Raw genomic sequence first — 57,137 nt, 5'->3', positions numbered from 1 at the left:
CCAGGAACTAAAATTGTCTGCTTGGGCAATATTGCCCAGATCGACACGCCCTACCTGACCGAGGGCAGTTCGGGGCTGACCTACGTAGTAGATCGATTCAAAGGCTGGCCGCATGCAGGCCACATTACCTTGCAACGTGGTGAGCGCTCCCGTCTGGCCGATTACGCCAGCGACGCACTCTAAACCGAATCGCTACTCACTCAAACCGGGTCCTGGACCCGGTTTTTTTTTACCGCCAGGCTGCATCAAGGCCAACAAGCACAGCAAAGACGCAGCGTGGGGGATTTTTAATGACTGTTATGAAACGTACCGCACAGCCCATCGGGCTTACCATGGGCGATGCCGCTGGCATAGGCCCGGAAATTATTGCCCGCCTGATTGTTGAAGGCTTGCCCCACCCCGCCGTGGTGTATGGCGATGCGGGCGCGCTGCGCCGTGCCCTGGCACTGATTGGCGCCGACCAGGACTGGCACGTCGAGGAAGTGGAGCAGCCTGTTTGCACGCCCAAAGGGGCGATTGCCGTCCTGAATCGCTGGCAAGCTCTACCCGAAGATCTGCCCTATGGTGAAGTTCACGCCCAGGCCGGACGCGGTGCCTACGAATACCTGTGCCATGCAATTGATGATGCCCAAGCCGGTCTGATCCGTGCCATCGTCACTGCTCCACTGAACAAGCTGGCCATGCAAAAAGGCGGTATCGATGCCCCCGGCCATACCGAGATTCTGGCCGAGCGCAGCCACACCGAGCACTACGCCATGATGCTGGCTAACGAACACTTGCGCTCCATTCTGGTCACCATTCATGAACCGCTGGCCCGTGTCCCTTCCCTGATTACTAAAGAACGCGTCTTGCAAACCATCCGGCTGGCACAGTTGGCCTGCACCCAGGCCGGGATCGCCAAGCCCCGGGTGGCTGTGGCAGGCTTGAACCCCCATGCCGGTGAGGGTGGCAAATTCGGCTCTGAGGATATTGAGCAGATCACACCGGCCATTGAACAAGCCTGCGCCGAAGGCATCCAGGCCAGCGGCCCCTGGCCTGGCGATACGATTTTCATGCGAGCTCGTCAGGGAGAGTTCGATATTGTGGTGGCCCAGTACCATGACCAGGGGCTGATTCCCATCAAGCTGCTGGGTCTGGACGAAGGCGTGAACGTGACGGTAGGTCTGCCCTTTATTCGCACCAGTGTCGACCACGGCACCGCGTACGACATTGCCGGACAGGGTAAGGCCGACGCCTCCTCCCTGGGCTATGCCTACCGTATGGCTCTTTCCATGAGCGCGCATCAAGCATGATCAAGCGCTTACCGATTGACCCGTTTTTGCTGAAGCTGTTTGCCACTGTTGCTCTTGCCAGCCTGCTGCCCGCCCAAGGTTGGGGCGTGCCTCTGTTCCAACACATCACGCAGATCGCGATTGCCCTGCTGTTCTTTCTGCATGGTGCCCGCCTGTCTCGTGAGGCTATCTGGGGCGGCTTGTCCCACTGGCGTTTGCACCTGTTGATTCTGTCCGTCACCTTTGTGCTCTTCCCTATTCTGGGCAGTGGCGTGGCGGCTGTGCTGCGTCCCTGGCTAACCGACAATCTGTACCTGGGAATTCTGTTTCTGGCTTGCCTGCCCAGCACCGTGCAATCTGCGGTGGCGCTGACCGCAATGGCTAGAGGGAATGTGCCGGTGTCGATTTGCAGCGCCTCGGCCTCCACCTTGCTGGGGGTGTTCATCACTCCCTTGCTGGTCGGCATCATGCTGGCAGGTGCCACCAGCGCCCAGGCCACCGTGTCGCTGGAGGCGGTGGGAAAGATCATGCTGCAGCTATTTTTCCCCTTTGTCTTCGGGCATATGCTGCGTCCCCTGATCGGAGCCTGGGTCATGAAGCGCCAGCAACTGCTGAAAGTCGTGGATCAGGGATCGATTCTGCTAGTGGTGTATACGGCTTTTTCAGGCGCGGTGGTGGGCGGCCTGTGGTCCTCCACCCCATTGAGTGCCTTGGGACTGATTGTGCTGTCCAACGCCGTTCTGCTGACCTTGGCGCAAGTGCTGGCCTGGAACCTGGGGCGCTGGCTGGGCTTTTCCTTTGAGGACCGTGTCAGCCTGCTAATGTGTGGTTCCAATAAAAGCCTGAGCAGCGGCATCCCGATTGCCAATGTCATTTTCCCCAGTGCCATGGTCGGGCCTATCATCTTGCCGATCATGTTGTTTCACCAGTGGCAGCTACTGGTATGTGCATGGCTGGCGAAAAGACTGGCGGCTCGGAGTGAAAACTAAGAGAACGACGAACCTCCTCGCCTGACTACCCATACACGCTGAACGATGAATAAAAAAGAGGCATACCAAGGTATGCCTCTTTTTTGTCCTGACATCTGGCAAACGGCCTCACAAGCCCGCGCACTGAAGCAGCCACTGTGCTTTTTAATTGGGCATGTAATCCAGAAAGCGCGTGCTAGCTCCGGCGAAGGTCAAGCGAACCGAACCAATCGGACCGTTACGCTGTTTACCAATAATAATTTCAGCCGTGCCTTTATCGGGCGAGTCCGGGTTGTAGACCTCGTCACGGTAAATAAACAAGATCAAGTCAGCATCCTGCTCAATAGCGCCGGATTCGCGCAAGTCACTCATCACTGGGCGCTTGTTGGGCCGTTGCTCCAGGCTTCGGTTCAACTGCGACAAAGCAATCAAGGGACAGTTCAATTCTTTGGCCAGACCTTTCAAGGAACGACTGATTTCAGAAATTTCCGTTGCCCGGTTCTCGCCACCGCTTGAGGACATCAGCTGCAAGTAGTCGATGATGATCAAGCCCAGTTGGCCACACTGTCGTGCCAGACGTCGAGCCCGTGCACGCACTTCCATGGACGACAGGCCGGGCGTTTCATCAATGTAAATCTGGGCCTCCTGCACCTGCTGCACGGCATGTGTCAGACGTGGCCAATCGTCGGCTGTCAGCTTGCCGGTACGCATACGGTGCTGGTCCAGCAAACCGACCGAACCGACCATACGCATGGCCAACTGTACCGCGCCCATTTCCATGGAGAACACGGCAACGGGCAAACCCTGGGCAATCGCAACGTGCTCGCCAATATTCATGGAGAACGAAGTTTTACCCATGGAAGGACGACCCGCCACAATCACCAGGTCGCCTGGCTGCAAGCCTGACGTCATCTTGTCCAGGTCAATAAAGCCAGTTGGCACCCCGGTTACTTCCGAGTCGCCTTCGCGGTGATACAGCTCGTCAATACGTTCCACCACCTGGCTTAGCAGGGGCTGGATTTCCAGAAAGCCCTGCGAACCACGCGCCCCTTCCTGGGCAATCTGAAACACACGGGTTTCCGCCTCGTCCAGAATCTGCCGGGCCTCCTTGCCCTGCGGATTGAAGGCGGCCGAGGAAATATCATCAGCAACGGTGACCAGCTTGCGCAGCGTGGAACGTTCGCGAACGATCTCGGCGTAGCGACGAATATTGGCCGCCGATGGCGTGTTGTGAGCCAGAGCATTCAAATAGGCCAGCCCACCCACCTCTTCCTGCTTGCCTGCAACCGACAAGGACTCAAAGACCGTGACGACGTCAGCAGGACGGGCCAGACCAATCAAGCGGGTAATGTGTTGCCAGATCAGCTTGTGATCAAAACGATAAAAATCCTCGTCGGTGACAATATCGGCCACCCGGTCAAACGCGGCATTATCGAGCAACAAGCCACCGAGCACCGACTGCTCCGCCTCAATGGAATGAGGCGGGACCCTGAGGTAATCCAGCGTTGAATCGGATTTGGCTGACTTGCTTTCCATGCATATACCTTCAAATCAAGGAAAAAAATCGACGCCGCAGGCAACAGAATGTGTTGTGCGGGCTTGAACAGTATGTGTATCTGGGGTCAGAACAGTCAGGCTCAACAGCGTGCTGGGCCGACAGGACCGAATGCGGCAATACAGTCACGCCGCAGGCGTGCTGGCTCTCTTCAAACAGAATGAAGAGAAAACAAAAAAGCCGGCTTGCACCGGCTTTTTTGAGCTTGGCAGATACACTCCATGAAAGAATGTACCATGCGTCAACGCGCTAGGCTTAGGCTACGTCGCCTTGAACCACAACGTTGATTTCAGCGATCACGTCAGGGTGCAGAACAACCTGAACGGGGTACTCGCCAATGGCTTTCAGGTGACCGTCTGGCAGACGAACCTGAGTCTTGACCAGGTCGGCAAAGCCGGCATTTTGCAATGCATTGGCGATGTCCATGGTGGTCACGGAACCAAACAAACGACCGTCCACGCCGGCTTTTTGAACCAGGGTGAAAGCTTGGCCGTTCAACTTTTCGTTCTGAGCCTGAGCAGCGGCCAGCTTTTCAGCTTGCAGCTTTTCCAGTTCGGCACGGCGTGCTTCGAACTCTTGCAGAGCGGCAGCCGTAGCACGGCGAGCAACTTTGCGTGGCAGCAGGAAATTACGGGCGTAACCATCACGTACGCGCACAACGTCACCCAGATTACCCAGGTTGGCGACTTTTTCGAGCAAAATAACTTGCATGACTAAGGTTCCTCTGGATTATTTGTGGTTGTCGGTGTACGGCAACAGAGCCAGGAAACGAGCGCGCTTGACAGCGGTGTCCAGCTGACGCTGGTAGTGAGCTTTGGTGCCCGTCAAACGTGCAGGGATGATCTTGCCATTTTCCTGGATGAAATCACGCAGGGTGTCCAGATCTTTGTAATCAATTTCTTCAACGCCAGCGACGGTGAAGCGGCAGAATTTGCGGCGCTTGAACAGTGGGTTCTGTTGTGCAAATTTGCGTTTTTTGTCTTTGCCTCTACGGAAAGCCATTTTGTGCCTCGTTAGTAACCGGGCTATACCCGGAAGAATTCAGTGTGAAGCGAGGTGTTGAACACTTCGCGACGATCGAGCCAAACCAGTCAAACCGTAACAGAGCCTTGTCCCGGAAAGTGACGCTGATATTGCTGTACATGCAGCACCAGACGCGTCGAACCTTTACGGGCTGGGGCAATAAAACCTTGTAGCTGCAAACGGGCTCCCAAAGGAGTGTCTGCCAGACCCAGTGCATTATTTCCCAAAGCCACTACCTGCATCGTCAAAGCGATTTGCCGGGAGTGACCGGCTTCCATTACGGAAGATTCGTGTTCCAGGACCAATTCCAGAGCTGGGACACCAGCCGGCGTATAACGCAAGGGCTTGATGTCGACAAGCTGACCGGCAAGAGAGAACTGGTTCACGTAGTCGGAGCTATTACTCTTCAGCTTGAGCTTCGGCTTCAGCAGCTGCAGGAGCGCTGGCTTCAGTACTTGCTTTACGTGCTTCTTCGCGTTCGACGGACTTCATCATGACCGAAGCGCCTTCAGGGGCTTTCTTCGTGCCAGCGACGAGGTAACGCAAGATAGCGTCGTTGTAGCGGAAGGAATGCTCCAGCTCGTCCAGGGTGGACTGACCGCATTCGATGTTCAGGCACACGTAGTGAGCCTTGACCAGTTTCTGGATTGGGTAAGCCAGTTGACGGCGGCCCCAGTCTTCCAGACGATGAATAGCACCGCCTTCGGAAGTAACAATCGCCGAATAGCGCTCGATCATGGCGGGCACTTGCTCGCTTTGATCGGGATGCACAATGAACACTACTTCGTAGTGACGCATGGAACAACTCCTTGTGGATATCGCCTACTACCCGCTGTAAAACCAGTCAGGCACCAAGCGCGACAGCCCGCCCATTCAATCCGGGTCGAGCAAGAAACCATAGATACTAGCACCAAGAAAGGCTGGCTGACAAGCCAAAAGCCTTAGCCCTGCACGCTTGCGTAGGCAGAGTGATTATGAATCGACTCAAAATTCTCGGCTTCGATGCTATAACGCAACACTCCGGGCAAGCTGCGCACGCTGACGGCTACATCACGCACCAGATCTTCGACGAATTTGGGATTGTCGTACGCGTATTCGGTAACGTACTTTTCGTCAGTGCGCTTGAGCAAGCCCCACAGCTGGCAGGACGCCTGCTCTTCAACCGATTTGATCAGCGTAGGCAAGTCCAGCGTAGCCGGATCCGCAAACACGGCCTGCACGGTAACGTGCGAGCGCTGATTATGCGCACCGTACTCTGAAATTGCCTTGGAGCACGGGCACAGGCTGGTAACCGGAACCAGCACGGACAACTCAAATTCAGGCTGGGCATCCACACCGACACGTGCTGTCCAGCTGACGGTGTAATCCATCAGGCTGGCCACACCGGATACGGGCGCCACTTTTTCCAGGAAAACGGGGAAGGTGGCTGTCATGTCGCCACGCCCGGCATTGAGCAAAGGCAACATGGCCTGGGCCATCTGCACAAAACCAGCGGGCGTCATGGCTTGACGGCGGTACTCTTCCAGCAAAGCCACAAAGCGCGACATATGGGTGCCTTTTTCTTCGGGCGGCAAGGCCACCGTCAACTCCCATTGCGCCACGGTGGGCACGGCCTGCCCTTGCAGGTCCAGCATCATCGGATGCCGCACCCCGCGCACACCCACGCGCTGAATCGCAACACGGCGTGTATCCGTGCTGCTTTGCACATCTGGCATGGCCAAAGGCGATTCCGACACTGTATTCATATCCATCAGGTTCAGCTACGACAGAGCCGCAACCGTAAATAAAAACAATAATGAATTATTATCTTACGCTTATCGCAAGCGAGGTTCGATAACCTTAATAAGAACGCGCATATTGGGGTATTTAAACCCTAAACTGTGCAGAAATTGCCTCATGCCTCAAGCAAACTTGAGAAACGTTCACGAATGGAGCGCTCGATGCCTACGGCATCCAGGCCCAGATCCTGAGCAATTTTCTTCTGATCGCCGTGATCGATGAACTCGTCGGGGTAGCCCAGTTGCAATACCGGCATTACCAGCGCTTCACGGCTGACAAACTCCAGCACCGCGCTGCCTGCGCCACCCATCAAACAGCCCTCTTCCACGGTCACAAATGCCTGATGGCTTTGTGCCAGCTCTTGCAGCAAGGCATCGTCCATAGGTTTTACAAAACGCATGTCTACCACGGTAGCGTCCAGAACCTCGGCTGCTTTCAGCGCCTCGTGCAACACGGGACCAAAAGCCAGAATGGCCAGGCTCTTGCCCTGACGGCGCAGATTGGCCTTGCCCAGCGGCACGGTATGGAGCTCCTGATCCACTTCAGCACCGATACCCGCTCCGCGCGGATAGCGCACCGAGCTGGGCCCTGGGTGCTGATAACAACAGGTCAGCAGCAAGCGGGTTTCGTTTTCGTCCGACGGCGTGGCCACCACCATGTTCGGAATGCAGCGCAGAAAGGCGATGTCGTAATTACCGGCATGCGTTGCCCCGTCTGCGCCCACAATACCGGCGCGATCCAGCGCAAAAGTGACATCCAGATTCTGCAGGGCTACATCATGAATCAGTTGATCGTAGCCGCGCTGCAGGAAGGTAGAGTAAATCGCCACCACTGGCTTTTGCCCCTCACAGGCCAAACCACCGGCAAAGGTCACGGCGTGCTGCTCGGCAATGCCCACATCGAAATAACGACGGGGGAATTGTTGCTCGAACTCCACCATGCCACTACCTTCACGCATGGCGGGAGTAATACCGTACAGACGTTGGTCCTGCCTGGCCATATCGCACAGCCACTGACCGAAAATCTGTGTAAAGGTAGGGCGCGGCTTGGTCGTAGGCGTCACCAAACCCACAGAAGGATCGAATTTGCCTGGACCGTGGTAGAGCACCGGATCGGCTTCAGCCAGCTTGTAGCCCTGCCCTTTACGGGTCACCACATGCAGGAACTGCAAACCACCCAGATCACGCAGATTGCTCAAGGTAGAGACCAGCGCATCCAGATCGTGGCCATCAATCGGGCCTACGTAGTTAAAACCCAGCTCTTCAAACAACGTGGCCGGAGACAGAATCCCCTTGGCGTGGCCTTCAAACTTGCGCGCCAGCTCCAGCACAGGCGGGACATGCTGCAAGACAGTACGGCCTACATTCTTGGCAGCGGCGTAGAACCGGCCCGACATCAGGCGAGCCAGATAATGATTCAGGGCCCCTACAGGCGGGGAGATTGACATGTCGTTGTCGTTCAACACCACCAGCACATTTACATCGGGCGTCACACCGGCATTGTTCAGGGCTTCAAACGCCATACCGGCCGTCATCGCGCCATCACCGATCACGGCAATGTGCTGACGCTCGATCCCGGCATTGCGCGAGGCCACGGCCATACCCAGCACTGCGGAAATCGAGGTTGAGGAATGTGCCGTACCAAAGTCGTCATACTCGGACTCGGAACGCTTGGGAAAACCGGAAATGCCATCTTGCTGACGCAAGCTACCCATCTGATCGCGGCGGCCAGTCAGAATCTTGTGCGGATAGGACTGGTGGCCCACGTCCCACACGATACGGTCGTGGGGAGTCTCGAACACATAGTGCAAGGCGGTGGTCAATTCAACCGTGCCCAGATTGGACGACAAATGCCCACCGGTTTTGGATACGGATTGCAGAACAAACTCGCGCAGTTGTCGTGCCAGCTCGGGAAGATCACGTTGATCAAGCTGGCGCAAGTCGGCGGGAGACTGGATCTGCTCTAGGGAAACGGTTGTCATACTAAAGACGTCTATCCGGGCAAATAAGTGAAACGACTGTCTAAAAACAATCGCCAATCGGCTATTGTAAAACGCTTCGCGGCCTGTGCCAAAGTAGCACAGGCCCGCGTCGCTTAATGATTGCGACCCACGATGTAATCAGCCAGTTGCGTCAGACGTGCCGCAGCAGGTCCCAAAGGACGCAAGGCCAACTGGGCCTGCTCATTCAGAGCACCGAGCAACTCGCGCGATCCGTCCATACCCAGGATGGAGACATAGGTGGGCTTGTTATCGGCGGCATCTTTGCCAGCCGTCTTGCCCAGCGTGGCGGTGTCAGCCGTCACATCCAGAATATCGTCCACGACCTGGAAGGCCAGACCGACTGCCTGGGCGTACTCCTCCAAACCATTACGCACGGTAGAGGAAGCACCCGCCACAATACCACCCAGCAAAACGCTGGCTTGCAACATGGCGCCAGTTTTCATGCTGTGCATCTCTTGCAACTGATCACGGTCCAGGGCAATGCCCACGCTGGCGCAATCAATAGCCTGACCACCGGCCATACCGGCACTGCCGGCGGCCTGCGCCAACTGGGTAATGGCTTGCACAATCAGCGCAGGGGCAATCGGCATTTGTGCCAACAACTCAAAGGCCAAGGGCTGCAAAGCATCGCCAGCCAGCATGGCGCACGCTTCATCAAACTGAACATGGGTGGTTGGGCGACCACGCCGCAATTTGTCGTCATCCATGCACGGCAAGTCGTCGTGAACCAGCGAGTAGGCGTGGATCAATTCCACCGCCGCCGCTGCCAACTCCAATGCTTTCAATTGGGCAGCGGCCATGGGCTTGCCTTGCAAGGCAGCCTCACCGGCGGCATACACCAAGGCAGCGCGCACGCGCTTGCCACCACCCAGCACGGAGTAGCGCATGGCTTCGTGCAAACGAGCAGGTTCCTGGCTGACAGGGGGCAGCAATTGTTCCAGTACGGTCTCAGTCTGCTCAACCCGCGCCTGCAGCCAATCAGAAAAACTGGTAGAACTCATCTTAACTATCTCCAACAGCTTCATCCCCGGACAAGGGGCGCAGCAGATTGCCTTGCAATACGCTGACTTGTTCTTGTGCAAGGTCCAGCTTGCGCTGACACAATTGGGCTAACTCCACGCCCTGCTCGTAAGCTTGCAAAGCCTGCTCCAGCGGCAATGCCCCGCTTTCCATGCGAGCGACCAGCGCTTCCAGTTGTGCCAGAGCGGACTCGAAATCCTGCTGGGCTGGCGCCTGGGCGCTTTGATTATCATCGCGAGATTTAACCATAACTATTCCTGATCAATGAGGGCCGTCAGGACTGGCTGAGACCCAATTGGAAGTGGCATTGTACGGGAGGCGGCGGCTTGCTGCCCTTCCCAAGGAGTACTTTCTACTTTGGGACCGCTCCACAGCAAAAAAGCCGCTCCGGAGCGGCTTTCTCAGCACCAGAAACTCAGGGCATTGAACTAGCTGCGCGCAACAGGTCGGCTGGCGTCACTCACCCATTCACTCCAGGAGCCGGGATAAATGCTGGAGCCAGACAGACCGGCCAACTCCATGGCAAAAAGATTGTGACAAGCTGTAATACCGGAACCACACTGGTGCACAACCATCTCTGCCGAAATCGCTCCCAGCAAGTCCTGAAACTCCTGGCGCAGCTGATCGGCCGGTTTGAAACGCCCCTGTTCACCCAGATTATTCAGATGCGACCGATTAAGCGCATCGGGGATATGACCTGCGACCGGGTCCATCGGTTCCACGTCACCGCGATATCGCTCGGCAGCACGTGCGTCCAATACGGTAAAGATAGGTTTGGACAGGTTTTTCAGTACCTGCTCGGTCTGCACAGTAGGCATGGCAGCCTGCTCAGGCACACTCAATTTAGCAGCTGCTGGTACAGGCTTGGCCGGGCCGCTTTCTTCGGCTCCGCCCAACTGCTGCCAGGCCTGCCAGCCCCCATCCAGAATGGCGACTTGAGGATGCCCCAACCAGCGCAGCATCCACCACATATGGCTGGCGAATAAAGAACCTTGGGCGTCGTAGACCACGACCTGCATACCATCACGCAAGCCGTTTTTCTGCAAAAGCTGCGCCAGCTCCTGACGGCTGGGCAAAGGATGACGGCCATTCAGACCCGTCTTGGGTGCAGCCAGATCCAGCTCGTGATCCAGAAACACGGCACCCGGAATATGCCCCTGTTCGTAAGCGCGTCGTCCTGCCTGATGGTCGGCCAAATCATGGCGTACATCCAGAATCAGCCACTCCGAATTATTCAGATTGGCCTGGACCTGCTCTGCGCTAATCAGAAATTCAAACACGTTCTGCCTCCTTGACGGGAGCCTGCTCCGCTGTCGCGGCCTGACCTCGCAAGATACGATCCTCGCTGTAGGTACGCCAGGCCGACAACAGACCAGACCCAATAATCAATGCCATACCTGCCCAAGCTAACCAGTCAGGCACATCACCCCAGAAAGCAATGCCAATCAGGGCGGCGAAAATAATGGTGGTGTATTGCAAGGCTGCGGTCAACAAGGCCGAGCCCAAGCCAAAAGCACGCGTCATGGTCAATTGCCCGAACAAGCCGGACAGGCCCACGCCCAGCAAGGCCAGCCACGCGCGCCAGCTCAGCTCGCGCCAGCCTTCCCACAAAAGTCCAACCAGGCTGGAACAGACGACAAAACAGGAGAACAGCAGCACGGTGCGCCATTCCGGCTCGCCAGAGCGCCCCAGGGCACGTACCTGCATCATGGCCACCGCGCTCAAGGCGCCGGCACACAGGCCCAGCATGGCGGCCCACCATTGGTCTGGCGTAATGCTGGGGCGCAGGACACCGATCACGCCCATAAAGCCCAGCAACACGGCAATCAGACGCACTGGGTCACGCTGGGTGCCACCCCAGGCAAGCATCCAGAACGCAATAAACAAGGGAGCGGTGTAGTTCAGGCTGACCGCGGTGGACAAGGGCAGATTAGCCAGAGCCAGAAAGCCCAGCCACATGGAACTGACCCCGGAGACATTACGCCGGACATGCAGTTTCCAGCTTTGAGGAGCCAGCCTCAAACCACGGCTTTTAGCCCAGAACACCAGAAGAAGAACCGAGGGCACACCCCGGAACAAAACAATTTGCGCCATCGACGCCCCGGCATCGGCGGACACTTTGACACAGGCCCCCATAATGGCAAACATGGCGCAGGCTACCAGCATCCATAATGACTGCATGTGATCAAACCAGATTCAGTAATAAGGGAAAGCCATTACTATACTCCCCACCTTGTAAAAGTGGACCGGTAACCCCATATCCAGACCACTTACGCAACAGCAAGAACCTCGGCGCAAGAAACTATCTTGCCCGGAAGCTGACTAAAAGCTGAATATTTTATTTTCACGCCTGGAATCAAGGCTAAAATTCGCGCAGATCGTGTTCTCACGATCACGATTTTTTCTGTTACACCGGAATCCGCATTCATGAAACGAATTGTCCTTTTCTTAATCACCAACCTGGCCGTCATGCTGGTGCTCAGCGCCTCCATGAATATTTTGGGTGTGGGACGTTACCTGAACGCGCAAGGTCTGGACCTGACTCAATTGCTGATTTTCTCGGCTTTGGTCGGTTTTACCGGCGCCATTATCTCCTTGCTGATGAGCAAATGGATGGCCAAGCAAAGCGTGAACGCCCGTGTCATTGACCCTAATGCCCCCGCCAATGCCGAAGAGGCCTGGCTGGTCGATACCGTGCACCAACTGGCCGACCGTGCCGGTATTGGCCGCCCCGAAGTGGCCATTTACGAAGGCGAGCCCAATGCCTTTGCCACCGGCGCTTTCAAGAATGATGCTCTGGTCGCCGTGTCCACCGGCTTGCTGCGCGGCATGACCGAAGAAGAAGTCATGGCGGTGCTCGGCCACGAAGTTGCCCACATTGCCAATGGCGACATGGTCACCCTGACCCTGATCCAAGGCGTGGTGAACACCTTTGTGATCTTTCTGGCCCGTCTGGCCGGCTACTTTGTTGACCGCGTGCTACTGCGCAATGATCGCGATGTGGGCATGGGTTACTACGCCTCGGTCTTTGTGTTTGAGCTGATTTTTGGCGTGCTGGCCTCCATCATCGTGGCCTGGTTCTCGCGTCAGCGTGAATACCGTGCTGATGCCGGTTCCGCTCAGTTGCTGGGTTCGCGTCAGCCCATGATTCACGCGCTGGCCCGTCTGGGCGGCATGGCTCCTGGCGAACTGCCCAAGAACTTTGAAGCCTCCGGTATTTCGGGTGGTCGTTCGATCAGTGCGATCTTCGCCTCCCACCCTCCTATCGCTGCACGTATTCAGGCTTTGCAAAGCGCTCAATCAGTCTAAGATCCCAGGCGGCCTGAACGGCACAGCCAAATAAAATGCCCCAAAAGCCTGTGTGCTTTTGGGGCATTTTTTATGCCTTGGCGCAAAGTTAGCGTATGGGCTGCCGGACAATCATCTTGTTCCGACTCGACGACGCTTTGCTCCAATCACTCAGATAGATCTCGTGATACACGCCCAAAGGCTCCAGCCCTTCCTGCGGCAGGAACTTCGTATAGAGCTGCGACAACAAAGCTGACAGATCGGCTGGGGAGCCCACATGCATCACCTGCACGCACTTGCCCTCCGTCACGGCTTCCCACCTGGGAGCTGGAGCGTTCCCCAACTGAGCACGCATCTGGGCCACCGCGCCTTCCAGACCCGCCTTATCGGTCCATACAGGCAAGGTCACTTGTACACGCCACTGCCAGTTTTCCCGCCGCCCTGCTTCCACATCTTTCGGATCCGCAGCCCAGTACAGAACTTCGACCGGCGCTTCCATAAAGTCACGCCCCATGCGTTGGCGTGCCTCTCGACGGATAGGCTCAATAGCAAGCTGCAAGGTCTTGATAGCCGCCCCCACCGCAACAGGCTCGGGAGCACCTTTGCCATCCAGAATGGCAAACGGCAAAGTGGGCACATCCAGCACCCGAAAATGGTGCTGCAAAGGCGCATACAACATCTTCAGGGCTGGGATATCCTGGCTTAAATCGATCATGTTTTCGTAAGCCATAAAAAGGTCTCACCTAACTCCAAACCTAATCAGCAAAGTGATATTCCAAAATATCGTCACCGAACTCATCACGCTGGCCGCTTTCGGTCCAGCCTAAATGACGATAGAAACCATAGGAGCGCACCTGAGGATCACTATTACAAGCCAGGAACAGGCGCGTAAAACCACGCCCCTGCAAGTCCTGCATCATCTGTGTCAGCAAACGACGGCCCAGACCCAGGCTTTCATAGTCGGGCAACAGCGCCAACACCATGATCTCGCCGCTCTCGCTATCACCGAAGCAATAGCCAGCCATCTGCTCATCGACCAGGGCCACATAGCCGGGGCAACTACCATCCTCAATACCTGCGGCCCAGCTTTCGGCGGTAATTCCCAAGGCGGCCAGATCCTCTTCAGAAAAAGCATTTTCACGAGTCAGTCCCCGGATACGCAGGCATTCGCGGGCGTCATCAGGCACTGCAGCGCGCAAGACTATCTTGCTCATTCACTACTCCAATATAAAAAGGGCAATGACGGCAAATCATCACGTCATCGACCATACAAAAGACTTAAGGGGTGTCAGTGTTGAGTTGGCTCAACCACTGGGCAATGTCGCCCACGACCTGGGGCATGGCCGAGCTGCCATCGGCCTGCGTCATGACGTGATCCAGATCGGGATAGCTGCGCCACACCACATGCGGGTTATCCACCTGTGCCACCATCTGGGCAGCGGCTTGCGGCGAGACCGAGGTATCGCGCCCGGACTGAATCACCAGAGTGGGGATAGCAACCCGTCGCAGCACCTCGGCCTGATCCAGATTCAGCATCTGCTGCCACCAATCGCGTCCATGTCCGCTCATCCGAGTATCCAGGCCGGCCCTGGCCTGCCTCAAAAATTCGCCCAAGCCATCAAGCATGGTTTGCTTGTCGGCAGCCGGCATCTCTTGGATTGAGGCGCTATAGAGCACATCATCCTGGAACCAGCGCCCGCCGCCATTAAAACTGATGGCCGCATCCAGATGCGAAGTCTGGGCCGCCAGCAAATGAACAATCACCGCTCCCTCGCTGCCACCCAAGGCAAAAAGCTTGTCATAGCGGGTCTGACTTTGCAGCTGTTTTAAAACCGCATCCAGATCAGCCACACGCTGTTGGGGCTGGTCGCGCTGAATATAGTCTGTCGGGCAGTCGCTACGCTCGGGATCGTCGCTATCAGGCAGCGCGGCCGTCAGCGCATATTTTTCCACCGCCAGCACCTGGGCTTGTGGACGAGCCTTGGCCAGGGTTTCCCAAACAACTTTCTTGTGCGCCACGCTATTGCAATCCGAGCCTTGCACAACCAGAAGCAGCTCATGCACACCTTCTTGAGGGGCGATGGCAGGCTGGACGTAATAATGAATGATGCTGCCATCTGCACGCGCCAATTCATGTAGCTGCGTTTGAGCATAAGCCTGGCTGCCCACGCCCCCAGAGATAGCAAGGCCCGCCAGGCGGGCCAGAGAAATTGAATAATCCATGCCGCACTGTGGCACAGAATGATGAAGATTTGATGGAGAAAAATGGCGGACTCGCCGCCATGAAAAGGGACCAGCCAGCAAAGAGCTGACCTGACCGGGGGAGACATCAAGCCATCACACCCTTTGCTGGCTGGTGTCCCGCCGCCGGTCGCCATTTGCCCAAAAAGACGACCGGACTGGCAAGACTCAAGGCTTCATGGGATTGGTCTTTTCTGGATTGATTTGATAGCGCTGCAAAGCATCGCTAACCAACGAGCGTGGCACCGAACCTTCGTCGGCCAAGGCCTTCAAGGCCGAGACCACGATAAAGTGCCGGTCCACTTCAAAGAACTCGCGCAGCGAGGCCCGTGTGTCGGAACGCCCAAAGCCGTCCGTCCCCAAAACCAGCAAACGACGCTCCGGCAAAAAGGGCCGGATCTGCTCGCCCACAATCTTCATATAATCCGTGGCAACCACAATCGGGCCTGCATGCCCTTCCAGGCAAGACTGCACATAAGGGATACGCGGCTCGCTTTCCGGGTGCAAGGTGTTCCAGCGCTCCGTATCCAGGCCATCACGACGCAGTTGGTTCAGGCTGGGCGCACTCCACACATCGCTGGCCACACCAATGTCCTCTTGCAGCAATTGTGCGGCAGCCAGCACCTCCATCAAGATAGAGCCACTGCCCATCAACTGCACACGCGGGGCCTTGGCTTTTTGCTGCGGTCCCGCCTGCAAGAGATACAGCCCTTTGATAATGCCCTGCTCCACCCCGTCCGGCATCTCGGGATGCGGGTAGTTTTCATTGAGCACGGTAATGTAATAGAACACGTCCTCCTGATCCTGATACATGCGACGAATACCATCCTGCATGATCACGGCCAGCTCATAGGAGAAGGTGGGGTCGTAAGAGCAGCAGCTAGGCACCACGCTGGAGAGCACATGGCTATGACCATCATCGTGCTGCAAACCTTCGCCCATCAAGGTGGTGCGACCCGACGTTGCACCAAACAAGAAGCCTCGTGTCCGTGCATCCGCCGCAGCCCAGATAAAGTCCCCTACTCGCTGAAAACCGAACATGGAGTAGAAGATAAAGAGCGGAATCGTGGGCACACCGTGATTGCTGTAGGCCGTGCCTGCTGCAATCCAGGAGGAGATCGCCCCGGACTCATTCAGGCCTTCCTGCAAGATCTGCCCGTCCTTGGCTTCTTTGTAATAGCTCAGCTGGCCAGCATCCTGTGGCGTGTACAACTGCCCCAAGTACGAGTGAATACCAATCTGGCGGAACAGACCCTCCATACCAAAGGTGCGCGACTCATCCGGCACGATGGGCACAATCAATTTGCCCAGTACCGGGTCTTTCAACAAGGTGCTCAAAATACGCACAAAGGCCATGGTCGTGGACAAACCACGCTCCCCTGTGCCTTTCAACTGGGCCGCAAAGCTGTCCAGCGTGGGCACCGTCAAGGCCGGAACAGAGGTTCTTCGCGATGGCACAAAGCCGCCCAGAGCAGCACGACGTTGCTGCAAGTAAACCGCTTCCGGGCTGCCTGGCTCGGGGCGCAGATAAGGCAGCTCTTCCAGTTGTTCATCCGTAACGGGTAGCTGGAAACGATCCCGGAAGGCACGCACGGCATCTGCGCTCATTTTCTTGAGCTGGTGATTGATGTTCTGGCCTTCACCAGCCTCGCCCATACCAAAACCCTTCACGGTTTTCACCAGAATTGCGGTCGGCCCGCCATGGCTGTTACGTGCGGCTTGGGCATACGCGGCGTAGACCTTGTCGGGATCGTGACCACCACGGGCCAGGGCCCAGATGTCGTCGTCCGACAAATCCGCTACCAGTTCCAGCAACTCGGGATATTTGCCAAAGAAATGCTCACGTACATAAGCGCCACTTTGGGACTTGAAGGTCTGATAATCCCCGTCCACGCATTCCATCATGCGTTTGCGCAGCAAGCCGGTTTTATCTTTGGTCAGCAAATCGTCCCAGCCTGCGCCCCAAATTACCTTGATGACATTCCAGCCTGCCGCACGGAAGTTCGCTTCCAGTTCCTGAATGACTTTGCTATTGCCACGCACAGGGCCGTCCAGACGTTGCAAATTGCAGTTGACCACGAAGATCAGGTTATCCAGCTTCTCACGCCCACCCACGGCAATGGCGGACAGGGACTCGGCCTGATCCATTTCCCCATCCCCCAGGAACGCCCAGACCTTGCGACCATCCATAGGCTTCAAACCACGGAAATCCAGATAGCGCATATAGCGTGCCTGATAGGCAGCCATCAAAGGCCCCAGGCCCATGGACACCGTGGGAAATTGCCAGAACTCGGGCATCAGGCGTGGATGCGGGTAAGACGACAAGCCACGACGCCCCGCCTCACGACGGAAGTTGTCCATCTGTTCATCATCCAGACGCCCTTCCACATAAGCACGGCCATAAATACCGGGGGCGGAGTGACCCTGTATATAGACCAGGTCACCATCAAAGCTTTCTGTGCGGCCCCGAAAAAAATGGTCAAAGCCCACGTCGTACAGAACGGCCGCGGACTGATAAGTAGCAATGTGTCCGCCCACATTGGAGTGCCGACCGGCACGCAGCACCATGACCATGGCGTTCCAGCGCACATAGGCATTGAGCTTGCGCTCCAGTTCCTTGTCACCGGGATACGGGGTTTGCTGATGCACCGGAATGGTATTCACATACGAGGTGGTCACGCGTGTGTACAGGTCACCGTGATGACGCGCATCGAAATCCAGCAATTGATCAATCAGATAGTGGGCACGGGGGCGTCCTACTGCCGCTGTGACCGATTCCAGGGCATCCAGCCACTCGGTCGTCTCTTGCGGGTCCACATCCGCGATCTGCAAAGCGTGATTCATAACAATCTCCAGGTGGATAGGCCGGATCCGCCACGCGACGTCCTCACGGCCTGAACAAGACGCAGGGCAGGACAAACCCTCACCCATACGATTGCAATTGCAACTACTTTATGAGCGCATCTTATCCGCGTATAATTGCATTTGCAACTAAAAAATAAATTCCTGGGGGAAAGAACGATGAGTCGCTCCGACACTGATCTGTGGTTTTCCTTTGTGCGCGCGCACCGCAGCATCCTGAAAGAAATCGAACGCAGACTGGCTGCCGAAAAGTTGCCACCCTATGCCTGGTACGACGTGTTGTGGGGACTGGAAAGCGGGCCGGAGGGAACCCGACGCATGCATGAACTGGCCGATCGACTGGTCATAGAACGCTATAACCTGACGCGACTGATCGACCGGCTGGAAGCCCAGGGGCTGGTCCAGCGCAGTCGCTCCTCGGAAGATGGTCGGGCCGCCTTTGCCAGCATCACGGATGAAGGCCGGGCCTTGCGCAAACAGATGTGGCAGATCTACCAAAGCGCTGTGCAGGAACTGTTTCTGTCGGCCTTTTCCGATCAGGAACAAACGCAGTTTGCACACGGGCTGGATCAGGCTGCCCGACAAGCGCGGCAATCCTCCAACACCTAGATGTGTCTAACTGATACCTGAGGCTCACGCTTGTAAGAGGCGCTGGGCTATTATTTAGCAATGAAAGAAATCTTCGCACTTCTCGATTTCGGGGGTTATATCGCCTTGCTCCTGTGGGGTATCCACATGGTGCAAAGCGGTGTGCAACGCGCCTTCGGTGCCGAACTGGGCATCTGGATGGGTCATGCCCTGGGGCGTCCCCGCCGTGCTTTTGTTGCCGGAGCGGCCATTACGGCCGCCATCCAAAGCAGTACCGCCACCGGGCTGATGATTACCAGCTTTGCCGCCACCGGCATGGTCGCCCTGGTTCCGGCCCTGGCCGCCATGCTGGGCGCCAATGTGGGTACGACGCTGATCGTGCAACTGCTGTCCTTCAAAATGACCGCGCTGGCCCCGGCCCTGATTCTTCTGGGCGTCTGGCTGTTCCGCTCGCAGGAGCCTGGACGCCGTCGTGACCTGGGTCGCGTCTTTATTGGTCTGGGCCTCTTGCTGCTGTCCCTGCATGAACTGGTGGGCTTGTTCTCCCCCATTCAGGACGCCCCCCTGCTGCAAACCATTCTGGAAGCGCTGGCAGGCAGTCCCATGACGGGCATGTTGCTGGCCGCTTTGCTGACCTGGGCCGCACACTCCAGTGTGGCCATTGTGGTGCTGATCATCTCGCTGGCCAGTCACCAGCATATGGACCCGCAACTGACCTACGCATTGGTGCTGGGTGCCAATGTGGGTACCGCTATCAACCCGATTCTGGAAGGGGCTGGCGGCTCCAAGGACCCAGCCAACAAACGTCTGCCCATCGGCAACTTGGGCACACGTGTGTTTGGTTGTCTGGTCGGCATGATTTTGCTGCCCTGGATTCCGGATTTGATGAGCTGGTTCACCAATGACCCAGCTCGTGCTGTGGCCAACTTCCATACCTTCTTCAACCTGGCCGTGGCAGCCTTGTTCCTGCCTTTACTCAAACCCTATTCGCGTCTGCTGAGCCGTTATCTGCCCCGCCGCACCGACCCGGATGATCCCGGCCTGCCCTTGTATCTGGACCAGTCCGCCCAGGAAGTGCCTGCCGTGGCCTTGGGCAATGCTGCGCGTGAGGCGCTGCGTCTGTCCGATATGCTGCAGGAAATCCTGGATACGGCTCGCCAGAACATGCTGAACAATAGCGCCCAAAGCATTAACCATGCGCGCTATATCAGCAATGCCGTCAACCGTCTGGAGCCGCTGATCACCACTTATCTGGCCAGTATGGACCAGGAAAACCTCAGCAAGAAAGATACCCGTCGTCTGAACGATATTCTGACGTTCTCCACCAATATCTCGCACGCCGCCACGATCAGCGTCAATGGCTTGCTCAGCCACACGGCCAAGCTGCGTAAACAAGGCTGGATACTGCAATCGGAAGAACAGGCCGAAATCGGCAAAGTCATGGACAGGCTGATTCGCAACCAGCGTCAGGCAGCAGCCCTGTTTGTGGCCGAAGATGTAAAAACCGCCCGCTTCCTGGCCTTTGAAAAAGACTTCTTCCGCGAACTGGAAGTGGCGGCGGGAGACCGTCATATTCGCAAGATCAAGGCCGGACAGCTGGATTCCGCCGAGCAGGGCTCCTTGTACCTGGAGATTTTGCGCGACGTGCGTACCATCAACTCCTATCTGGTCAGCGCCGCCGCCTATCCGATTCTGGCCAAGCACGACGAGTTGCTGCCCAACCGAGTGCGCTCCAACGAGGAATAAACAGACTGCAGCCAGGCGGTGAAAACAAGCCGCTCTGCTACTTAAAAAAAGGCGACCATCAGGTCGCCTTTTCCTTTAGCTTGCCAGGAAGCCTTAGTGAGCCTGTTCCCAGTTATCACCCACGCCGACTTCAGCCACCAGCGGCACATCCAGCTTGGCTACATTGCACATCAGGCCCGGCAGGTTTTCACGCAGAACATCCAGCTCGTCTTCGGGTACATCGAATACCAGCTCGTCATGTACCTGCATCACCATCTGCGTGCGCAGCCCTTTTTCTTCCAGCCAGCGCTGCACAGCCACCATGGCCATCTTGATCAGGTCGGCCGACGTGCCCTGCATCGGCGCGTTAATGGCGGCACGCTCTGCACCGGCCATGCGTGGCCCTTTCGCGCCCTTCAGTTCAGGTAGCCACAGACGGCGACCAAACACGGTTTCCACATAACCCTGCTCATGCGCCTGCGCCTTGATGCGCGTCATGTAGCTGGCCACGCCAGGATAGCGGGCGAAGTAGCGATCAATATAGGCACGGGCTGCATCACGAGTAATGCCCAGATTGCTGGCCAGACCAAATTCGCCCATGCCGTAGATCAGACCAAAGTTGATCGCCTTGGCCGCACGACGCTGGTCCGAGCTGACGTCCTTGGCATCCACACCGAAGATCTCGGCAGCGGTTGCCGTGTGCACGTCCCCGCCCTGCTCGAACACCTGCTGCAGATTCTCGTCGCCCGATACATGGGCCATGACACGCAATTCGATCTGGGAATAGTCAGCCGACACCACTTTGCCCAGTTCAGACACGAAAGCGGCGCGAACACGGCGGCCTTCTGCGGTACGCACAGGAATGTTCTGCAAGTTGGGATCGGAGGAAGCCAGACGTCCGGTAATGACGGCAGCCTGTGCATAACGGGTATGCACACGGCCACTGTCCGGGTTCACCATTTTGGGCAGTTTGTCCGTATAGGTGGACTTGAGCTTGGCCAGGCCACGATATTCCAGCAGTACCTGGGGCAAGGGGTAATCCTGAGCCAAACGGGTCAGCACATCCTCATCAGTAGAGGGGGCACCGCTGGCGGTTTTACGAACCACCGGAATACCCAGCTTGCCGAACAGAATCTCGCCCACTTGCTTGGGGGAGTTCATATTGAAAGGTTGGTCGGCCAGCTCGTAAGCCTTGTTTTCTAGTTCCAGCATTTTCTGGCCCAGCTCGTGGCTTTGGCGCGCCAGAGTAGGCACATCAATCTTGACGCCATTGCGCTCCACAATGGTCAGCACGTCCGACGCCTGCACTTCCAGCAAATAGATACGCTCCAGCCCCTCTTCCTTGGCTACTTGAGGGCGCAGGCACTGATGCAGACGCAAGGTGTAATCCGCGTCTTCACAAGCGTATTGCGAGGCCACGGGAATATCCACCTCGTCAAAGCCGATCTGCTTGGCACCCTTGCCGCAAATATCCTCGTAAGAGGCGCCTTTCAGACCCAGCCATTGCAAGGCCAGCTCTTCCATGCCGACACGCTTGTGCGATTGCAGAACATAAGCCTGCAACATGGTGTCCTCGCGAATACCGCGCAGGCTGACTTTTTCATTCAGCAGGACATGGGTATCGTATTTGGCGTTATGCAGGACCTTGGCCGCCTCTGCGCTTTCCAACCAGGGGCGCAGCGTTTCCAGCACATAGTCTTTATCCAGCTGTTCTACATCCAGCGAGCCACGATGAGCCACCGGCACATAAAAAGCCTGCCCCGCCTTGACCGACACCGACAAGCCCACCAGACGCGCCATCAAGGGGTCCAGGGAGGTGGTTTCGGTATCCAAGGCCACCAGCTCGGCCTTTTCCAGCAGGCTTAGCAGGGTCTGTAGTTGTTCTTTCGTCGTGACGGTCTGGTAATCCAGCTCGGCAGGCGCAGCAGGTGTTTCAGCCTCGACACGGGCATCCTGGGCAGGAACGCGCTTGGGATCATCCGTCAATTCACGCAACCAGGTGCGAAAACCGAAGGTCTCGTAGATATCCTGCAACACGGCGTTGTCGCGGGGCTCTGGCTCCAGCGCCTCGAAATCCCCGGTAAACCCAGGCACTTCGCAATCAAGTTTGACGGTGACCAGTTTGCGCGTCATTTCAAAGTTGGAGCTGAAGTCGCGCAGATTCTGGCCGGCCACTCCTTTGATTTTGTCGGCATGCTGCAACAGTTCATCCAGACTGCCATATTCGCCCAACCACTTGGCGGCCGTCTTGGGCCCCACCTTGGGAACGCCGGGAATATTGTCCGAGGTGTCGCCAATCAGCATCAAATAATCGATAATCTGATCTGGGCGTACCCCATACTTGCTGGTAACGCCTTCTACATCCAGCTTTTCGTTACTCATGGTGTTGACCAGCTGCACATGCTCATTGACCAGCTGGGCCAGGTCCTTGTCCCCGGTAGACACCACGGTCTCGATGCCATTTTCTGCCGCCAGACGGGAAAGCGTGCCGATGATATCGTCGGCCTCTACGCCAGGCTGACAAATCAGATGCCAGCCCATGGCGCGTACCGCTTTATGAATAGGCTCTATTTGCACCGCCATATCTTCGGGCATGGAGGGCCGGTTAGCCTTGTATTGATCGTACAGATCGTCCCGGAATGTGCGGCCTTTGGCATCAAATACGCATACCATATAGTCCGCTTGATAATCCTGTAGCAGACGGCGCAGCATATTGATGACCCCGTACAAGGCGCCTGTGGGCTGGCCTTGCGCGTTTCGCAGATCGGGCATCGCATGGTACGCTCGGTACAGATAGCTGGAACCATCAACGAGCAACAAGGTTTTTTTCATGTCTAACAATAAAATCGTCCGTTTACCGGCCTCTGAGCAGATTCCTACCATCATGAAGGAGCTGCAAACTGCGGTCGATACATTAAAAGAAATGGGTGCTGGCGTTAGTGTTTTCGGCAGCGCACGCATCAAACCCGGTCATCCTTACTACGAACTGGCCCAGGAACTGGGCCGTCGTCTGGCCGAAGCGGGCGTTACCCTGATTGCTGGCGGTGGCCCTGGCCTGATGGAAGCCGCCAATAAAGGCGCGTACGAAGCAGGCGGGCAAAGTATTGGCCTGAATATACGCTTGCCTCACGAAACCACCAACAACCCTTACCAGACACAAAGTCTGCAGTTCGAGTACTTCTACTCGCGCAAGGCCACCTTTTTCATGCACAGCTGGGCCTACATTGCCCTGCCTGGCGGTTTCGGTACCCTGGACGAGCTGTTTGAAGTCATGACCCTGGTTCAAACAGGCAAAGTCCCACCCGCACCCATTGTACTGATCGGCACTTCCTTTTGGTCCGGCCTGATCGAATGGATTGGTGACCAATTGATGGAGATGGGCCTGATTGGTCCGAAAGACCTGAATTTGCTGGTCCTGACCGACGATCTGGACGAGGTCATGGGCTACATCAACCAGTGCTGCGTAATGCCTAGGGCGGAACCCGCATTGCCCCAGTAAGGCGTACGGGTTAAATTTGCAGTCTTTCTTCGGCCCTCCATCAGCAGGGCCGAATTTGTATTGAATGCCACAAGCTAGTCGATATTTGCCGGAGTCCTCCACATGAACAAAATGCTTGCCCGCCTCCTGATGGTGGCTTTTTGCAGTGCCTTGGTGCCCGCTGCTGCCCATGCAGCCGGGCCGTCCGAAATCCGTTTTGCCACTGAGGCGGGTTATCCCCCCTTCGAGTTTCTGGACCCCAGTGGCGAGCTGCAAGGCTTTGACATCGACATCGGCAACGAAATCTGTAAGCGCCTGCAAGCCAAGTGCGTGTGGATCGATCAGTCCTTTGACAGCTTGATCCCCGGCCTGCAAGCCCGCAAATTCGATCTGGCCAACTCCACCATGACCGCCACCGAGGCACGCGCCAAGGTGATCGACTTTAGCGAGCCCATGTATATCGTGCCGGTTCGCCTGGCCGCCCGCAAAGGCAGCGGTCTGGAGCCCACCGCCGAATCCCTGAAAGGCAAGCGTGTCGGTGTGCAGCAAGGCACCACCATGGAAACCTATGCGCGCCAGAACTGGGCCAACAACGGTGTCACCATCGTGGCTTACCCCAGCTACACCGACGCCTTCAATGACCTGGCCGGTGGCCGCGTGGACGCCACCTTCCAGGAAGCCCAGAACGCCGTTGAAGGCTTTTTGACCAAGCCTGCCGGTGCCGACTTTGAGCTGACTGGCAGCACCGTGGACGACAGCCCCATCCTGAACGAGCCTATCGCCATGGGTATTCGCAAGGGCAACAAGAAACTCAAGAAAACTGTTGATGAAGTTCTGCGTGAAATGAAGGCCGATGGCACCATGCAGACCTTTGCCGACAAATACTTCCAAAAAGAAAACATTCGCATCGCGCCCTGACCTGGATACCTGAACCATGTTGCTTTACGGTTATGGGCCGCAGTTGCTGGTCGGCACCTGGGAAACCATCAAACTGGCAGTGCTCTCGCTGCTGGTTTCCCTGGTGCTGGGTCTGGTCGCTGCCCTGATGAAACTGTCCCGCACCTCGCTGCTGCGATGGGTGGGCGGTTTGTATACCACCTTGATCCGGGGCGTCCCGGATCTGGTGCTTTTGATGTTGTTCTTTTTCAGCTTGCAAATCTGGCTGAACGAACTGACTGACTGGCTGGAATGGGACATGATCGAGATCGATCCCTTCGGAGCCGGTGTGGTCACGCTGGGCTTTATTTATGGTGCTTACTTTGCCGAAACCTTCCGTGGCGCCCTGATGGCTATCCCCAAGGGCCAAATGGAAGCGGGCAAAGCCTGTGGCTGGAGCGCCTGGCAAGTTCTGCATCGCATCCAGATTCCTCAGATGATGCGCTACGCCCTGCCCGGACTGGGCAATAACTGGCAAATCCTGCTCAAATCCACCGCACTGGTGTCCCTGATCGGCCTGAGCGATGTGGTCAAGATTGCGCAAAATGCCGGTAACGCGACCTTCAACTCCTTCCTCTTTGTGGGCATCACTGCCCTGATCTATCTGGGCCTGACCGCCGTCAGCAATATTGGACTGGGCTACCTGGAACGACGCTACAACATTGGCGTGAAAGGAGCACAGTTCTAATGGATGTTCTGAACGAATTCTGGCGCGCCTATCTGTACCAAAGCAATGGTCAGCTCTCGGGTCTGGCCATGACACTTTGGCTGCTGGTGATCTCGGTTGCCATCGGCTTTTTCCTGTCGATTTTCATGGCCATTGGCCGTGTCTCGGGCAAGGCCTGGCTATCGCGCCCTATCGGTGCCTTCACCTACTTTTTCCGTGGCACCCCCTTGTACGTGCAGATCCTGCTGATCTACACCGCCATGTACAAGCTGGCCATCGTCAAATCCGTACCTGCACTGGAAGCCTTCTTCATGAGCGGCTTCAATTGCATGATTCTGGCACTGACCTTGAACACTGTTGGCTACACCACCGAGATTTTTGCCGGAGCCATCCGCTCCATGCCTCCCGGTGAAGTCGAGTCAGCCCGTGCGTATGGCATGTCCGGCTGGACCTTGTACCGCCGCGTGATTCTGCCGCAAGCCCTGCGCCGTGTGCTGCCTGCTTACAGCAATGAAGTGGTGCTGATGCTGCATGCCACCTCGCTGGCCTTTACAGCCACCGTCCCGGATCTGCTCAAGATTGCTCGTGACGCCAATGCGGCCACCTATCAAACCTTCACCTCCTACGGGATTGCTGCACTGATTTACCTGTGCGTGTCCTTCATTCTGGTGGGCATTTTCCGTATCGTGGAAAAGCGCCAAATGGCATTTTTGAATCACTGAACGCTGAGGTGCTGAGGTGCTGAGGTGCTGAGGTGCTGAGGTGCTGAGGTGCTGAGGTGCTGAGGTGCCGAACAAGAAAAAAGGGCCGCTTTCACAAGCCGCCCTTTTTTCTTTAGCGATACAGCGGCCGTGTCAGTCCCCCGTGTGATCCAGGTCCTGATAACGCATCTGGCGCCCCATCACACCGGCCATCATCAAAAAGAAAGTCAGGCCGCGACGCACTTCCGGCTCCTTGGCCAGTCGTATCAGGCCCATCAGGGTCGGTGTGGTCTCCGTGGCCCGCACCTGATCCGAAGCCATACGTGCCGCATTTCCAACCGACCAGGCGGCCCCTATGCCCTCCTCAAAGCCCTTCATAAGCTTTTCGAGCATATAGTCGTCCGTCATATCCACCAGATCGGCCAGCAGGGACACCGCATCCACCACCCGATTAAGGCGACCACCGGCCAGCAAAGGTTCGATCTTGCCGATCAGTTCATCCAGGCCCTTGATGCCCGGATCCTCTCCAAGCAGGCTTTCCAGAGCGGAAGGGGACTTCTGAGCAGCGCCCGCATCACCGGGATTCAAGGATTTATCCGATACCGAATTCATCTGTCTCTCCTGAATTAGACCAAGCCACGGGCCACGGCCCAGTAAATACCCCGGTTAAAACCCTTGCGCAGCAGTCCACCCAGTTTGGTGGGCGGCGTGGGATGCACATCCTCCTTGTAGTCGTACCAGAGCGGCATACCGCCCTCCAGACCCATTTGGGCTACCGCCACCACCCGGCCATCGTATTCGTCGCTGGTGCGCCCAAATCGCAACTCTGAGGCCAGGTTGTTGACCACTACGGGCGATTGGTTATGGCAGGAGCCGCCCGCTTTACTGATAGGCAGGTCCACCGTGTCACCCAGCACGTATACATTGTCCAGCCCCAGCACCTTCATGGTTTGGTGATCGGTGGGGACCCAGCCTTCGTTGTCGGCGGCTTGAGAAATCCCCGAGTCACGTACAGCAGGCACCGCCGTAATGGGAGGAGTCGCCATCAGGAGGTCGAACGGCTCTTCTGCGCCTTCTTCGGAATAGGCAATCTTGCGTTCAGGGTCCACACGGCTCAGGGTGAAACCGCGTTGATGCTTGATGTCACGATCCTCAAAAATGGGAGGCAAGACCTGACAAACCTCGTTCTGCATGAACAGGCAGTTACGCAAAAGCTGGGAGGTCGTGGGATAGGTATAAGCAATCTCTACCTTGTCGCGTACACCACGACGACGCAGGTACTCGTCCAGCATCAAGGTTGTTTCTACCGGTGCAATACCGCACTGGTGAGGGACGTTATGAGTTTTGGGGAAGGTGACCGTTACCAGCACACGGCCCTTTTCCAGCTTGCTCAGGCGGTCCGCCAATTGGCGCGCAGGCGCATGCTGATAGAAATGATCACCGCCCTCTTTCAGGCCTTCGATTTTTTCCGGTGAGGGGACGCAGCCGGTAGACAGAACCAGGTAGTCATAGTCGATCTTCTTACCACTGGCGCAGTGCAGACGGCTGGCCTTGAAGTCAAAACCACTGACTTCCTCTAGCTGAAAATCAATTTCGGGGCGCAAAAGTGAAATTTGCGGACGTCGCAACTCGTCCCTGAAAAAAGCATCAAAAGCCACGTACATAAAAGCGGGCTTGTAATAATGCCAGGGAGAGTTGGACAGCATGGTAATGCGGACTTTACCAGAACGAATTTCCGGGTATAGCTTGGTCACTAAATGATTGGCGGTCATCGTACCGCCAATACCACCACCTACAATCACAATATGCTGCACCATCAGTATTCTCCTTAATGGGGGAAACTGCGCACCGGCTCTTGCAATGAAAAAATCTTTTCAAAAACAAGAAGATGCCCAGCTACAACTGAGACTTTGCAAAGCGAGCTTGGTAATGTGTCCAGCCAGTTTGTATCAAGCAGGTATTAAGCAGAAATTAAAGCAACCCATCAGACTCAATAAGCCACTTAATCAATTTTATTTATCCCACACCCTTTCTTGAATTTAAAAATCAAGCTGGGGTGCTTATGCATACACCCCAGCTTTTTAATACCGCGTTCTAAATCCGGCTGACGCCAACCATAGTAAGACAAAAAAAACGCCTGCATCAAGCAGGCGTTTTCTCGTATCGCTAAACCCGAAGAATTAACTTTCGCGTTGGCTGCGACGGCGCTCGTGTTCTTTCAGGTAACGCTTGCGCAGGCGAATGGACTTGGGAGTCACTTCAACCAGCTCGTCGTCATCCAGGAAGTCCACGGCGTATTCAAGAGTCAGACGAATAGGTGGAACCAGATCAATATGCTCGTCCTTGCCGGAAGCACGCACGTTGGTCAGTTTCTTTTCCTTGATGGGGTTAACCACCAGGTCATTGTCGCGGCTGTGAATACCGATGATCATGCCTTCGTACAGAGCATCACCCGGGGACACGAACATGCGACCACGATCCTGCAGCTTCCACAAGGCGTAGGCCACGGCATCACCGTCGTCCTGGCTGATCAGCACGCCGTTACGACGCTCGCCAACCGTGCCTTCGCGCATGGGGCGGAACTCGTCGAAGGTGTGGCTCATCAAGCCGGTACCGCGTGTCAGCGTCATGAACTCGCCCTGGAAACCGATCAGGCCACGGGCGGGAATACGGTACTCCAGACGTGTACGACCACGGCCGTCAGCAACCATATCCTGCAAGTCACCGCGACGGCGACCCAGTTCTTCCATCACGCCGCCTTGGTGGCCGTCTTCGACGTCCACGGTCAGCTGCTCGTAGGGCTCCATCTTGACGCCGTTCTCTTCACGAATCAGCACGCGTGGACGCGACACGGCCATTTCATAGCCCTCGCGACGCATGTTTTCGATCAGAATGGTCAGGTGCAACTCACCGCGACCGCAGACTTCAAATACGGTGTCGTCGTCGGTTTCGTTAACACGCAAAGCCACGTTGGACTTCAATTCACGGTCCAGGCGATCACGCAACTGACGGCTGGTCACGAACTTGCCTTCACGGCCTGCCAGAGGCGAGGTGTTCACCATGAAGTTCATGGTCAGCGTAGGCTCGTCAATGCGCAGCAAAGGCAGAGCTTCCTGGTGAGCAGGATCGGTCACCGTGCAACCAATGCCCAGCTCTTCAATACCGTTGATCAACACGATGTCGCCGGCTTCGGCTTCATCTACCGATACACGCTCCAGGCCCTTGAACTTCAGAACCTGATTGATACGGCCTTTGATGACTTCGCCATCAGGACCAAATTTCACAACCACGTCCTGGGCAGCGCGCACGCGGCCACGGTTCACACGGCCTACACCGATCTTGCCCACGTAGGAGCTGTAGTCCAGGGAACAGATCTGCAACTGCAACGGTGCGTTGACGTCGTCCTCACGCTGGGGCACATGCTCCAGGATAGCGTCGAACAAAGGACGCATATCGCCTTCACGCACGTCTTCGGTCAAACCGGCGTAGCCCGACAGACCCGATGCGTAAATGATGGGGAAATCCAGCTGTTCGTCGGTCGCGCCCAGTTTGTCGAACAAGTCGAACGTGGCGTTGATCGCAAAGTCAGGACGGGCGCCGGGACGGTCAACCTTGTTGACCACCACAATCGGACGCAGACCCAGTTCCAGAGCTTTGCGAGTCACAAAGCGGGTTTGAGGCATGGGGCCTTCAACCGCATCCACCAGCAACAACACGCCGTCAACCATGGACAGCACGCGTTCGACCTCACCACCGAAGTCAGCGTGACCGGGGGTGTCGATAATGTTGATGTGGGTGCCTTCGTATTCAACGGCACAGTTCTTCGCCAGAATGGTAATACCGCGTTCTTTCTCGATATCGCCCGAGTCCATGACACGTTCGGAGATATGTTCGTTGTCACGGAACGTACCTGCCTGTCTCAACAATTGATCGACCAGGGTGGTCTTCCCGTGGTCAACGTGGGCAATAATGGCCACATTGCGCAATGCGCGTCTCATAACTCATCCTTCTGATTGAAGTTTTTTGGGCAAAATCTCGGTAGGCAAGCTCTCGATGGCCAGCAAGGCCGACATCGGGTCTTCCATCGCCTGCAACCCGTCCAGGGTGTAGGCGTCGTCGATATGAAAAGGTCCTAATTCTGTCCGGCGCAAGGCCGTCAGATGGGCAAAACACCCCAGAGCACGTCCAATGTCTTGCGCCAGGGTCCGGATATAGGTTCCCTTGCTGCAACGTACAAACAAACGCGCCGATTGCGGCGTAAAGTCTTGCACCTGCAAATCGTGAATCACGAGATGTCGTGCCTCACGTTCCAGCTCTATACCCTGACGGGCATATTCATACAGGGGCTTGCCATCGCGCTTGAGCGCGGAATACATGGGCGGCACCTGGGTAATGGGTCCTCGGAAAGCAGGTAGAACTGCTTCCAGCGCCTCGAGGGTGACACCGGCAAAATCTGCCGGAGCCTGGGACACCACATTGCCGGTCAAGTCACCTGAATCGGTTTCCTGCCCAAACTGCAAGGTAGCTTCATAGGCTTTGTCTGCTTCCAGCATCGTGGCGGAAATCTTGGTAGCCCGGCCAAAACAGCAAACCAGCAGGCCCGTTGCAAACGGGTCCAGGGTTCCAGTATGGCCAGCTTTGCGGGCATCCAGAGTGCGGCGGGCACGCTGCAAAGCGTGGTTGCTGGACATTCCGTCGGACTTGTCCAGTAGCAGCACACCATCAATCAACTGCCCGCGTTTTCGCGTAGCCATCGTGTGTCAATCCGTGAAGAAACAACAGCCGCGTCAGGGCTGTTCGTCTGGCTCGTCCGATTTGGAAGCAGAGCCAGTCAATTCGCTATCGGCCTGGTTGGCGCTGTCGATGAGCTTGGAGAGCTCCATGCCGCGTTCCAACTGTCGGTCGTGATGAAAATGCAGAGTAGGAACCGTGTGGATGTGCAGCAGCTTGAACAGCAGCGAGTGCAACCAACCGGCCTTCTCGGTCAAAGCCGCCTGAGCGACTTCGGGCTCGGCGCCCAGCACCGAGTAATACACTTTGGCGTGTGCGTAGTCTGGAGACAGCTCCACGCCGGTCAAGGTAATCAGACCAGCGCGGGTCATGTCGATCTCGCGCTGGATCAGAACCGCCAGATCCTTCTGGATCTGGTCAGCCAGGCGCAGGTTGCGCCCTGGGTTTGGTTTGGACTTGTGTCGTGCCATAAATTACAGTGTCCGGGCGATCTCTTTGATCTCGAAGATCTCAAGCTGGTCGCCCACTTGGATGTCGTTGTTGCCACGCAGCGTGATACCGCAATCGAAGCCGGAACGCACTTCCTTGACGTCGTCCTTGAAGCGGCGCAGGGAATCCAGGTAGCCACTCCAGTGCACGACGTTGTTGCGCAGCAAGCGAACTTGCGAATCGCGACGGACCACGCCTTCGGTAACCATACAACCGGCGATATTACCAATACGCGACACGTTGTAGACTTCGCGGATTTCAACCATACCGATGACTTCTTCGCGCTGCTCGGGAGCCAGCATGCCGGACAGGGCTGCTTTGACCTCGTCAACCGCATCGTAAATGATGTTGTAGTAACGCAGATCAATGCCGTTGGCTTCAGCCAGTTTCTTGGCGCTTTGCTCGGCACGGACGTTAAAGCCGATCACTACCGCGTTGGAGGCAATCGCCAGGTTGACGTCGCTCTCGGAAATACCACCCACGGCGGCGTGTACAACCACCACACGCACTTCGTCGGTAGACAGCTTGACCAGCGACTGTACCAGCGCTTCTTGCGAGCCCTGAACGTCGGTCTTGATGATGAGCGACAGGGTTTGCATGCCTTCGCCCAGATTGTCGAACATGGACTCCAGCTTGGCGGCCTGTTGACGCGACAGTTTCACATCACGGAACTTGCCTTGACGGAACAGCGCGATCTCACGAGCTTTACGCTCGTCAGCCATCACAACCAGTTCATCACCCGCAGCGGGCACTTCAGTCAGACCCTGGATTTCTACAGGAATCGACGGACCAGCCGAACTCAGCGACTTGCCGGTTTCGTTCAGCATGGCGCGAACGCGACCGAAGGAGGCGCCGACCAGCACGCTGTCACCACGGTTCAAGGTACCGCTTTGAACCAGGATGGTGGCCACAGGACCGCGGCCCTTGTCCAGACGGGCTTCAATAACCGTACCCTTGGCAGGTGCGTCAACCGGAGCCTTCAACTCCAGCATTTCGGCCTGCAGCAGCACGTTTTCCAGCAATTCGTCGATGCCCTGGCCGGTTTTGGCCGACACAGGAATAAAGGGCACATCGCCACCGTATTCTTCAGGCACCACTTCTTCGGCTACCAGTTCCTGCTTGACGCGTTCCGGGTTGGCTTCAGGTTTATCAATCTTGTTGATCGCCACCACCAGCGGCACGCCAGCGGCGCGAGCATGGTGAATGGCTTCACGGGTCTGGGGCATCACACCGTCATCGGAGGCCACCACCAGAATCACCACGTCAGTGGCTTTGGTACCGCGAGCACGCATGGCCGTAAAGGCTTCGTGACCGGGGGTATCCAGGAACGTAGCCGTGCCACGTTCTGTCTTGACGTTGTACGCACCGATGTGCTGTGTAATACCACCAGCCTCGCCCGAGGCGATCTTGGCACGACGGATGTAGTCCAGCAGCGAAGTCTTACCGTGGTCAACGTGACCCATGACAGTTACCACTGGAGCACGGGGCTTCAGTTCGGCGTCGTTCTGAGCATCGGTATCGACCAGGAAGGCTTCAGGATCGTCCAGCTTGGCAGCAATCGCCTTGTGACCCAGTTCTTCGACCAGAATCATGGCTGTTTCCTGATCCAGAACCTGGTTGATGGTAACCATCTGACCCAGCTTCATCAGGTGCTTGATCACCTCGGCAGCCTTGACGGCCATCCGGTGAGCCAGATCGCTGACCGAAATGGTTTCCGGCACGTGCACTTCACGGGCAATGAATTCTGCCACTTGTGGTTCACGGCGCTCGGCCTGAGCGTTGCGGCCACCACGACCACCCTTGCCACGACCTGCCTTGGCATTGGCTTTCCAGCCTTCACGACCACCACCGGCACCGGCGGAAGCCACATCAGCCTTGGAAGGCTGCTTCTTGCGGCTGGCATCGCTGGTCCAGCCAGGGGTGCTGTCAGTCTTGACGGGTTTGCCCGGGGCCTTCTCGGTCTTGGAGCCTTTGGCGTCTTTCTTCTGAGCGCCCTTGGCACCTGCCTTGCTATCAGCCTCTGGCTCGGGAGCACGCAAGACCTTACGAGGACGGTTCAACATATCGCGCAACGCAGCGGCTTCGGCCTCTGCGGCCTTACGGGCGCGATCACGATCCTGGTCTTGCTCCACATCGGCGGCAACAGGAGGAATCACCGGGCCACGCACTGCACGGCGCTGACCAGTAGCGGCCATATCCCGAGGTTTTCCAGTCGAAGTGGGCGTTTTAGTCCCTTGAGGGTGCTGATTTTTATTCACAGAGTTAGCTTGACGGGCGTCGTTTACAGATTTAGTAGGTTCCACGGGCTTTTCTTGGGCCGTAGGAGAGGGAGCCGATTCGGCCTTTTCCTGAACAGGCGCTGCCGCGGCTTCGGATGGCTCCGTTGCAGCAGGTGCTTGTTCCTGAGGCTGAGGCTCGGGTTTCTTTGTATCTTCCTGAGCAGCCTCAACGGGCTGTGCAGGAGCAGCAGGTTCGGGCGCAGGCTCGGCAACAGGAGTCGGCTCGGGAGCAGCGACCACTTCGGGCTCTGGCTCTGGCTTGGGCTCAGGCTTGGGCTCGACAGGGGCTTGCTCTTTCACAGGAGCTTCAGGAGTTGCTGCCACAGGATCTACGGGCTTGCTGACAGGCGCGGCAGGCGCCTGTTCAACAGCTTGCTTTTCCTGACTGGCCGCCTGGGCCTGAGCAGCTTGCTCCTTTGCATTTTCCTGTGCCAATGCCGCATTGGCTTCTGCCACCAGCTCGGAGGGATCACGCTTTACAAACACGCGTTTTTTGCGTGTTTCCACCTGAATCGTGCGGGAGCGACCCGATCCGTCATCCTGACGGATCTCCGATGTTTGACGGCGAGTCAGGGTGATCTTGTTGCCTTCCTGACTGCCGTGCGAGCGGCGCAACGATTCAAGCAGCTTCGCCTTATCCGAATCAGTGATGGCGTCATCAACTGATTTGAGCTCAATACCTGCGCTACGCAACTGCTCCAGCAGAACATTCGCAGGCATTTTCAGTTCTTGAGCGAACTGGGCGACAGTGTTACTCGACATTCGACTCTCTCTTGCTTTACTACAACTATTCTTAATGAATACAACGCGCGGGACCTAGCTAGACATATCAGGCCTCGTCGTCAAACCAGTGGGCACGGGCACGCATGATCAGTTCGCTGGCCGCATCTTGCGCCAGGCCGGTCATCTCGGACAGTTCGTCCGTTGCCAGTTCCGCCAGTTCATCCAGCGTTGTAATCTCGTTTTCGGCCAGTACGGCGATCAGCTCAGGCGTCATGCCCTCGACTCCTGCCAGTTCCTTGACCGCGGTCTGTACCAATTCTTCCTTGGCGATGGCCTCGCTCAGCAGCGCATTGCGGGCGCGGGCACGCAGCTCGTTGACGGTTTCTTCGTCAAAGGCTTCGATGTCTTGCAATTCCTGCATAGGCACATAAGCGATTTCTTCCAGACCGGTAAACCCTTCGTCGATCAGAATATCGGCCACGGCTTCGTCCACATCCAGACGGGACATGAAGGTAGCGCGCAATTCTTCGCGCTCTTCGTCCTGACGGTTGCGGCTTTCTTCCGGTGTCATGATGTTGATCTGCCAGCCCGTCAATTCCGATGCCAGACGCACGTTCTGACCACGCGAACCAATCGCCTTGGGCAGGTTTTCTTCGTCTACCACCACATCCATGGCGTGCTTGTCTTCGTCCACCAGAATGGATTCGACGTGCGCCGGTGCCAGAGCACCGATCACGAATTCGGCCGGATCATCGGCCCACAACACGATATCGACCTGCTCGCCGCCCAGTTCGTTACGCACCGCAGTAACGCGCGAACCTCGCATGCCCACACAAGTACCGATAGGATCGATACGCTTGTCGTAAGCAATAACAGCGATCTTGGCGCGCACACCCGCATCACGGGCAGCGGCCTTGATTTCCAGCAGGCCCTGTTCGATCTCGGGTACTTCGTTCTCGAACAGTTCTTTAATGAATTCAGGTGCTGTACGCGACAAGATGACCTGCTGGCCACGTGCTGCGTAGTCCACCTTCTGTACCCAGGCGCGGACACGGTCGCCCACGCGGATATTTTCCTTGGGGATCATTTCCGAACGAGGCAAACGTGCTTCGATCTTGCCCATTTCGATAATGGCATCGCCCTTGTCCATGCGCTTGACCGTACCGGAAACGATGGTCTCACCACGCTCCAGGAAGTCGTTGAGCACTTGCTCGCGCTCGGCATCACGGATTTTTTGCAGGATGGCCTGCTTGGCAGCCTGGGCACCGATACGGCCAAACTCGATAGGCTCGAGTGGCTCTTCGATGTAATCGTCCACTTGCAGCTCGGGATCGATCTCCTGGGCGTCCGACAGCATCTCCTGCTTGTCGGGCTCTTGCAGACCGGCCTCGTCGGGCACGACCAGCCAGCGCCGGAAGCCTTCGTGGGCGCCGGTTTCCCTGTCGATTTCCACACGGATATCGACATCTTCCTTGAAGCGCTTTTTCATGGCCGAGGCCAAGGCGCTCTCGAGCGCGGTGAACACGACATCACGCGCTACGGATTTTTCACGCGCCAGCGCATCGACCAGCAATAGAATTTCGCGACTCATCGCTTCTTACCCTTGAAATCAAGAACGGGATCCAATTTGGCACGATCCACCTGGTCATAGGTGAATTCGACCTGCGTCAGCTTGCCCGATGCTTCGTCCAGTTCCAGCCTAAAAACGGTATCCAGCGGAACACTAGCCGGTAGCGCCCCTTCAGGAGCGTGGAGCGTACCCACAAACACTTTCCGATTGTCGAGCGCCTCGTGCAGGCGCACCTGCACCCGACTGCCCGCAAAGCGCACGTAATCGCCAATACGCAACAAGGGGCGATCTATCCCCGGCGAGGCCACTTCCATGCGCTTGTAATCCACGTTTTCCACTTCGAAAACGCGTGATAATTGTTTAGACACCCATTCACAGTGTTCGATACGCACCCCTTCCGGGTGATCGATGACGATGCGTAACAAGCCTAGCGGCGCACGCTCCACGTCCACCAGTTCGTACTCGGTACCCGCCAGGGTCTCTTGTGCCAAAGCTAGAATGTCTGCCATAAAATCCAAAAAAAATGGGCTGTACGCCAGCCCATGGTCACCATGCACGCTTGAGAATCAAGCGGGCCCTGGTCTTGCGCATTGCCAACGTCAAATCGGGATAGTTGCAGGCGCAACCGAACCGGATGATCCACGCGGTCTTTGCCTTGAAAGACCGCCCTATTCGCTGGCGCGCAGCATCAAAAAAGACCCAGCCGACACAAACGTCTCTGAGCCAAGTTTTATATTCTACCAGAAAACCGGAAAATACGTGCATTCACACGGCCTTACAGGCCCAAACCGCAGGGTTCGGGCCACAAACTCAAAGTCCGTGCGTCCCGGCTTTACCGGCGCCCGCGTCCCAGGTGGGATTCATGGGCCGCCGAGCTGGCTGGTTGCCAGTCATCATCACGACGGCTGACACGGCGCACCACCGTTGTTTTCTTCACATGAGCCTTGGGCGTTTGCCCGGCTCCGGCACGATCGGACGCGCCGCGACGGGCCGAAGGCGCACGTCCTTCCTGAGCACCGCGAGCGTGACCACCACGGGCCTGATCACCACGCCCCTGCTCACCGCGCGCCTGGTCGCCACGCACTGGACGGCGGCCATTGTGCACACGCGCACCTTCCTGCGAACGCCCCTCGCGACTGCGACCTTCATGCGCGCGTCCTTCCGAAGAACGCCCTTCCGCCGAACGACCGCGTTGCGGGCCACCACGTACCCCCTGACCGCTACGTGGAGCACCACGCCCTTGACCACCGTGTTCACGACGACCACCATCAGGATGGCCATTGGCCAGACCACCGCTAATGAACAAGGCACCGCTGACGGATTCGTTTACACGCACATTATTTGAGGAGCGACCGCGACCTGCCACACGACCACCACGCCCCATGCGAGCACCACTCAGACCGTTGTGCTCCAGCGTACCGAAACCGGGAGGCAAAGCGCTGTCGTGGGACAGAGGTTGACGTTCACGACGCTGGTGGGTGCCTTCGTCATCCGACTCTTTCACCAGCCCCAGGCGCAGCATGAATGCCATCACCACATCAGCATCCAATTCTTCCCAACGGCCACGGCGCAGATTTTTAGGCAGACCCACATCCCCAAAACGAGTGCGAATCAGACGGCTGACCGTCACACCCATCGCTTCAAACATACGGCGCACTTCACGGTTACGGCCTTCATGAATAGTGACGCGATACCAACGGTTGCTGCCTTCGCCACCCAAAAATTCGATCATGCCGAACTTGGCCACACCGTCTTCCAACTGCACGCCATCGCGCATGGATTGCATTTGCTCTTCGCTCAGCTCACCCAGAACACGTACAGCGTATTCACGCTCGGCACCGTAGCGCGGATGCATCATGCGGTTGGCAATATCACCCGATGTCGTGAAGATCAGCAAACCCTCGGTATTCAAATCCAGTCGACCGACCGACAACCACTTGCCCACTTTCAGGGAAGGCAGGCGACCAAACACGGTGGCACGGCCTTCGGGATCGTCGTGCGTGACAATTTCGCCAGCCGGCTTGTGATACAGAATCACGCGCGGAGGACGCTTGGTGTTGGCACGATTGATCAGTTGACCATTGATACGCACCTTGTCATCGGCACTGACACGTTGACCGATATGGGCAGGTTCGCCATTCACGGAGACACGACCTGCAACGATCAGTTCTTCCATATCACGGCGCGAACCGATACCGGCTTCAGCCAGCACCTTGTGCAATTTAGGCTGCACCAAGTCGCTGCCCATGTACTTACCCAGGCGCTGCGACAAACGACTTTGCTTGTCCAGATGACTGAATGCGATGTCATCATCACCATCCAGAATCACAACCGGAGCGTCGTCAGCAGGGTTGGAGTAACGAGCGGCCTGGGTGTTGCCTGGTCGCTTGTTGGCGCCACCGCGTGTATCTGGACGACGACCAGCAGCCGCAGGTTTGCGTCGATTGTTTTGTGGGCGAGCTGGGCGGGCCTTGGCCTCACCAGGAGCGGCCGCCTGGACCTCTTCATTCTGGCGGGGAGCCGACTCTTGCGTGGCATCGCCACGACGGCGGCGAAACGGCGTGCGCAGCTTGCGCCCCTGGCCCTTCGCGCGGGGATTCTTGGGGTCGGCCGCGCCAGAGGCGTCCGACATGGAGGCTGTGTTCGTCTCGTGCGAATCAGTCATTTTTAATCATTTACTCCAGAGTTTTTTATTTCGTCCGGTACCTGTATATCCGATAGGCCAGCCGCAGCCTGGGCCTCATCCACGGGGTCCGGTGTCGTATTCACTTCAGCTTGTTCGGTTTGTGGCAGCTCCGCTTCTGAAACTGCCTCAAGCAAATCGTCCTGACTGCCTGGCTCGGAATCCAGTTCGGACTCCAGCTCAAGCTGAGCAACAGAGGCCTGTAGCGGCTCCATGCTCACTTCCAAAGCAGCGTCTTGCTCTGCTTCTAGTTCTATTTCTTGCCCTGCTTCGGAACCAGTTTGCTGCCCTGCCACAGATGCAGACTCTTGCTCTACACCCTGCTCTGCCGCTTGCTCCTGGCTCTGATCCTGATGATCCCCACCCTGCTGTTGATCTTGCTGTTGATCCTGTTGCTGGTCCAGCTCTTGATCCGATTCTTTATCCTGTTCCTGATCTGCCGATGCGGCCGCTTGCCCGTTTGGCAAGGATGCCAATACATCCAGGGAATCCAGAGTTTCAACCGAAGGCAATTCATCCAAAGAGCGCAAACCCAGATCATTCAGAAACTGACGGGTCGTTCCCAGCAATGCCGGGCGTCCGGGCGCATCACGATAGCCCAACACTTCAATCCAGCCCCGATCCTCCAGGGTGCGCACAATTTGAGTCGATACGCTCACACCACGTATGTCCTCAATATCCCCACGGGTAACAGGTTGCCGCCAAGCAATAATCGCCAAGGTTTCCAGCACGGCCCGCGAGTACTTGGGCGCGCGCTCCAGACTAAGACGGGACAAAAACACTTGCATGGCCGGGCGACTTTGAAAGCGCCAACCCGAGGCAACCTGAACCAATTCCAGGCCACGCTCTTTCCAATCCAATTGCAAGATAGCCAGATAACGGCGCAGATCATCCGCGCTCAGCGGCGGGGAGACAAACATTTTGCGCAACTCGGCGCTGTTCATGGGCTGCTGTGCACACAGCAAAGCCGTCTCCAGGACTCGGATTATTTCACTTTCAGTCACTGCTGGGAAGCCTCACTTTCTGGCGATACTTGCATAAAGCAAAAATTCCATGTTAGTATTTATCTTTTCCGGCGCGGGGTGGAGCAGCATGGTAGCTCGTCGGGCTCATAACCCGAAGGTCGTAGGTTCAAATCCTGCCCCCGCAACCATCACCCGGAACTGCTTAGCAGAATCAAACAAGCCAGCCAATTTGTGCTGGCTTTTTTGTTGCCCGCCGTTTTGATCTGCAATCTTGCGCGCGGCGCAGCCCACAGCCAGAACACGCAGGCCAGCCATCAGCAATGTGGCAACAACCCCAGCCCAAACAAAGGCCACCACAGCAGCCGCAGCACGCATCCGAATTACCATCGTCGCCATCATCGGGCCTTTTTGCATCGGGCCGGACGCGCACGCAAGCCCGCCGCCCTGGCTCAAACCAGAAACAGCCGCTTTAAAAGCAATGAAAAATGTTGTGTAAGCACACATGCTGATGATGAGTATGTCCGCAAGCCCTATCGGACTGGATTTGAATTGGCGCTCCGGATTGGCGGAACGCGAAAACAGCACAACAACGTTTGGGGCAATAACTGATCGGGGCGACAGGTCTACATTGTCAAATGCCAACATCAAGGCACCAACAGACCACCGCAGGGCTTATCGATTGCCTAAACCTGAAGCAAAGCCAGAAACAGAGAAATTCGTTTTGCCGGGACATCCCGCCTAGTAGGGGAGCCGACTGCTATCAAAGCCAGATGCCAGCCATCAAGAACTGGTCGCTATACAGGAAGCCGCTTGCGCGTTTGAACTTTTTGAAATGCCAGTCCGGCTGAACCTGTAAGCACAGTTCGTATTACACCATTGCGACCAGCAAGACGCAAGAAAATTGAGGATCGTTTTATCCAGCCTTTATGCCCCTTCCAGCGGCAATCGCCAAATATTAATGAAATAAACACGCCACACTATGTACATAATCAAAAACTATGTTATAGTTACTTTTCTGACGCGGGGTGGAGCAGCATGGTAGCTCGTCGGGCTCATAACCCGAAGGTCGTAGGTTCAAATCCTGCCCCCGCAACCAAATTCATTTATCGGCCTCTTGCAGATAAATTTGAAAAAACCGGATTTATTCCGGTTTTTTTTATGCCCGTTGTTTTTAAATAGTCTGGTTTCCTCAAAACAATAAACACGGCGTACCCACGACAAGCCCTCTTCCTGCAGTAACTCCCACCCCGCTAGTACGCCCCCATCTACTTCAAGCACGAAATTTTCTTGACGGCCGCAGTCTCACCGTGCGATAAACCTTCCCGTGCGGGTGATTAGCCAGCTTGAGCATGACCAGAACACAGAATAACAAGTCAGCTCCAGCCCCTCTAATCGTGCTTCAAAACCCGTCAATCAGCTTATCTGTGCGTGAACACAGTGGCATCCCGTGGGTGCCGCCAACGCTGTACGTGCACGATCCACAGCCAAGCTGAGTTTCAAGAAAGACGACATCCCTTATGAAAGCCAGGCCGCCTCTTCTCCAGCGCTGGAGCAAGCGCGTGCCTGCGTGATCCTGGGACAAGTCGTACTTTTTCTGCAGTCAATCAAAAACAACCGGAACTGGCTGGAGACAGCCGACTAAAGGATCAAGACATGAAACTAGTACCAGCAACCGCAGGTGCCGCCCTGGCCTTGCTGATGGCCAGCACCAGCACCTTTGCCGCCACCACCTATTTGACTTGCGAGTTTGCCGACCCCTCTGGCAAGCCCCAGGTCTTCAATTTCGCCCTGGATCAAGAGGCTGGCACCTTTGGGGTGTACGTTCCTGCTTCGGGCAGCGAAAGAATGGAACGAGGCACCTTTGCCGACAACAAGGCCAGCCTGAATGAAGGCGCGATTGCTTGGGAAATTGACCTGGCAAGCGGCACCATCATCCGTGATCGCCGCATGGTAGGCGAGAAAGATCAGGGCAGTTGCAGCGCCATTTCCGCCGAACGCAGCGGCTTCGAGCAGTAATCCCCCTCTCCCCCAAAAGACATGTCTCTGCCCCCTCTCCAGGGGCAGCGCAGCTTATCTCTACAGCGCGAAAATGAAGAAACTTACAAGTATTGTGATCCTGGGCGCGATCGGTATTGCCGTCGGGGCCTACGCCAGTGGCCAATTCAATACCTGGCTGCCACAGGAAATGAAGGTCGGCACCTCCAGCAGCTCCCTTCTGGGTAATGGTGAGGTCAACCTGCAAAAACAGGATATGCAACTGGCCGAAAAACTGCAGCCAGTGATTGCCTGCCTGAATGACGTTGCCGGCCCCTTGAGCCAGCACGCCCAGAACTACATCAAGGAATATCAACACCTTGTCGCCACGCCTGGCTCTACCCGCATTGCCGCCAGCTTCAAGATCAAGGTGTACGAGCAGAACAACTCCATCTCGCGCGAATGCATCACCCAAATGCGCAATGCCATTACCATGCCTCCGGCCGACGCTGGACTGGACAAGCCAGGTCAAGTGTTTGCTGACACGCTGGAAAAGCTGATTCCCGTCATGAATGAAGCGGATCTTTATTACAGTCGCAAAGACAATATTGACGACAAGATGAAGAAAGGCCGTGAGCTGGACGAACAAATCATGCCCCTGTTCATCAGCTTCTTTGATGCGGAAGACACGCTCAGACAGACCGTCTCGGAGCGTAATCACAGTCTGCGGGAAAAACAGTTGGTGGCGATTGAAAAGGCTTACGGCACCGAGAACTTCGGCTGGCAAACCCTGAATGTCTCACTGGCCGCCCGCCGCGCCATTGATGCCATCAGCTCACTAGCAGAGTCCGATCAACTCAATAGTCAGTCCTTAGAGAAGATCGAGCAGGAGTATCAAGCCGCCTTCGACAAGGCCGATGCCTTTGCCAAAGCGCATCCCGACACCAAAACGCAGCTGGGCAACCCACCCAAATGGTTTGCCCTGTCCAGCAACTTCAATACCTTCCTGGTGAGCTTGAAAGATCTGCGTCGAGCCCTGTCCTCAGACGCCAAACCAACAAACGTGGAGTACCAGCTCTCCAAGCTGGAGAACGACTACAACAGCATGATCAGAAACTACAACATGCTGCCAGACGCCTGAAAGGGCTAGGCTGAAGGCTGCGCTGTCCTGTGCACGGACAGCGCAGCGTGCACGCCGGCAATGACAGATCCCCGGCCACGTAGCTTGGCACCTGTGCAATATTGCCGAGGGTATCCCGCAAACGGACCTCCCAAGGAGCCACTAGCGCGCTGCGTCATCCTTGCGAAGACCGAAAAACTGCAAACCATCGCGCAGATGATCACGCAGCCAGACATAGATAGAAGGGACTTCTTGCCCTGTACTGAACCTGGCTTGCACCTTCATGCCAGACATCAATTTACGCACCTGATCCACAGACAAGCCAGACTCCAGGCGTGCCGCAGGCCAAGGGGGATCCATTGTCATATCCAGCGACAAGCGTCCTTGAGGCGCGGGTAACTGAGCAATAAATGCCAATAAGGCATTGCGACTGTCCCGATCCGCCACCGAGTCAGGCATCAACTGCACAGAAGTCCGTGCTGCCAGCAAGGCCTTCTCAATACCGGGGCGCGGGTCTTCATACATGCTCATGTTCATCACCAATGCAGGCATGATCATGGACTGGATCAGATTCTGATTATCCAGGTAAAGATTCAGACTTTTAAGCTCTACCTGCTCAAGATCATCGGCACCCAAGGGGCGTCCTGCGGCCGACTCAATCTCGAATTGCGCCTGAGCACGAACCTCACGCAGGTACTGACTACGCAGTCGAACCTGCTCCAAATTCAATTGTGCCGAGGCCGAGTCCCACTTGTACTTGAAAGTAAAATCCATAGGCTTGGCTTGCAGGCGCATTACGTAGTCCTGCCCTGGCAAACGTCCCGTCAGAACATAGATCCCGCTTACTTGCAGATCCATGGAGTCTGGAATAACTTGCCGCTCGGACAAGGATGCCAAGCCTTCATCACGCAAGACCAGCTCATCAAAGGCCAGCAGCATTGACGAAAAACCGGCCGACCATTGTCCGTTCTGAACCAGACAAGCCCCCTCCTGATCCTGCATCTGCAGCTCGTCGCCGGATTGCGGCTGTAAAGCGACATAATTACGCAAATACTCACAAGCAGGACCCGCTTGAGCCGAACCTGCCAGCACCATCCACGTACCCAGCGCCAAGGTAATTTTCTTCATGAATTCCTCTTATTGGGCAAGCGCTGGCAACAATACCAATCAAGCCTTCCCTTTGTATGAAACGCTGGCTAGTATACAAAGCCGTCAGGGTCTATGCCCTAGCCCTGTTTCAAGTTGAGCTTACCGACGTACTCCTTGCCATGGTCAGCACTGAACCGATCCAATTTTCACTTTGCACACAGCTGAGTCAGCTCGACGCAGCACACTGGGACGCGCTCTCTGGCCATCACCTGTTGCTCAGTCATGCTTTTCTGACGTCATTGGACGAAGCTGGCTGCGCCATTCCACAGACAGGCTGGTCGCCACATTACCTCTTGATGCATCGTGGACAGACGCTGTGTGGTGCCGTGCCCCTGTATCTGAAGCACCATTCGCGCGGCGAGTATGTGTTTGATCAGGGCTGGGCTCAGGCTTATCAACGCCATGGGCTGGACTATTACCCCAAGCTGCTCAGTGCCGTCCCCTTTACGCCCGTCAGCGGCCCTCGTCTGCTGGCGCACACACAAGAGGATCGCATCCTGCTGGCCAGGCAACTGATCCAGCTGACGCAAAGTAATCAGCTGTCCTCTGTGCATGTCCTGTTCCCGAATCCAGAGGACAGGCAAGCTCTGGAGCAGGCGGGCTTCATGATTCGCCACGATGTGCAGTTTCACTGGCAGAACCAGGACTACGCCAGCTACGAGGACTTTCTGGCCTCCCTGACCCAGCAAAAGCGCAAAAAAATGCGGCAGGATAGCCGCAAGGTTTACGAGCAGGGGCTGTCCTTTGAACACAAACAGGGTCAGGAGATTAGCGAGCAGAACCTGGACTACTTTTACCAGTGCTATGCCAATACCTATCAGGAGCGCGGACAACGCCCCTATCTGAATCAGGATTTCTTTGCGCGCCTGCACGAACAGCTACCCGACTCTCTGGTACTGATTCTGGCGCAACAAGATGGGCAAGATGTAGCCTGCGCCCTGTCGCTGCGGGACGGACACACACTTTATGGACGTTACTGGGGCTGTACTCGATACGTGCCAGGCCTGCATTTCGAGACCTGCTACAACCAGGCAATTCAGTTCTGCATTGCGCAGCAACTGCGTTTCTTTGAAGGCGGTGCTCAAGGGGAGCACAAGCTCTCGCGAGGTTTGCTGCCCACTCCCACCAGCTCGGCGCACTGGATTGCTGACCCCCGCTTTGCCCACGCCATTGAAGAGTTCCTGCATGAAGAAGCGGGCCATGTGGCCCGCTATCAGGAAGCACTAAACAGCCATACCCCGTTTAAAACGCTGGCAAGCTAAAAATCAGTCTTTCTTGTCTTTGCCTGGTGGCGCAAAGGGAAAGACCGAGAACATTTGCCGGGTCTGATCCTGCATCTGGTCCTGCATTTGCACAAACAGATTCTTGCTTTGATCGATATAGCTGTTCATGACGGTTTGCATCACAGGCGCCTGTATGCTCATGAACTGCGCCCAGGCTTCCGGGCCGAATTGCCCGCCGTAGACGCCCTTGGACTGCTCGGTCATGCGCTCCTGGATTTCCATGAAGGCCTGAATGTTCTTTTCCAGATACGAGCCCATCACCCCCTGCATGGCATTGCCATAAAAGCGGATGATCTGCATCAGCACCGGAGTGGAGAACATGGGGATACCCCCGCTTTCTTCCTCAAGAATGATCTGCAACAGAATACTGCGCGTCAGGTCCTCGCCGCTTTTGGCATCGACGACCGCGAACTCCTCTCCTGACAGGACCAGTTGCTTGACATCGACCATAGTGATGTAAGCGCTGGCCTGCGTGTCGTACAAGCGACGATTGGGGTATTTCTTGATGAGTCGAGGGGATCCCATGCTGGTGCTTACTTCCTAATCAATAAATCAAAAACACGCGCTATGCACTGCAACAAGCCTTAGCTCATGTGCAAGCCACCGTTCAAGGAGAAATCCGCACCCGTGGCAAAACCGGAATCACCCGAAGCCAGCCAGGCCACCATGGAGCCAATTTCATCCGGCGTACCCAAGCGGCCCACTGGAATGGTCGCCACGATTTTCTCCAGAACGTCGGGGCGAATCGCACGCACCATGTCCGTACCAATATAACCGGGGGAAATAGTATTGACCGTCACCCCCTTATTGGCAACCTCCTGGGCCAGAGCCATGGTAAAGCCGTGAATCCCGGCTTTAGCCGTGGAGTAGTTGGTCTGCCCAAACTGCCCTTTCTGCCCGTTTACTGAACTGATGTTGATGATGCGGCCCCATTGGCGCTCTACCATGCCATCAATGACTTGTTTGGTCACGTTGAACAGGCTGTTCAGGTTGGTGTCGATTACCGCACGCCAGTCTTCCTGGCTCATTTTACGGAAGGTACCGTCGCGTGTAATCCCGGCATTATTGACCAGAACATCCACACGGCCAAAATCGGCAAATACCTTTTTAAACGTCTCAACGGTCGAGTCCCAGTCTGCTACGTTGCCCACCGAAGCATGAAATGTGTAGCCCAGCTCGGCCTGCTCACCCAACCATTTCTGAAAATCACGGTTGGGGCCGCAGCCTGCAATAACGGTAAAACCGTCTTTGGCCAGACGCTGACAAATGACTGTCCCTATCCCTCCCATACCACCAGTTACGTAAGCTACTTTGCTGCTCATATACTTCTCCTGAAAGGGGTGACAAAGCTCGATCCCTGGGCCGGCCCGGGCAATGAAAAAGCCTGGCGTCGGGATAATGGAAGCAGGCAGACCGCCCTGCTCCCGAAACCTGAAAAATTGAAAATTAACTGGCGCGCACTTTCACATAACTGCCGGGCGCATCCTCCAGCACGGGATAACGCGCATGGCCCAGACGACGTTTTGCGCGACGCCGCGAACCCGACAAAGGTGCAAGCCACGCAATCCAATCGGACCACCAGCTACCAGGTACGGACTGAGCCCGCTCCATATACTGCTGGGCATCCAGCGTGGCGACTGGCTCGCCATCTTGCAGCACCCAGTAATTACGGCGCTGCTTGGCAGGCGGATTGATCACGCCTGCGATATGGCCCGAGGCTCCCAGCACAAAACGATGCTGGGCCGCAGGCAAGGCCTGCAAGGACGCATAGGCCGACTGCCAGGGCACGATATGGTCTTCTTTCGAGCCATACAGGTACACAGGCAAATCCAGTTGGCTCAGATCGGCGCGGTGCACCCCCACGGGAACACCACCTTTTTGAACCAGACGATTTTCCAGATAGGTATTGCGCAAATACCAGGTAAAGAAAGGACCGGGCAAATGGGTGCCGTCGGAGTTCCAGTACAGCAAGTCAAAGGCAGGTGGTTTTTTACCCTGCAAGTAGTTACTGTTCACATAGTTCCAAACCAGCTCGGCGGGGCGCAGGAAAGAAAAGGTACTGGCCAGCTCACGGGCATTGAGCAATCCACCCTGCCCCAACTGCCACTCCCGAAACGCAACCTGTGCTTCATCGATAAAGACATTCAGCATGCCCACGTCGGTGAAGTCCAACATGGTGGTCAGCAAGGTCATGGAAGCGGCTGGGTCCTGACCTTTATCGCGTGCCAGTGCCAAAGCGCTGGCCAGCAAGGTGCCACCGATACAAAAGCCCAGCGTATTGATTTTTTCCTGGCCCGACAGCTCCTGGCTGACACGAATCGCCTCCAGCACGCCCTGCTCCAGATAATCCTGCCAACTCAGTGCATGGATATGGGCCGCGTCATTCGGCTGGGGATTGCGCCAGGACATCAGATATACCGTCAGCCCCTGATCCAGAGCGTGGCGTACAAAGGAATTCTCCGGCTGCAGGTCCAGAATGTAGAACTTGTTAATGCAAGGCGGCACGATCAGCAAGGGCACGGCATGGACCATGCTGGTAGTAGGTGCGTATTGAATCAGTTGAAAAATATCGTTCTGGAACACCACGGCACCGGGGGTGGTTCCCACGTTTTGCCCCAGTTGAAACTGGCTTTCATCCGTTTGTGTCAGACGGCCTTTTTGCCAGTCGTCCATAAAATTGGACATCCCTTCCAGCACGGACTGGCCGCCCGTATCCATCATGGTTTGCAGGGCCTGGGGGTTGAGCATCAAATAGTTGCTGGGCGACATGGCCTCAGCCCACTGCATCATGGAAAAGCTCAGGCGCTCACGCTGCGCGGCTTCCAGCTCCATCGAGTCCAGCATCTCGTTCATGGCCTGAACGCTAAGCTGCCAGATATGGGCATTGAACAAGGCGGTGGGATTGCTCTGCCAGGCGGCATCCGCAAACCGGCGATCCTGGGGAGGTGGCAAGGCACCGCGCTGGGCCTGGTCCCACAACTCCTGCCACTGTTGCATATAACGAGCTTGCAGTTCAGCACAGCGGGTGGCATCGATCGGTTTGCCAAAACCTTGAAAAGCTCTGTTGTTACTCGACATCTGCCACCTGTAAACGAATTGCAAATACGCTTAGAGCATGACGTTCGTAACAAAAGCAGTCAATTGGGGTAATTAATTAGGCTGGCACGCCAATAGACGGAATTAAAGATTCCATATCGTATTTAATACGATCAAAAAACCGTTAAAGCAGGTTCAAGCGAGCAATGGTGGCCTGTCGGCCGGTCAAGGGCGAGCGGCGGTAGGAATAAAACAATCCATTCTCTTGAAACGTACACAAGCCACTTAAGTGCACGGTCATTTTTCCAGGGCTTAATTTTTCCAAACGGTGGCGGGCAATACCGGGCAAATCCGCCTGCCATTTTCCAGGACGCTTTCCCTGAATAAAAAAGGCGGCCAATTCCGGCTCATCCTGAACATAGGCATCAAAGACCTCCTGCCCGACTTCGAAGTGCTCCTGACTGATTGCCGGACCAATCCAGGCTTGCCAGGATTGCGCCTGGGGACAACGGGCGGCCATCGCCTGCCAGGTACGCTCCAGGACTCCGGCTTGCAGACCACGCCAACCGGCATGGGCCACACCCAATACCTGAGATTGCTCGTCCCAGATCACCACCGGCAGGCAATCGGCGGTCAGAATGGCCAGGGTACGATCCCGGCGTGTAGTGATGGCAGCATCAAACTCTCTGGGCACGGCAGGCAACACATCCTGATCTGCATCCAGCACATCTGTGCCGTGTACCTGTGCCAGCCAGACTGGCTCCGAACCCAGGAAGTCCGCCAGCCGCTGGCGATTTACCTGCACCCGCTCCGGATCGTCGCCGGTATTCAGGCCCAGATTCAGGCTGTCACGCTCGTCCTGGCTGACGCCCCCAGCCCGAGTCGTACAGAAATAAAGCAGCCCCGCTTGTTCGGGGCCGCTAACACCAGGAATCAGCTTTGAGTGTGCCATTCAATCGCCTCTGCAACAGACTGATAGTCAGACGGTGGCTCCGCCGAGAAGCGACGGCGCTCGCCCGTATCGGGATCATCAAACTCCAGCACATGGGCATGCAGCATTTGGCGCTGCGCCCCCGCGACAACGCGACCACCATATAAGGTATCGGCCAGCAGAGGATGCTTGATTGAACTCAGGTGGACACGAATCTGGTGGGTACGCCCTGTCTCCAGTCGGCAAGCCACCTCGGTCACCGCTTCCTCGCCTGCATAACCCTGACGCAACATTTGATAATGCGTTACAGCATGCTTGGGAGCGACGGACGGCCCAGTACTCATGCGCACTGGCACGCGCAAATCGCGTCCAATCGGCTCATCGACCGAGCCCTGGCCCGGCAAGACGCCATGGACCAACGCCAGATACTGGCGTCCCATGCTACGCTCTTGCAGTTGTCGGACAAAGTGAGTTTGTGCGACTTCCGTGCGGGCCACGACCAGCAAGCCGGAAGTGTCTTTGTCCAGCCGGTGTACAACACCGGCACGGGGTACCTGACGCAGATTGGGAAAGCGAAACAGCAAACCATTGAGCAAGGTGCCACGCCAGTTACCCGCGCCAGGATGCGTGACCAGACCCACTGGTTTGTTAACCACCAGCCAGGAGTCGCTTTGAGCCACAATCTCGAAGTCCACGTCATCAGGTTCGAAGGCCATGTCTTCTGGGGCCTGTTGCTCCCAGACCAGCACGGTATCACCGGGGTAAACCGTATGCTTGACCTTGACGGCCTGGCCGTTGACGAGAACATGCCCACTCTCGACCCAGGACTGTAGACGACTGCGCGAATGCTGTGGCAGTAAACGCGCTAAGGTCTTGTCCAGACGGTCGGGAGACGCAGTGATGGGAAGGATAAAACGCAGTGCGTCGGAAGAAACAACACTATCTTTTTCAGTATCTGTGTCAGGCATGGCGACAAATCATATAATTGAGCAGCAATGCTAACACCAAGGACGCTTTTGTGACTCGCCTGAACCTGAACTTGCCACGTATTCGTGGTACCAAGCTGGCCCAAGTAGCCGCATTAATGCTGGCTGCCACTTTGCTTGCTGGCTGCGGCACTACCAAAAAAGAAGTTGACCCCACCTCGGGTTGGACCGCCGAGCGCCTGTATAAAGACGCCCGTGAAGAAATGTCCGCCGGCAACTGGAAAGACGCGCGTACCCGCCTGGAAGCCGTCGAGTCCCGCTACCCCTTTGGCACTTACGCACAGCAATCGCTGATCGACCAAGCCTATATCAACTGGAAAGACGAAGAGCCTGCCAAAGCCCTGGCCGCTATCGACCGCTTCCAGAAGCAATACCCCAGCCACCCCGGTACCGACTACATGCTGTACCTGAAAGGGCTGATCTCCTTTACGCCTCCTAGCGCTGCCCTGTCCAACATTACCCAACAGGACCCCAGCGAGCGTGACCCCAAAGGTCTGCGTGAATCCTACGAAGCCTTTAACGATCTGCTGCAACGCTACCCCAATAGCCGTTACGCACCGGATGCCGCCAAGCGTTTGACCTGGCTGGTCAGCACCATCGCCCAGAACGAAGTACACGTAGCCGAGTACTACTACAAGCGTGGCGCTTACGTGGCTGCTGTGAACCGTGCGCAAACCGTGATTACGGACTTCAAGGGCGTGCCTATTGCTGAACGCGCGCTGTACTTGATGTACCTGTCCTACGACAAGATGGGTCAAACCGAGCTGCGTGACACCACCAAACGCGTGATGGATCAGAACTTCCCGGACTCCACCTACTTCAAGGACGGTCTGGATGCCAAGGTTAACTACTGGAACCCGATTAACTGGTTCTAAACCTTGAAGCAAAGCAGCACAAAACACAGGCTGCTTTTGTGAAGCGACAATAAAACGCCTCACAGAACTTAGTCAAAAAAAGGCCGAATCCCATACAGGATTCGGCCTTTTTAGTTTTCCGGCTTCAAGCTGATATTCCTTACCAGTCTGCTCTGCCCTGCTCATCAAAACAGTAACGACAAGTCAGGTAGCTCCTTAGCCTGCAGCCATCTAAACACACCCCGCCCCCACAGGCTCCAGAGCCTCCTGAATATCACCCCACCTTCTTGGCATTGTCCTTTTGCACGCTATACATACGCTCCGCAAAAGCCTTGGCCTTGGCTGGGTCCAGGGGCTGGCCTCCCAGAATCTTCATAGTGTCGTCCAGATACACCATGCGGTCTTCCAGCTCTTCCTGCAGGCCAATCAGGTAATAGCCAATCTGACAAAAGTACGTCGTCCGGGCTCGGGTCTGGGCTTCGATCTCTTCCAGACCCATGCGCTGAAAAAAATTGGCCAAAGCATTCATGCAGGCCTTATCCGCCCGCGCTACCGCCTGACGCACGCGCTCGGAGCGCCTTGCCCAATCCCGCATGGCCATATCCAGGCCCGGCTCAAAACGGGACACGTCCAGCCAGGTAGAGAACAGGGACAACATGCCATCTTGCAGATTGTCCACATTCTCCAGCGCCAGCATGGTGGAGCGCATATTCTTTTGTTCCCAGAAACCGACCAGCCCATCCAGCAGATCGTCCCTGTCCTTGAAATGCCAATAAAAACTGCCTCGCGTGACGGCCATGACCTGCGCAAGGCGAGTGATGCGCACCGCCTCCACGCCTTCCTGCATAAACAGGCGAATGGCCGCTTCCAGCCAGTCCGCCCGCGTCAAATGCACATTGGGCTCGGTCAGCGCGCCGGCCTGGGCCACACGTTCAATCAATTCCTTATCGCTCATATCGCCTGCTTGTAGAGTCGCTTTAGTCGCCAAAGTATACCGGCGCTCCTCTTATAACAGGCCCAGCATTCGTGGAAACGCCAAGGAAACAGCGGGCACGAAGGTGGTGATCAATTGAATCGGAATAGCCACAAACACGATCATGGCGATGGCCGGGCCAAAGGAACGATGTACCGTCACCTTGCTGATACGGCAGGACATGTACAGCACAGGTGCCATCGGCGGGCTGTTGGAACCCACAATCACCGCACACGCCACAATCGCGGCAAACTGTATCGGATTGACATCGGCCACGCCCACCAAAGGCAGCAGCAAGGGAGCCACCACCACGGTCAAGGACACATCGTCAATAATCATGCCCACCAGAATCAGGAACACATTGACCATCAAGAGAATGCCGATGGGGCTATCCACCAGACCCGTCACAAAGGCGGTCAAGTCCTGTGGCACACCTTGCGCAACCAAAATACGGCCGATCAGAAAGGAGAACAGCAAGATCAGGATAACGGTGCCCGTAGTCTCTGCCGTACGTACGAAGCTGTCGCGCAGCTTGCGTAGGGTCAGTTCACGATACACAAAACAGCCAATACCAATCACCAGCACAACCGCCACCGCTGCCGCCTCTGTAGGCGTGAATACGCCCCCGTAAATACCACCCAGAATCAAGGCGGGAATACACAAGGCGGGCACGGCATAAAGCAGGGTCTTGAGGGAAGAACGACGGGATTGCTCATCAGCAGGCTGTGCAGGCAACTCCTTGAACCAGCGTCCAGCCACCACATAGTTGAACAGCGTCAGCCCGACCATCAACAGAATCCCTGGCCCGATCGTGGCTGCAAAACACGCCACTACCGACTGCTGCGTCACCACCGCGAACAGAATCATGGTGACGGACGGCGGAATCAGAATCCCCAGCAAAGAGGAAATCCCCAGCAAGGCCGCCGAGTACTGACGCGGATAACCGCGCTGCTCCATGGGATCGACCAGAATGGTGCCAATGGACGCCACCGCCGCCGAGGCCGTACCCGAAATCGCCCCGAACACCCCGGAAGCCAGCACCATGCTGGCCCCCATGCCACCACGACGATTTTTGACCAGCATTTCGGCAAAACCCACCAAACGGTGCGCAATCCCGCCTGCCTGCATCAAGTATCCCGCCATGATGAACAAAGGCAAAGCCAGCAGAACCAGAGAGTTCAAGGAACGGAAACCTTGCAGCATCAAGGTGTTCAAGTTGACGTCATACACCAGCGTCAACATCAGCAGCGTGCCGGCAAAGGACCAGGCCACCGGCACCCCGACACCCAGCAGAAACAAGAGCAAGAGAACAGAAAATCCAGCATGCATAATCAATGGCCCCCATGGCGCAAGGCCATCAAAGACTGATAAACATCGCGCAAGGCATACATCAGGCTACCGGCGGCGTTCAGACCAATAGCAGCTTGCGGCACCCAGACAGGAATTCCCAGCTCAGCCATCGTGGTCGAGAACCGGGAACCCCACATGAACATGCGCAAGGTCCAATAGGCAAAAGCCACCACAATGATCAGCACCAGTACGGACACGATGAAACGATGGATAGCACGCGCCCCTGGGGTCTTCAAACGATGCGACAGGTAATCCACCACCAGATGCTGACGGGACTGGCTGGCAATCAAGGCCCCCGTCATATACAGCCAGATCGCCGCCACCATCACAATGGTGTGCACACCGGCTGCCGGCCAATTCAGGTAATAACGTGCGGCCACCACATAGGCCAAACCTGCCGCCACCACAACGCTGGACGTAATGGCCAGCCATTCCAGGGCGATCAGGGTCGGCCCTCGCTTGATCAGAAGGTCCTCACTCACATTCATACTCCCTTGTTCCAAGGTGTTCACTTGAGAGCCGAGGCGTTTTTCTCGATATGGGCCATGATGCTGTCGCCCACTTCAGCGTGCATCGCAGGCCAGACCTTGGCACGCACATGGGTGCCCAAAGCAGCCAGTTGATCCTTGTCGAGCTCAAGGTAGGTTTTACCCAGCGCTTTCCACTTCTCCACAATGGCCGCGTCCGCTACCTGGGCCTTGGAAAACTGATCTTGCATGATGGTGATGGCCGAGGTCTGGATCACTTCCTGCTGCTCGGGCGTCAAGGCTTCCCAGGCTTCCAGGTTCATGGACAGCACACCGGTAATGAACTGCTGCTTGCTGCGCACGTAGTAATCCAGCGTGTCGCGGAAATATTCGTAGTCGTAATAAATGACGTTGGCTGCATCGCCATCCACCACACCGGTCTGAATTGAAGTAAACACTTCGCCCCAGTCAATGGCTGCTGTCTGATAACCCATGGCTTGCACGGACTGCTGCATCATGGAGATCGGGGGAACACGTACCTTGATGTTCCTGGCGTCGTCTACCGTCACGGCATGTTTACCTTTGGTGGCGACGCCATTGAATCCTTCAGGCCAGGCACCGAAGAACTTCAAGCCGTTCTCTTTGTAGATACCGTCCAGCGTTTCATTCAACCAGCCACCGGGCTGGTACGCGGCCAAGGCTTCTTCCCAGGTGGTGAACATGTAGGGCGTGTAGATCACCGCAATGCGCTTGTCGTAGGAAGTCATGGGCCAGTTCAGCATCAACTGCACATCACCGGCTACATGCTGGTCGAACACCTCTTCCTGACCACCCAACTGGTTTTGATAGAAAACGCGTGGCGACACCGCGCCTTGCGTACCCTCCTTGATCAGCGCAGCCCATTTCTCGATTGCATCACCGCTAGGCGAGCCTTGCGCGCCCGAGTCCGTTGCAATGCGCATGGTCTGTGCGGACACGGAGGCCGCGCTCAGGCTGAACATCACCGTCAGCAAGGTCTTGCTCAAAAGCTTCATAACTCCTCCTGGGTATGTCTTTTAAATTTATTGTTCAAACGTCGGCTATCAGGCTTCCGCCCGGTGCCGCCATAACTCCCAGCCCAAACGGGCCCGGACACCCACATCCAGAAACGGACGTGGCGGCAAGGCATCGGGTTGCCCCAAAGCCTGCATATCGGCAATCAAGGGATTGTCCACACCGCAAGCCAGATCGGCGACCAACATGCCGGAAATCGTGCCCTTGGTCAGACCCACCCCGTTCTGACACACCGCGGAATACACATGCGGTGCCACCTGCCCAAAGCCTGGGGAACCATTACGGGACAGGCAGATAAAGCCCGTCCAAGTGTGTTCCATCTCCACGTTCTTCAGATTCGGGAAACGCTCGTCAAACAGGGTTTTGTGCTCAATGCGCACGCGGCGGCGGCTTTCATCATCACTGCGCAAATTGGGCGCGTAAGTCATGTGCTGGCGGATCAGAATGCGTTGGTCATTGGTGCGACGCATGGTGATGCCCACAAAGGCATTGGCGGGCGTCAAACCCCAGCTGGGCAAACCACCCAATTCGCGCTGCTCGCTTTCTGTCAGGCAACGGGTCAGGCTTGCATGAGCCGCCATCGGCATCAACTTGCCGCTGTAAAAACCGAACTGCTCGGCGAACACATTCACGGCCAGAATCATCTTGCCTGCACGAACCTTGCCACCGGGGGTTTCCAGCGTGACACCGTCGTCTTGCTGCAAGGACAGCACGGGCGTTTTTTCGTAGACGGTGACGTTGGAAGGCATATTGTCGGCCAGACCACGCGACAGACCCGCCGGGTTCAGCAACACCGTACCAGGGGTGTAAATGCCTGTGCGGAAATGCTTGAACCCCAGCTTGTCGTGCAAGGCCTTGCCGTCCAGCCACTCATGCGGTTCCTTCAAGGACTCCAGCACTTGCAGCGTAGGCTTCAAGGTTGTGCGTACGCCTTCCTCCGAAACCGCTGCGTGGAATTTCCCGATGGGGCTCCAGTCGCACTCGATACCGTAACGCTCGACCTGGGTTCTTAGATAAGCAATCGCGGTACGCGCCAGGCGCACATGCGAGCGGGCGGCGTCCAGTTCGCCCATGGAACTGCCGACGTTATGAGGGCTATCAATCGCAAAGCCGGAGTTTCGGCCTTGAGCGCCCTCGCCCACCAGATCGGCCTCCAGCACCACGATGCTGTCACCGGGGCGGTTCTCTGCCAGGCGACGGGCAGCGGCCAAACCGGCCAGGCCACCGCCGACAATCACCCAATCAGCCTGCACGTCTTTGGCCAAAGCGGGCTTGGGCGTGCGGGGAGCCAGGAGCCGACTCCACCCATTGGTCTTGTCGTTCTCCGGCAGACGCGTAATTTTCTTGATGCTCATGCCGCCGTCCGTGCGCTGGCCCAGTTGCTGGGATGCAAGCAGTAGTGGATCAGGGCAGACTCTGCTTCGTAGATTAAAGGCGTGCCTGCGGGCAACCACACACAATCACGTGGACCGGCTTCCAGAATGCCCTGCGGCGTGTGAATGCGCATGCTGCCCTCGATTACCGTCACGACCTCGTCATACAGCACGGTCCATTCGATGCGGGCCTGGTTCAAGCGCGCATACCCCGCCCCCAAAGGCGTCCCATCTTCCTCACCCACGATTTCCGCCAACTGCGCCATCTCCGGTTTTTCCTGTCTGGGCTGAAAGACCAAATCGTCAAAACGCATTACTCGCGGCAAAGTTTTTTCTGTTGTCATGTGGATCACCAAACACAAGTGGTTTTAGAACATACATAGTTGTATGTTGTGATGGTAATGAGCCGAATTTGACGCGTCAATGCGTGGATAGATGGGGATTACCCTGCGTTCCAGGCGGGAGAGCTTTATATTTAAATAATTAAATTAGCCTTGTGACGGGCTCTGCAAGCAGGGAGCTTCGTAGCGCTTTTGGCTGTTTTTAGCAAGCTTATTGATAAGAGAAATAGCGCATGACAGTGACGACTATTCAACAAGCAGTCGCTAAGACGCAGGAATGAAATGGAGTTCTTCAGCCACAGCCAGAAAGCAACGAAGATGGCGAGACTCCATCTGCGCACATTCCTTCGCAAAGCCTATCTACGCCTGTTTTCAGCGCAACGCTTCTTCCAGCTTTTCACGCCCTTCTCCCATCAGCCAAGAACGCAGCGAGACAAGTTCAGGATTGATTTCTCGCATCAGACCGAGGTCCACCTGTTCTGCAAGAGGGCCATCCTCCAGACTTGACGCCATATGCCCCAAATCGGCGTTGGCAGCTAATACTTCATCAGGGAATCGGGCATAAGTGATAGAGCGACCTGCGGCTTCAGAAAAGGCGGCCTCCAGCTCCTGGCCGGTCACACGATCACTGGCGATCTTCAAGGTCATCCCGGCAAAACGTGCCCTGTCCGCAAACAGGGCGGCAACGATTTTCCCTATGTCT

55 protein-coding genes and 2 tRNA genes (2 of these 57 cut by a window edge) are annotated in these 57,137 nt (G+C 56.4%); 17 read left to right on the top strand and 40 right to left on the bottom strand.

Features of this window, described 5'->3' with window-relative positions; genetic code table 11:
- The 3 genes from OSH04_RS17930 to OSH04_RS17920 all read left to right on the top strand — a co-directional run.
- Nucleotides 1–183 carry the end of a PhoH family protein gene (locus OSH04_RS17930; protein WP_257113171.1) on the top strand. The gene continues 1,542 nt to the left of window position 1, outside the view, so the window shows 183 of its 1,725 coding nt (coding positions 1,543–1,725); the start codon falls outside the window, past its left edge; the stop codon is at nt 181–183.
- 116 nt (nt 184–299) lie between these two features.
- Nucleotides 300–1,292: a 4-hydroxythreonine-4-phosphate dehydrogenase PdxA gene (gene pdxA, locus OSH04_RS17925; protein ID WP_266108999.1), complete on the top strand. Its 993-nt coding sequence runs from the start codon at nt 300–302 to the stop codon at nt 1,290–1,292.
- Nucleotides 1,289–2,260 carry a bile acid:sodium symporter family protein gene (locus tag OSH04_RS17920; RefSeq protein WP_088450771.1) on the top strand — a complete coding sequence of 324 codons (972 nt, stop codon included), beginning with the start codon at nt 1,289–1,291 and terminating at the stop codon, nt 2,258–2,260. Before pdxA ends, OSH04_RS17920 begins: the two co-directional genes overlap by 4 nt.
- 144 nt (nt 2,261–2,404) lie before the next feature.
- On the opposite strand, the gene OSH04_RS17915 is transcribed toward OSH04_RS17920, so the two are convergent.
- The 12 genes from OSH04_RS17915 to OSH04_RS17860 form a co-directional block, all read right to left on the bottom strand.
- Nucleotides 2,405–3,775: a replicative DNA helicase gene (locus OSH04_RS17915; protein WP_009457570.1), complete on the bottom strand. Its 1,371-nt coding sequence runs from the start codon at nt 3,773–3,775 to the stop codon at nt 2,405–2,407.
- Between the two features lie 274 nt (nt 3,776–4,049).
- Complete coding sequence (gene rplI / locus OSH04_RS17910; RefSeq protein ID WP_009457571.1) at nt 4,050–4,505, bottom strand: 50S ribosomal protein L9; 456 nt, start codon at nt 4,503–4,505, stop codon at nt 4,050–4,052.
- An 18-nt stretch (nt 4,506–4,523) separates the two neighbouring features.
- Entirely contained in the window at nt 4,524–4,796 is a 273-nt protein-coding gene (gene rpsR / locus OSH04_RS17905; protein WP_003802444.1) for a 30S ribosomal protein S18, read from the bottom strand.
- 89 nt (nt 4,797–4,885) lie between these two features.
- Nucleotides 4,886–5,203, bottom strand: coding sequence for a primosomal replication protein N (gene priB, locus OSH04_RS17900; protein ID WP_009457572.1), 318 nt, complete (start codon nt 5,201–5,203; stop codon nt 4,886–4,888).
- 13 nt (nt 5,204–5,216) lie between these two features.
- Nucleotides 5,217–5,615: a 30S ribosomal protein S6 gene (gene rpsF / locus OSH04_RS17895; protein ID WP_026484337.1), complete on the bottom strand. Its 399-nt coding sequence runs from the start codon at nt 5,613–5,615 to the stop codon at nt 5,217–5,219.
- A gap of 143 nt (nt 5,616–5,758) precedes the next feature.
- On the bottom strand, nt 5,759–6,562 hold the full coding sequence (gene folE2 / locus OSH04_RS17890; RefSeq protein ID WP_022983570.1) for a GTP cyclohydrolase FolE2: 804 nt from the start codon (nt 6,560–6,562) through the stop codon (nt 5,759–5,761).
- Nucleotides 6,563–6,711: 149 nt separating this feature from the next.
- A complete protein-coding gene (dxs, locus tag OSH04_RS17885) occupies nt 6,712–8,577 on the bottom strand; it encodes a 1-deoxy-D-xylulose-5-phosphate synthase (RefSeq protein ID WP_266108984.1) in 1,866 nt (621 codons plus the stop codon).
- 113 nt (nt 8,578–8,690) lie between these two features.
- The gene (locus OSH04_RS17880; protein ID WP_022983568.1) at nt 8,691–9,599 is read right to left on the bottom strand and encodes a polyprenyl synthetase family protein; all 909 of its coding nucleotides are present in this window, start codon (nt 9,597–9,599) and stop codon (nt 8,691–8,693) included.
- Between the two features lies 1 nt (nt 9,600).
- Nucleotides 9,601–9,867 (bottom strand): exodeoxyribonuclease VII small subunit, encoded by a 267-nt coding sequence (locus OSH04_RS17875; RefSeq protein WP_003802451.1) that lies wholly within the window; start codon nt 9,865–9,867, stop codon nt 9,601–9,603.
- 179 nt (nt 9,868–10,046) lie between these two features.
- On the bottom strand, nt 10,047–10,898 hold the full coding sequence (locus OSH04_RS17870) for a sulfurtransferase (protein ID WP_060185750.1): 852 nt from the start codon (nt 10,896–10,898) through the stop codon (nt 10,047–10,049).
- A complete protein-coding gene (locus OSH04_RS17865) occupies nt 10,891–11,799 on the bottom strand; it encodes a DMT family transporter (RefSeq protein WP_080655545.1) in 909 nt (302 codons plus the stop codon). Before OSH04_RS17865 ends, OSH04_RS17870 begins: the two co-directional genes overlap by 8 nt.
- A gap of 89 nt (nt 11,800–11,888) precedes the next feature.
- Complete coding sequence (locus tag OSH04_RS17860; RefSeq protein WP_155624324.1) at nt 11,889–12,047, bottom strand: hypothetical protein; 159 nt, start codon at nt 12,045–12,047, stop codon at nt 11,889–11,891.
- Here OSH04_RS17860 and htpX point away from each other — a divergent pair.
- Nucleotides 12,046–12,927: a protease HtpX gene (gene htpX / locus OSH04_RS17855; protein WP_009457574.1), complete on the top strand. Its 882-nt coding sequence runs from the start codon at nt 12,046–12,048 to the stop codon at nt 12,925–12,927. The two genes, OSH04_RS17860 and htpX, sit on opposite strands and share 2 nt — an antisense overlap.
- A gap of 88 nt (nt 12,928–13,015) precedes the next feature.
- Here the strand turns inward: htpX and OSH04_RS17850 are convergent, their stop codons facing one another.
- From OSH04_RS17850 to aceE, 4 genes are all read right to left on the bottom strand, one after another.
- Complete coding sequence (locus OSH04_RS17850; RefSeq protein WP_266108983.1) at nt 13,016–13,636, bottom strand: GyrI-like domain-containing protein; 621 nt, start codon at nt 13,634–13,636, stop codon at nt 13,016–13,018.
- A gap of 25 nt (nt 13,637–13,661) precedes the next feature.
- A complete protein-coding gene (locus tag OSH04_RS17845; RefSeq protein WP_266108982.1) occupies nt 13,662–14,120 on the bottom strand; it encodes a GNAT family N-acetyltransferase in 459 nt (152 codons plus the stop codon).
- A gap of 64 nt (nt 14,121–14,184) precedes the next feature.
- On the bottom strand, nt 14,185–15,129 hold the full coding sequence (locus tag OSH04_RS17840; RefSeq protein WP_266108980.1) for an alpha/beta fold hydrolase domain-containing protein: 945 nt from the start codon (nt 15,127–15,129) through the stop codon (nt 14,185–14,187).
- Nucleotides 15,130–15,315: 186 nt separating this feature from the next.
- The gene (gene aceE / locus OSH04_RS17835; RefSeq protein ID WP_266108979.1) at nt 15,316–17,991 is read right to left on the bottom strand and encodes a pyruvate dehydrogenase (acetyl-transferring), homodimeric type; all 2,676 of its coding nucleotides are present in this window, start codon (nt 17,989–17,991) and stop codon (nt 15,316–15,318) included.
- Between the two features lie 177 nt (nt 17,992–18,168).
- On the opposite strand from aceE, the gene OSH04_RS17830 reads away from it, so the two are divergent.
- Complete coding sequence (locus tag OSH04_RS17830; RefSeq protein WP_035270761.1) at nt 18,169–18,618, top strand: MarR family winged helix-turn-helix transcriptional regulator; 450 nt, start codon at nt 18,169–18,171, stop codon at nt 18,616–18,618.
- 60 nt (nt 18,619–18,678) lie between these two features.
- Nucleotides 18,679–20,343: a Na/Pi cotransporter family protein gene (locus OSH04_RS17825; RefSeq protein ID WP_035270762.1), complete on the top strand. Its 1,665-nt coding sequence runs from the start codon at nt 18,679–18,681 to the stop codon at nt 20,341–20,343.
- A 93-nt stretch (nt 20,344–20,436) separates the two neighbouring features.
- On the opposite strand, the gene polA is transcribed toward OSH04_RS17825, so the two are convergent.
- Complete coding sequence (polA, locus tag OSH04_RS17820) at nt 20,437–23,154, bottom strand: DNA polymerase I (RefSeq protein ID WP_083053983.1); 2,718 nt, start codon at nt 23,152–23,154, stop codon at nt 20,437–20,439.
- On the opposite strand from polA, the gene OSH04_RS17815 reads away from it, so the two are divergent.
- From OSH04_RS17815 to hisM, 4 genes are all read left to right on the top strand, one after another.
- Nucleotides 23,153–23,821 carry an LOG family protein gene (locus tag OSH04_RS17815; protein ID WP_266108977.1) on the top strand — a complete coding sequence of 223 codons (669 nt, stop codon included), beginning with the start codon at nt 23,153–23,155 and terminating at the stop codon, nt 23,819–23,821. The two genes, polA and OSH04_RS17815, sit on opposite strands and share 2 nt — an antisense overlap.
- Before the next feature lie 102 nt (nt 23,822–23,923).
- The gene (locus OSH04_RS17810) at nt 23,924–24,718 is read left to right on the top strand and encodes an ABC transporter substrate-binding protein (RefSeq protein ID WP_009457593.1); all 795 of its coding nucleotides are present in this window, start codon (nt 23,924–23,926) and stop codon (nt 24,716–24,718) included.
- Between the two features lie 16 nt (nt 24,719–24,734).
- Nucleotides 24,735–25,424 carry an ABC transporter permease gene (locus OSH04_RS17805; protein ID WP_009457595.1) on the top strand — a complete coding sequence of 230 codons (690 nt, stop codon included), beginning with the start codon at nt 24,735–24,737 and terminating at the stop codon, nt 25,422–25,424.
- Complete coding sequence (gene hisM / locus OSH04_RS17800) at nt 25,424–26,125, top strand: histidine ABC transporter permease HisM (RefSeq protein ID WP_022983563.1); 702 nt, start codon at nt 25,424–25,426, stop codon at nt 26,123–26,125. The genes OSH04_RS17805 and hisM overlap by 1 nt, the downstream gene beginning before the upstream one ends.
- A 132-nt stretch (nt 26,126–26,257) precedes the next feature.
- On the opposite strand, the gene OSH04_RS17795 is transcribed toward hisM, so the two are convergent.
- From OSH04_RS17795 to scpB, 10 genes are all read right to left on the bottom strand, one after another.
- Nucleotides 26,258–26,716: a DUF1641 domain-containing protein gene (locus tag OSH04_RS17795; protein ID WP_170978586.1), complete on the bottom strand. Its 459-nt coding sequence runs from the start codon at nt 26,714–26,716 to the stop codon at nt 26,258–26,260.
- 14 nt (nt 26,717–26,730) lie between these two features.
- Nucleotides 26,731–27,921: an NAD(P)/FAD-dependent oxidoreductase gene (locus OSH04_RS17790; protein ID WP_035275100.1), complete on the bottom strand. Its 1,191-nt coding sequence runs from the start codon at nt 27,919–27,921 to the stop codon at nt 26,731–26,733.
- Between the two features lie 363 nt (nt 27,922–28,284).
- On the bottom strand, nt 28,285–30,102 hold the full coding sequence (gene typA / locus OSH04_RS17785) for a translational GTPase TypA (RefSeq protein WP_009457601.1): 1,818 nt from the start codon (nt 30,100–30,102) through the stop codon (nt 28,285–28,287).
- Nucleotides 30,103–30,105: 3 nt separating this feature from the next.
- A complete protein-coding gene (gene truB, locus OSH04_RS17780; RefSeq protein ID WP_022983561.1) occupies nt 30,106–30,858 on the bottom strand; it encodes a tRNA pseudouridine(55) synthase TruB in 753 nt (250 codons plus the stop codon).
- A 33-nt stretch (nt 30,859–30,891) separates the two neighbouring features.
- Entirely contained in the window at nt 30,892–31,305 is a 414-nt protein-coding gene (gene rbfA, locus OSH04_RS17775; protein ID WP_009457603.1) for a 30S ribosome-binding factor RbfA, read from the bottom strand.
- Nucleotides 31,306–31,308: 3 nt separating this feature from the next.
- Nucleotides 31,309–34,365, bottom strand: a complete 3,057-nt coding sequence (gene infB, locus OSH04_RS17770; RefSeq protein WP_203144981.1) for a translation initiation factor IF-2 — start codon at nt 34,363–34,365, stop codon at nt 31,309–31,311.
- 67 nt (nt 34,366–34,432) lie between these two features.
- Nucleotides 34,433–35,917, bottom strand: a complete 1,485-nt coding sequence (nusA, locus tag OSH04_RS17765; protein WP_035270771.1) for a transcription termination factor NusA — start codon at nt 35,915–35,917, stop codon at nt 34,433–34,435.
- On the bottom strand, nt 35,914–36,405 hold the full coding sequence (gene rimP, locus OSH04_RS17760) for a ribosome maturation factor RimP (RefSeq protein WP_009457607.1): 492 nt from the start codon (nt 36,403–36,405) through the stop codon (nt 35,914–35,916). The genes nusA and rimP overlap by 4 nt, the downstream gene beginning before the upstream one ends.
- A 323-nt stretch (nt 36,406–36,728) precedes the next feature.
- Entirely contained in the window at nt 36,729–38,561 is a 1,833-nt protein-coding gene (gene rluB / locus OSH04_RS17755; RefSeq protein ID WP_266108970.1) for a 23S rRNA pseudouridine(2605) synthase RluB, read from the bottom strand.
- 2 nt (nt 38,562–38,563) lie between these two features.
- Nucleotides 38,564–39,523, bottom strand: a complete 960-nt coding sequence (gene scpB / locus OSH04_RS17750; RefSeq protein WP_407066165.1) for an SMC-Scp complex subunit ScpB — start codon at nt 39,521–39,523, stop codon at nt 38,564–38,566.
- Between the two features lie 132 nt (nt 39,524–39,655).
- On the opposite strand from scpB, the gene OSH04_RS17745 reads away from it, so the two are divergent.
- From OSH04_RS17745 to OSH04_RS17725, 5 genes are all read left to right on the top strand, one after another.
- A tRNA-Met gene (locus tag OSH04_RS17745) sits at nt 39,656–39,732 on the top strand.
- A gap of 43 nt (nt 39,733–39,775) precedes the next feature.
- The gene (locus tag OSH04_RS17740; protein ID WP_266108968.1) at nt 39,776–40,153 is read left to right on the top strand and encodes a hypothetical protein; all 378 of its coding nucleotides are present in this window, start codon (nt 39,776–39,778) and stop codon (nt 40,151–40,153) included.
- A 410-nt stretch (nt 40,154–40,563) separates the two neighbouring features.
- Nucleotides 40,564–40,640, top strand: a tRNA-Met gene (locus OSH04_RS17735).
- A 557-nt stretch (nt 40,641–41,197) separates the two neighbouring features.
- Nucleotides 41,198–41,560, top strand: a complete 363-nt coding sequence (locus OSH04_RS17730) for a hypothetical protein (protein WP_083053988.1) — start codon at nt 41,198–41,200, stop codon at nt 41,558–41,560.
- Between the two features lie 73 nt (nt 41,561–41,633).
- Complete coding sequence (locus tag OSH04_RS17725; protein WP_060185739.1) at nt 41,634–42,659, top strand: DUF3829 domain-containing protein; 1,026 nt, start codon at nt 41,634–41,636, stop codon at nt 42,657–42,659.
- A gap of 141 nt (nt 42,660–42,800) precedes the next feature.
- On the opposite strand, the gene OSH04_RS17720 is transcribed toward OSH04_RS17725, so the two are convergent.
- Nucleotides 42,801–43,766: a hypothetical protein gene (locus OSH04_RS17720; protein WP_266108966.1), complete on the bottom strand. Its 966-nt coding sequence runs from the start codon at nt 43,764–43,766 to the stop codon at nt 42,801–42,803.
- Between the two features lie 140 nt (nt 43,767–43,906).
- Here OSH04_RS17720 and OSH04_RS17715 point away from each other — a divergent pair, with 140 nt between their 5' ends.
- Nucleotides 43,907–45,049, top strand: a complete 1,143-nt coding sequence (locus OSH04_RS17715; protein ID WP_266108965.1) for a GNAT family N-acetyltransferase — start codon at nt 43,907–43,909, stop codon at nt 45,047–45,049.
- A 3-nt stretch (nt 45,050–45,052) separates the two neighbouring features.
- Here the strand turns inward: OSH04_RS17715 and phaR are convergent, their stop codons facing one another.
- From phaR to OSH04_RS17690, 5 genes are all read right to left on the bottom strand, one after another.
- A complete protein-coding gene (gene phaR / locus OSH04_RS17710; protein ID WP_009457627.1) occupies nt 45,053–45,595 on the bottom strand; it encodes a polyhydroxyalkanoate synthesis repressor PhaR in 543 nt (180 codons plus the stop codon).
- A gap of 59 nt (nt 45,596–45,654) precedes the next feature.
- On the bottom strand, nt 45,655–46,392 hold the full coding sequence (gene phbB / locus OSH04_RS17705) for an acetoacetyl-CoA reductase (protein ID WP_009457629.1): 738 nt from the start codon (nt 46,390–46,392) through the stop codon (nt 45,655–45,657).
- A gap of 124 nt (nt 46,393–46,516) precedes the next feature.
- Nucleotides 46,517–48,148 (bottom strand): PHA/PHB synthase family protein, encoded by a 1,632-nt coding sequence (locus OSH04_RS17700; protein ID WP_266108964.1) that lies wholly within the window; start codon nt 48,146–48,148, stop codon nt 46,517–46,519.
- A gap of 142 nt (nt 48,149–48,290) precedes the next feature.
- Entirely contained in the window at nt 48,291–49,058 is a 768-nt protein-coding gene (gene pgeF / locus OSH04_RS17695; RefSeq protein ID WP_266108963.1) for a peptidoglycan editing factor PgeF, read from the bottom strand.
- Nucleotides 49,040–50,005 (bottom strand): RluA family pseudouridine synthase, encoded by a 966-nt coding sequence (locus tag OSH04_RS17690; RefSeq protein WP_026484310.1) that lies wholly within the window; start codon nt 50,003–50,005, stop codon nt 49,040–49,042. The genes pgeF and OSH04_RS17690 overlap by 19 nt, the downstream gene beginning before the upstream one ends.
- Before the next feature lie 95 nt (nt 50,006–50,100).
- Here OSH04_RS17690 and OSH04_RS17685 point away from each other — a divergent pair, with 95 nt between their 5' ends.
- The gene (locus OSH04_RS17685; RefSeq protein ID WP_026484309.1) at nt 50,101–50,898 is read left to right on the top strand and encodes an outer membrane protein assembly factor BamD; all 798 of its coding nucleotides are present in this window, start codon (nt 50,101–50,103) and stop codon (nt 50,896–50,898) included.
- 253 nt (nt 50,899–51,151) lie between these two features.
- Here OSH04_RS17685 and OSH04_RS17680 read toward each other — a convergent pair whose 3' ends face one another.
- The 7 genes from OSH04_RS17680 to OSH04_RS17645 form a co-directional block, all read right to left on the bottom strand.
- Nucleotides 51,152–51,832, bottom strand: a complete 681-nt coding sequence (locus OSH04_RS17680) for a TetR/AcrR family transcriptional regulator (RefSeq protein WP_052362930.1) — start codon at nt 51,830–51,832, stop codon at nt 51,152–51,154.
- A 51-nt stretch (nt 51,833–51,883) separates the two neighbouring features.
- Entirely contained in the window at nt 51,884–53,179 is a 1,296-nt protein-coding gene (locus OSH04_RS17675; RefSeq protein WP_266108961.1) for a TRAP transporter large permease, read from the bottom strand.
- Between the two features lie 2 nt (nt 53,180–53,181).
- A complete protein-coding gene (locus OSH04_RS17670) occupies nt 53,182–53,688 on the bottom strand; it encodes a TRAP transporter small permease (protein ID WP_266108959.1) in 507 nt (168 codons plus the stop codon).
- Between the two features lie 20 nt (nt 53,689–53,708).
- Complete coding sequence (gene dctP, locus OSH04_RS17665) at nt 53,709–54,701, bottom strand: TRAP transporter substrate-binding protein DctP (RefSeq protein ID WP_266108958.1); 993 nt, start codon at nt 54,699–54,701, stop codon at nt 53,709–53,711.
- Between the two features lie 48 nt (nt 54,702–54,749).
- A complete protein-coding gene (locus OSH04_RS17660; RefSeq protein WP_266108956.1) occupies nt 54,750–56,075 on the bottom strand; it encodes an NAD(P)/FAD-dependent oxidoreductase in 1,326 nt (441 codons plus the stop codon).
- On the bottom strand, nt 56,072–56,437 hold the full coding sequence (locus OSH04_RS17655; protein ID WP_226791329.1) for an ethanolamine utilization protein EutQ: 366 nt from the start codon (nt 56,435–56,437) through the stop codon (nt 56,072–56,074). Before OSH04_RS17655 ends, OSH04_RS17660 begins: the two co-directional genes overlap by 4 nt.
- A gap of 369 nt (nt 56,438–56,806) precedes the next feature.
- Nucleotides 56,807–57,137: the final stretch of an NmrA/HSCARG family protein gene (locus OSH04_RS17645; protein ID WP_266108955.1), read on the bottom strand. 545 nt of this gene lie beyond the right edge of the window; the window shows 331 of its 876 coding nt (coding positions 546–876); its start codon lies off the right edge, out of view; it ends in the stop codon at nt 56,807–56,809.

Origin of the sequence: Alcaligenes nematophilus (assembly GCF_026344155.1) — a bacterium.
Classification (GTDB): Bacteria; Pseudomonadota; Gammaproteobacteria; order Burkholderiales; family Burkholderiaceae_B; genus Alcaligenes; species Alcaligenes phenolicus.
The sequence above is the reverse complement of the archived record's forward strand: the minus strand, read 5'-3'. Positions and strand labels throughout refer to the sequence as shown.

Excerpts from the sequence above, each read along its gene's own strand:
- pdxA (WP_266108999.1), top strand. The coding sequence starts at position 300 with ATGAAACGTACCGCACAGCCCATCGGGCTTACCATGGGCGATGCCGCT.
- OSH04_RS17920 (WP_088450771.1), top strand. The coding sequence starts at position 1,289 with ATGATCAAGCGCTTACCGATTGACCCGTTTTTGCTGAAGCTGTTTGCC.
- OSH04_RS17915 (WP_009457570.1), bottom strand. The coding sequence starts at position 3,775 with ATGGAAAGCAAGTCAGCCAAATCCGATTCAACGCTGGATTACCTCAGG.
- rplI (WP_009457571.1), bottom strand. The coding sequence starts at position 4,505 with ATGCAAGTTATTTTGCTCGAAAAAGTCGCCAACCTGGGTAATCTGGGT.
- rpsR (WP_003802444.1), bottom strand. The coding sequence starts at position 4,796 with ATGGCTTTCCGTAGAGGCAAAGACAAAAAACGCAAATTTGCACAACAG.
- rpsF (WP_026484337.1), bottom strand. The coding sequence starts at position 5,615 with ATGCGTCACTACGAAGTAGTGTTCATTGTGCATCCCGATCAAAGCGAG.
- folE2 (WP_022983570.1), bottom strand. The coding sequence starts at position 6,562 with ATGAATACAGTGTCGGAATCGCCTTTGGCCATGCCAGATGTGCAAAGC.
- dxs (WP_266108984.1), bottom strand. The coding sequence starts at position 8,577 with ATGACAACCGTTTCCCTAGAGCAGATCCAGTCTCCCGCCGACTTGCGC.
- OSH04_RS17880 (WP_022983568.1), bottom strand. The coding sequence starts at position 9,599 with ATGAGTTCTACCAGTTTTTCTGATTGGCTGCAGGCGCGGGTTGAGCAG.
- OSH04_RS17875 (WP_003802451.1), bottom strand. The coding sequence starts at position 9,867 with ATGGTTAAATCTCGCGATGATAATCAAAGCGCCCAGGCGCCAGCCCAG.
- OSH04_RS17865 (WP_080655545.1), bottom strand. The coding sequence starts at position 11,799 with ATGCAGTCATTATGGATGCTGGTAGCCTGCGCCATGTTTGCCATTATG.
- htpX (WP_009457574.1), top strand. The coding sequence starts at position 12,046 with ATGAAACGAATTGTCCTTTTCTTAATCACCAACCTGGCCGTCATGCTG.
- OSH04_RS17860 (WP_155624324.1), bottom strand. The coding sequence starts at position 12,047 with ATGAATGCGGATTCCGGTGTAACAGAAAAAATCGTGATCGTGAGAACA.
- OSH04_RS17850 (WP_266108983.1), bottom strand. The coding sequence starts at position 13,636 with ATGGCTTACGAAAACATGATCGATTTAAGCCAGGATATCCCAGCCCTG.
- OSH04_RS17845 (WP_266108982.1), bottom strand. The coding sequence starts at position 14,120 with ATGAGCAAGATAGTCTTGCGCGCTGCAGTGCCTGATGACGCCCGCGAA.
- OSH04_RS17840 (WP_266108980.1), bottom strand. The coding sequence starts at position 15,129 with ATGGATTATTCAATTTCTCTGGCCCGCCTGGCGGGCCTTGCTATCTCT.
- aceE (WP_266108979.1), bottom strand. The coding sequence starts at position 17,991 with ATGAATCACGCTTTGCAGATCGCGGATGTGGACCCGCAAGAGACGACC.
- OSH04_RS17830 (WP_035270761.1), top strand. The coding sequence starts at position 18,169 with ATGAGTCGCTCCGACACTGATCTGTGGTTTTCCTTTGTGCGCGCGCAC.
- OSH04_RS17825 (WP_035270762.1), top strand. The coding sequence starts at position 18,679 with ATGAAAGAAATCTTCGCACTTCTCGATTTCGGGGGTTATATCGCCTTG.
- OSH04_RS17815 (WP_266108977.1), top strand. The coding sequence starts at position 23,153 with ATGTCTAACAATAAAATCGTCCGTTTACCGGCCTCTGAGCAGATTCCT.
- polA (WP_083053983.1), bottom strand. The coding sequence starts at position 23,154 with ATGAAAAAAACCTTGTTGCTCGTTGATGGTTCCAGCTATCTGTACCGA.
- OSH04_RS17810 (WP_009457593.1), top strand. The coding sequence starts at position 23,924 with ATGAACAAAATGCTTGCCCGCCTCCTGATGGTGGCTTTTTGCAGTGCC.
- OSH04_RS17805 (WP_009457595.1), top strand. The coding sequence starts at position 24,735 with ATGTTGCTTTACGGTTATGGGCCGCAGTTGCTGGTCGGCACCTGGGAA.
- hisM (WP_022983563.1), top strand. The coding sequence starts at position 25,424 with ATGGATGTTCTGAACGAATTCTGGCGCGCCTATCTGTACCAAAGCAAT.
- OSH04_RS17795 (WP_170978586.1), bottom strand. The coding sequence starts at position 26,716 with ATGAATTCGGTATCGGATAAATCCTTGAATCCCGGTGATGCGGGCGCT.
- OSH04_RS17790 (WP_035275100.1), bottom strand. The coding sequence starts at position 27,921 with ATGGTGCAGCATATTGTGATTGTAGGTGGTGGTATTGGCGGTACGATG.
- typA (WP_009457601.1), bottom strand. The coding sequence starts at position 30,102 with ATGAGACGCGCATTGCGCAATGTGGCCATTATTGCCCACGTTGACCAC.
- truB (WP_022983561.1), bottom strand. The coding sequence starts at position 30,858 with ATGGCTACGCGAAAACGCGGGCAGTTGATTGATGGTGTGCTGCTACTG.
- rbfA (WP_009457603.1), bottom strand. The coding sequence starts at position 31,305 with ATGGCACGACACAAGTCCAAACCAAACCCAGGGCGCAACCTGCGCCTG.
- infB (WP_203144981.1), bottom strand. The coding sequence starts at position 34,365 with ATGTCGAGTAACACTGTCGCCCAGTTCGCTCAAGAACTGAAAATGCCT.
- nusA (WP_035270771.1), bottom strand. The coding sequence starts at position 35,917 with ATGAGTCGCGAAATTCTATTGCTGGTCGATGCGCTGGCGCGTGAAAAA.
- rimP (WP_009457607.1), bottom strand. The coding sequence starts at position 36,405 with ATGGCAGACATTCTAGCTTTGGCACAAGAGACCCTGGCGGGTACCGAG.
- rluB (WP_266108970.1), bottom strand. The coding sequence starts at position 38,561 with ATGACTGATTCGCACGAGACGAACACAGCCTCCATGTCGGACGCCTCT.
- scpB (WP_407066165.1), bottom strand. The coding sequence starts at position 39,523 with ATGAACAGCGCCGAGTTGCGCAAAATGTTTGTCTCCCCGCCGCTGAGC.
- OSH04_RS17730 (WP_083053988.1), top strand. The coding sequence starts at position 41,198 with ATGAAACTAGTACCAGCAACCGCAGGTGCCGCCCTGGCCTTGCTGATG.
- OSH04_RS17725 (WP_060185739.1), top strand. The coding sequence starts at position 41,634 with ATGAAGAAACTTACAAGTATTGTGATCCTGGGCGCGATCGGTATTGCC.
- OSH04_RS17720 (WP_266108966.1), bottom strand. The coding sequence starts at position 43,766 with ATGAAGAAAATTACCTTGGCGCTGGGTACGTGGATGGTGCTGGCAGGT.
- OSH04_RS17715 (WP_266108965.1), top strand. The coding sequence starts at position 43,907 with ATGGTCAGCACTGAACCGATCCAATTTTCACTTTGCACACAGCTGAGT.
- phaR (WP_009457627.1), bottom strand. The coding sequence starts at position 45,595 with ATGGGATCCCCTCGACTCATCAAGAAATACCCCAATCGTCGCTTGTAC.
- phbB (WP_009457629.1), bottom strand. The coding sequence starts at position 46,392 with ATGAGCAGCAAAGTAGCTTACGTAACTGGTGGTATGGGAGGGATAGGG.
- OSH04_RS17700 (WP_266108964.1), bottom strand. The coding sequence starts at position 48,148 with ATGTCGAGTAACAACAGAGCTTTTCAAGGTTTTGGCAAACCGATCGAT.
- pgeF (WP_266108963.1), bottom strand. The coding sequence starts at position 49,058 with ATGGCACACTCAAAGCTGATTCCTGGTGTTAGCGGCCCCGAACAAGCG.
- OSH04_RS17690 (WP_026484310.1), bottom strand. The coding sequence starts at position 50,005 with ATGCCTGACACAGATACTGAAAAAGATAGTGTTGTTTCTTCCGACGCA.
- OSH04_RS17680 (WP_052362930.1), bottom strand. The coding sequence starts at position 51,832 with ATGAGCGATAAGGAATTGATTGAACGTGTGGCCCAGGCCGGCGCGCTG.
- OSH04_RS17675 (WP_266108961.1), bottom strand. The coding sequence starts at position 53,179 with ATGCATGCTGGATTTTCTGTTCTCTTGCTCTTGTTTCTGCTGGGTGTC.
- OSH04_RS17670 (WP_266108959.1), bottom strand. The coding sequence starts at position 53,688 with ATGAATGTGAGTGAGGACCTTCTGATCAAGCGAGGGCCGACCCTGATC.
- dctP (WP_266108958.1), bottom strand. The coding sequence starts at position 54,701 with ATGAAGCTTTTGAGCAAGACCTTGCTGACGGTGATGTTCAGCCTGAGC.
- OSH04_RS17660 (WP_266108956.1), bottom strand. The coding sequence starts at position 56,075 with ATGAGCATCAAGAAAATTACGCGTCTGCCGGAGAACGACAAGACCAAT.
- OSH04_RS17655 (WP_226791329.1), bottom strand. The coding sequence starts at position 56,437 with ATGACAACAGAAAAAACTTTGCCGCGAGTAATGCGTTTTGACGATTTG.